This is a genomic window from Eikenella sp. NML03-A-027 (genome assembly GCF_001648395.1).
GTDB classification, from domain to species: domain Bacteria; phylum Pseudomonadota; class Gammaproteobacteria; order Burkholderiales; family Neisseriaceae; genus Eikenella; species Eikenella exigua.
Genome location: NZ_LXSM01000007.1, coordinates 1 through 56637, shown reverse-complemented (window position 1 = coordinate 56637; position 56637 = coordinate 1). Strand labels below are relative to the sequence as shown.

General features: G+C 56.0%; 54 protein-coding genes, 2 tRNA genes and 1 pseudogene (1 of these 57 only partly in view). 39 read left to right on the top strand and 18 right to left on the bottom strand.

Features of this window, described 5'->3' with window-relative positions:
• Positions 1–358, top strand: the 3' end of a protein-coding gene (ubiE, locus tag A7P96_RS03655) for a bifunctional demethylmenaquinone methyltransferase/2-methoxy-6-polyprenyl-1,4-benzoquinol methylase UbiE (RefSeq protein WP_067524828.1). It extends 380 nt beyond the left edge of the window; 358 of the gene's 738 nt are visible here — the last part of the coding sequence; its start codon lies beyond the left edge, outside the window; it ends in the stop codon at positions 356–358.
• A 145-nt stretch (positions 359–503) separates the two neighbouring features.
• On the opposite strand, the gene A7P96_RS03650 is transcribed toward ubiE, so the two are convergent.
• Positions 504–590: transfer RNA gene (locus A7P96_RS03650), tRNA-Leu, on the bottom strand.
• A gap of 89 nt (positions 591–679) precedes the next feature.
• Between A7P96_RS03650 and rnr the strand changes: the two genes are divergently transcribed.
• Positions 680–3058 carry a ribonuclease R gene (gene rnr / locus A7P96_RS03645; protein ID WP_067524826.1) on the top strand — a complete coding sequence of 793 codons (2379 nt, stop codon included), beginning with the start codon at positions 680–682 and terminating at the stop codon, positions 3056–3058.
• A gap of 365 nt (positions 3059–3423) precedes the next feature.
• On the opposite strand, the gene efeB is transcribed toward rnr, so the two are convergent.
• From efeB to A7P96_RS03625, 4 genes are all read right to left on the bottom strand, one after another.
• Complete coding sequence (gene efeB, locus A7P96_RS03640) at positions 3424–4719, bottom strand: iron uptake transporter deferrochelatase/peroxidase subunit (protein ID WP_067524824.1); 1296 nt, start codon at positions 4717–4719, stop codon at positions 3424–3426.
• A 145-nt stretch (positions 4720–4864) separates the two neighbouring features.
• Entirely contained in the window at positions 4865–6049 is a 1185-nt protein-coding gene (gene efeO, locus A7P96_RS03635) for an iron uptake system protein EfeO (RefSeq protein ID WP_067524823.1), read from the bottom strand.
• A gap of 24 nt (positions 6050–6073) precedes the next feature.
• Positions 6074–6928: an iron uptake transporter permease EfeU gene (efeU, locus tag A7P96_RS03630; protein WP_067524821.1), complete on the bottom strand. Its 855-nt coding sequence runs from the start codon at positions 6926–6928 to the stop codon at positions 6074–6076.
• A 181-nt stretch (positions 6929–7109) separates the two neighbouring features.
• Positions 7110–7496: a hypothetical protein gene (locus A7P96_RS03625; RefSeq protein WP_067524920.1), complete on the bottom strand. Its 387-nt coding sequence runs from the start codon at positions 7494–7496 to the stop codon at positions 7110–7112.
• 149 nt (positions 7497–7645) lie between these two features.
• On the opposite strand from A7P96_RS03625, the gene prmB reads away from it, so the two are divergent.
• The gene (gene prmB / locus A7P96_RS03620; protein WP_067524820.1) at positions 7646–8545 is read left to right on the top strand and encodes a 50S ribosomal protein L3 N(5)-glutamine methyltransferase; all 900 of its coding nucleotides are present in this window, start codon (positions 7646–7648) and stop codon (positions 8543–8545) included.
• 206 nt (positions 8546–8751) lie between these two features.
• Here the strand turns inward: prmB and recD are convergent, their stop codons facing one another.
• On the bottom strand, positions 8752–10455 hold the full coding sequence (recD, locus tag A7P96_RS03615) for an exodeoxyribonuclease V subunit alpha (RefSeq protein WP_067524918.1): 1704 nt from the start codon (positions 10453–10455) through the stop codon (positions 8752–8754).
• A 408-nt stretch (positions 10456–10863) separates the two neighbouring features.
• Here recD and A7P96_RS03610 point away from each other — a divergent pair.
• The 12 genes and pseudogenes from A7P96_RS03610 (at position 10864) to A7P96_RS11475 (ending at position 19456) form a co-directional block, all read left to right on the top strand.
• Positions 10864–11787 (top strand): annotated as a pseudogene (locus A7P96_RS03610) (aconitase family protein).
• A 166-nt stretch (positions 11788–11953) separates the two neighbouring features.
• Positions 11954–12361, top strand: coding sequence for a hypothetical protein (locus A7P96_RS03605; protein ID WP_067524816.1), 408 nt, complete (start codon positions 11954–11956; stop codon positions 12359–12361).
• 213 nt (positions 12362–12574) lie between these two features.
• A complete protein-coding gene (locus tag A7P96_RS03600; protein WP_067524813.1) occupies positions 12575–12763 on the top strand; it encodes a hypothetical protein in 189 nt (62 codons plus the stop codon).
• A 172-nt stretch (positions 12764–12935) separates the two neighbouring features.
• Positions 12936–13166: a hypothetical protein gene (locus A7P96_RS03595; protein WP_067524812.1), complete on the top strand. Its 231-nt coding sequence runs from the start codon at positions 12936–12938 to the stop codon at positions 13164–13166.
• Between the two features lie 97 nt (positions 13167–13263).
• Positions 13264–13593: a hypothetical protein gene (locus tag A7P96_RS03590; protein WP_067524806.1), complete on the top strand. Its 330-nt coding sequence runs from the start codon at positions 13264–13266 to the stop codon at positions 13591–13593.
• A 164-nt stretch (positions 13594–13757) separates the two neighbouring features.
• On the top strand, positions 13758–13949 hold the full coding sequence (locus A7P96_RS11150) for a hypothetical protein (RefSeq protein ID WP_231863627.1): 192 nt from the start codon (positions 13758–13760) through the stop codon (positions 13947–13949).
• 162 nt (positions 13950–14111) lie between these two features.
• Positions 14112–14705: a DUF2625 family protein gene (locus A7P96_RS03580; RefSeq protein ID WP_255361160.1), complete on the top strand. Its 594-nt coding sequence runs from the start codon at positions 14112–14114 to the stop codon at positions 14703–14705.
• On the top strand, positions 14641–14790 hold the full coding sequence (locus A7P96_RS11350; protein ID WP_255361159.1) for a DUF2625 family protein: 150 nt from the start codon (positions 14641–14643) through the stop codon (positions 14788–14790). The genes A7P96_RS03580 and A7P96_RS11350 overlap by 65 nt, the downstream gene beginning before the upstream one ends.
• A 188-nt stretch (positions 14791–14978) precedes the next feature.
• Positions 14979–15314, top strand: coding sequence for a zinc ribbon domain-containing protein YjdM (locus A7P96_RS03575; RefSeq protein WP_067524917.1), 336 nt, complete (start codon positions 14979–14981; stop codon positions 15312–15314).
• 261 nt (positions 15315–15575) lie between these two features.
• Positions 15576–16679, top strand: coding sequence for a chorismate synthase (gene aroC, locus A7P96_RS03570; protein WP_067524805.1), 1104 nt, complete (start codon positions 15576–15578; stop codon positions 16677–16679).
• 56 nt (positions 16680–16735) lie between these two features.
• Complete coding sequence (mutL, locus tag A7P96_RS03565; RefSeq protein WP_067524804.1) at positions 16736–18640, top strand: DNA mismatch repair endonuclease MutL; 1905 nt, start codon at positions 16736–16738, stop codon at positions 18638–18640.
• Between the two features lie 582 nt (positions 18641–19222).
• On the top strand, positions 19223–19456 hold the full coding sequence (locus tag A7P96_RS11475; protein ID WP_082887898.1) for an IS630 transposase-related protein: 234 nt from the start codon (positions 19223–19225) through the stop codon (positions 19454–19456).
• 678 nt (positions 19457–20134) lie between these two features.
• Here A7P96_RS11475 and A7P96_RS03560 read toward each other — a convergent pair.
• The 3 genes from A7P96_RS03560 to sucC all read right to left on the bottom strand — a co-directional run bounded on the left by A7P96_RS03560 (position 20135) and on the right by sucC (position 23862).
• Complete coding sequence (locus A7P96_RS03560; protein WP_067524803.1) at positions 20135–21463, bottom strand: L-cystine transporter; 1329 nt, start codon at positions 21461–21463, stop codon at positions 20135–20137.
• A 337-nt stretch (positions 21464–21800) separates the two neighbouring features.
• Positions 21801–22691, bottom strand: a complete 891-nt coding sequence (gene sucD / locus A7P96_RS03555; RefSeq protein WP_064104584.1) for a succinate--CoA ligase subunit alpha — start codon at positions 22689–22691, stop codon at positions 21801–21803.
• Positions 22692–22701: 10 nt separating this feature from the next.
• On the bottom strand, positions 22702–23862 hold the full coding sequence (gene sucC / locus A7P96_RS03550; protein WP_067524801.1) for an ADP-forming succinate--CoA ligase subunit beta: 1161 nt from the start codon (positions 23860–23862) through the stop codon (positions 22702–22704).
• Between the two features lie 365 nt (positions 23863–24227).
• Between sucC and A7P96_RS03545 the strand changes: the two genes are divergently transcribed.
• From A7P96_RS03545 to A7P96_RS03525, 5 genes are all read left to right on the top strand, one after another.
• Complete coding sequence (locus tag A7P96_RS03545) at positions 24228–24953, top strand: SPOR domain-containing protein (protein WP_067524800.1); 726 nt, start codon at positions 24228–24230, stop codon at positions 24951–24953.
• A 38-nt stretch (positions 24954–24991) separates the two neighbouring features.
• Complete coding sequence (locus A7P96_RS03540) at positions 24992–25660, top strand: thiol:disulfide interchange protein DsbA/DsbL (protein WP_067524799.1); 669 nt, start codon at positions 24992–24994, stop codon at positions 25658–25660.
• 85 nt (positions 25661–25745) lie between these two features.
• Positions 25746–26567, top strand: coding sequence for an undecaprenyl-diphosphate phosphatase (locus tag A7P96_RS03535; RefSeq protein ID WP_067524797.1), 822 nt, complete (start codon positions 25746–25748; stop codon positions 26565–26567).
• A gap of 173 nt (positions 26568–26740) precedes the next feature.
• Positions 26741–27571: an alpha/beta hydrolase gene (locus A7P96_RS03530; protein ID WP_067524795.1), complete on the top strand. Its 831-nt coding sequence runs from the start codon at positions 26741–26743 to the stop codon at positions 27569–27571.
• A 499-nt stretch (positions 27572–28070) separates the two neighbouring features.
• The gene (locus A7P96_RS03525) at positions 28071–29267 is read left to right on the top strand and encodes an amino acid aminotransferase (protein WP_067524793.1); all 1197 of its coding nucleotides are present in this window, start codon (positions 28071–28073) and stop codon (positions 29265–29267) included.
• Between the two features lie 244 nt (positions 29268–29511).
• Here the strand turns inward: A7P96_RS03525 and A7P96_RS10660 are convergent, their stop codons facing one another.
• The gene (locus A7P96_RS10660; RefSeq protein WP_156496258.1) at positions 29512–29775 is read right to left on the bottom strand and encodes a hypothetical protein; all 264 of its coding nucleotides are present in this window, start codon (positions 29773–29775) and stop codon (positions 29512–29514) included.
• Positions 29776–29986: 211 nt separating this feature from the next.
• Between A7P96_RS10660 and A7P96_RS03520 the strand changes: the two genes are divergently transcribed.
• The 6 genes from A7P96_RS03520 (at position 29987) to dapC (ending at position 34206) form a co-directional block, all read left to right on the top strand.
• Positions 29987–30364 (top strand): DUF488 domain-containing protein, encoded by a 378-nt coding sequence (locus A7P96_RS03520; protein ID WP_067524791.1) that lies wholly within the window; start codon positions 29987–29989, stop codon positions 30362–30364.
• 216 nt (positions 30365–30580) lie between these two features.
• A complete protein-coding gene (rfbC, locus tag A7P96_RS03515; protein WP_067524790.1) occupies positions 30581–31123 on the top strand; it encodes a dTDP-4-dehydrorhamnose 3,5-epimerase in 543 nt (180 codons plus the stop codon).
• A gap of 15 nt (positions 31124–31138) precedes the next feature.
• A complete protein-coding gene (gene gmhB, locus A7P96_RS03510; RefSeq protein ID WP_067524789.1) occupies positions 31139–31693 on the top strand; it encodes a D-glycero-beta-D-manno-heptose 1,7-bisphosphate 7-phosphatase in 555 nt (184 codons plus the stop codon).
• Complete coding sequence (locus tag A7P96_RS03505) at positions 31693–32460, top strand: 1-acyl-sn-glycerol-3-phosphate acyltransferase (protein WP_067524787.1); 768 nt, start codon at positions 31693–31695, stop codon at positions 32458–32460. The genes gmhB and A7P96_RS03505 overlap by 1 nt, the downstream gene beginning before the upstream one ends.
• Positions 32457–32651 carry a hypothetical protein gene (locus A7P96_RS03500; protein ID WP_067524783.1) on the top strand — a complete coding sequence of 65 codons (195 nt, stop codon included), beginning with the start codon at positions 32457–32459 and terminating at the stop codon, positions 32649–32651. The genes A7P96_RS03505 and A7P96_RS03500 overlap by 4 nt, the downstream gene beginning before the upstream one ends.
• 343 nt (positions 32652–32994) lie before the next feature.
• Positions 32995–34206, top strand: coding sequence for a succinyldiaminopimelate transaminase (dapC, locus tag A7P96_RS03495; protein WP_067524781.1), 1212 nt, complete (start codon positions 32995–32997; stop codon positions 34204–34206).
• A 453-nt stretch (positions 34207–34659) separates the two neighbouring features.
• On the opposite strand, the gene A7P96_RS03490 is transcribed toward dapC, so the two are convergent.
• Positions 34660–34917, bottom strand: a complete 258-nt coding sequence (locus A7P96_RS03490) for a hypothetical protein (RefSeq protein ID WP_067524780.1) — start codon at positions 34915–34917, stop codon at positions 34660–34662.
• 650 nt (positions 34918–35567) lie between these two features.
• Between A7P96_RS03490 and tsaD the strand changes: the two genes are divergently transcribed.
• The 3 genes from tsaD (at position 35568) to A7P96_RS03475 (ending at position 38312) form a co-directional block, all read left to right on the top strand.
• The gene (gene tsaD, locus A7P96_RS03485) at positions 35568–36614 is read left to right on the top strand and encodes a tRNA (adenosine(37)-N6)-threonylcarbamoyltransferase complex transferase subunit TsaD (RefSeq protein ID WP_067524779.1); all 1047 of its coding nucleotides are present in this window, start codon (positions 35568–35570) and stop codon (positions 36612–36614) included.
• A 127-nt stretch (positions 36615–36741) separates the two neighbouring features.
• On the top strand, positions 36742–37521 hold the full coding sequence (gene rsmA / locus A7P96_RS03480; protein ID WP_067524777.1) for a 16S rRNA (adenine(1518)-N(6)/adenine(1519)-N(6))-dimethyltransferase RsmA: 780 nt from the start codon (positions 36742–36744) through the stop codon (positions 37519–37521).
• A 62-nt stretch (positions 37522–37583) separates the two neighbouring features.
• Positions 37584–38312 carry an amino acid ABC transporter ATP-binding protein gene (locus A7P96_RS03475; protein WP_003822169.1) on the top strand — a complete coding sequence of 243 codons (729 nt, stop codon included), beginning with the start codon at positions 37584–37586 and terminating at the stop codon, positions 38310–38312.
• Positions 38313–38388: 76 nt separating this feature from the next.
• Here A7P96_RS03475 and A7P96_RS03470 read toward each other — a convergent pair whose 3' ends face one another.
• From A7P96_RS03470 to A7P96_RS03460, 3 genes are all read right to left on the bottom strand, one after another.
• Positions 38389–38808 carry a hypothetical protein gene (locus A7P96_RS03470; RefSeq protein ID WP_067524773.1) on the bottom strand — a complete coding sequence of 140 codons (420 nt, stop codon included), beginning with the start codon at positions 38806–38808 and terminating at the stop codon, positions 38389–38391.
• Positions 38809–39032: 224 nt separating this feature from the next.
• Positions 39033–39308 carry a hypothetical protein gene (locus A7P96_RS03465; protein WP_064090268.1) on the bottom strand — a complete coding sequence of 92 codons (276 nt, stop codon included), beginning with the start codon at positions 39306–39308 and terminating at the stop codon, positions 39033–39035.
• 197 nt (positions 39309–39505) lie between these two features.
• Positions 39506–40891, bottom strand: coding sequence for an FAD-binding oxidoreductase (locus A7P96_RS03460; RefSeq protein WP_067524771.1), 1386 nt, complete (start codon positions 40889–40891; stop codon positions 39506–39508).
• Positions 40892–41100: 209 nt separating this feature from the next.
• On the opposite strand from A7P96_RS03460, the gene A7P96_RS03455 reads away from it, so the two are divergent.
• From A7P96_RS03455 to A7P96_RS03435, 5 genes are all read left to right on the top strand, one after another.
• Positions 41101–41487, top strand: a complete 387-nt coding sequence (locus tag A7P96_RS03455; protein WP_067442580.1) for a VOC family protein — start codon at positions 41101–41103, stop codon at positions 41485–41487.
• 15 nt (positions 41488–41502) lie between these two features.
• Positions 41503–42861: a bifunctional 3,4-dihydroxy-2-butanone-4-phosphate synthase/GTP cyclohydrolase II gene (ribBA, locus tag A7P96_RS03450; protein ID WP_067524769.1), complete on the top strand. Its 1359-nt coding sequence runs from the start codon at positions 41503–41505 to the stop codon at positions 42859–42861.
• Positions 42862–43034: 173 nt separating this feature from the next.
• Positions 43035–43802, top strand: coding sequence for a class I SAM-dependent methyltransferase (locus A7P96_RS03445; RefSeq protein ID WP_067524768.1), 768 nt, complete (start codon positions 43035–43037; stop codon positions 43800–43802).
• A 438-nt stretch (positions 43803–44240) separates the two neighbouring features.
• Positions 44241–46523 (top strand): NADP-dependent malic enzyme, encoded by a 2283-nt coding sequence (locus A7P96_RS03440; RefSeq protein WP_067524766.1) that lies wholly within the window; start codon positions 44241–44243, stop codon positions 46521–46523.
• A gap of 138 nt (positions 46524–46661) precedes the next feature.
• Positions 46662–47321 (top strand): protein-L-isoaspartate O-methyltransferase, encoded by a 660-nt coding sequence (locus A7P96_RS03435; protein ID WP_067524764.1) that lies wholly within the window; start codon positions 46662–46664, stop codon positions 47319–47321.
• A gap of 147 nt (positions 47322–47468) precedes the next feature.
• On the opposite strand, the gene A7P96_RS03430 is transcribed toward A7P96_RS03435, so the two are convergent.
• The 4 genes from A7P96_RS03430 to prmA form a co-directional block, all read right to left on the bottom strand.
• Positions 47469–47545: transfer RNA gene (locus A7P96_RS03430), tRNA-Arg, on the bottom strand.
• 202 nt (positions 47546–47747) lie between these two features.
• Positions 47748–48041 (bottom strand): hypothetical protein, encoded by a 294-nt coding sequence (locus tag A7P96_RS10655; protein WP_156496257.1) that lies wholly within the window; start codon positions 48039–48041, stop codon positions 47748–47750.
• 517 nt (positions 48042–48558) lie between these two features.
• Positions 48559–49374 carry a hypothetical protein gene (locus A7P96_RS03420; RefSeq protein WP_067524760.1) on the bottom strand — a complete coding sequence of 272 codons (816 nt, stop codon included), beginning with the start codon at positions 49372–49374 and terminating at the stop codon, positions 48559–48561.
• A gap of 250 nt (positions 49375–49624) precedes the next feature.
• Positions 49625–50518: a 50S ribosomal protein L11 methyltransferase gene (prmA, locus tag A7P96_RS03415; RefSeq protein ID WP_067524758.1), complete on the bottom strand. Its 894-nt coding sequence runs from the start codon at positions 50516–50518 to the stop codon at positions 49625–49627.
• 200 nt (positions 50519–50718) lie between these two features.
• Between prmA and hscB the strand changes: the two genes are divergently transcribed.
• The 5 genes from hscB to A7P96_RS03390 all read left to right on the top strand — a co-directional run bounded on the left by hscB (position 50719) and on the right by A7P96_RS03390 (position 56357).
• Positions 50719–51219, top strand: a complete 501-nt coding sequence (gene hscB / locus A7P96_RS03410; RefSeq protein ID WP_067524757.1) for a Fe-S protein assembly co-chaperone HscB — start codon at positions 50719–50721, stop codon at positions 51217–51219.
• Positions 51220–51318: 99 nt separating this feature from the next.
• Positions 51319–52017, top strand: a complete 699-nt coding sequence (locus tag A7P96_RS03405; protein ID WP_067524755.1) for a phosphoglycolate phosphatase — start codon at positions 51319–51321, stop codon at positions 52015–52017.
• Entirely contained in the window at positions 52004–52465 is a 462-nt protein-coding gene (gene recX, locus A7P96_RS03400; RefSeq protein ID WP_067524754.1) for a recombination regulator RecX, read from the top strand. The genes A7P96_RS03405 and recX overlap by 14 nt, the downstream gene beginning before the upstream one ends.
• Before the next feature lie 460 nt (positions 52466–52925).
• Positions 52926–55778 carry an aminomethyl-transferring glycine dehydrogenase gene (gcvP, locus tag A7P96_RS03395; RefSeq protein ID WP_067524753.1) on the top strand — a complete coding sequence of 951 codons (2853 nt, stop codon included), beginning with the start codon at positions 52926–52928 and terminating at the stop codon, positions 55776–55778.
• Between the two features lie 291 nt (positions 55779–56069).
• A complete protein-coding gene (locus tag A7P96_RS03390; RefSeq protein WP_067524752.1) occupies positions 56070–56357 on the top strand; it encodes a putative quinol monooxygenase in 288 nt (95 codons plus the stop codon).
• Positions 56358–56637 lie beyond the last annotated feature (280 nt).

The following is a 56637-nucleotide window of genomic DNA, read 5'->3' as shown; positions in this document are numbered from 1 at the left end:
CTATTTCAACCTCGTTTCCGTATCCTTCGGCCTGCGCAACATGACGCACAAAGACGCCGCCCTCAAAGAAATGCACCGCGTGCTCAAACCCGGCAGTACACTGCTCGTGCTGGAATTTTCCAAAGTGGCCAAGATGCTCGCTCCGGCCTACAGCCTCTACTCCTTCAAGCTCTTGCCGCTCATAGGCAAACTCATCGCCAAAGATGCCGACAGCTATCAATACCTGGCCGAATCCATCCGCATGCATCCCGACCAGGAAACCCTCAAACAAATGATGCTCGACGCCGGCTTCGACAGCGTGGACTACCACAATATGAGCGCCGGTATCGTGGCTCTGCATAAGGGTGTGAAATTCTGATTGCCGCTCGCAGGTTGCAAAATAAAAGGCTACCTGAAAACGAAAAATATTTCAGGTAGCCTCTGAATACAAAGTTCACTCAACAAACAATAAAAATCCCGCATGGCTCATTCATACCATGCAGGACCAACTATTCGTTATTCTTTGGTGCCCAGAAGAAGACTCGAACTTCCACACCCGTGAGGATACCAGCACCTGAAGCTGGCGCGTCTACCAATTCCGCCACCTGGGCTCTTTAATCGAACTTTGCGGTAAAGTGCATTGCTCTTTATGCAAGAAGAGCGCATTATAGCGCCAATTTCCCACTTGTCAACATAATATATGAAGAAGAAAACCTCGCTCCGCCTGCAAGACCCTTATCTGCAACGGGAGACACAACGCTACGAACACCCTCTACCCAGCCGTGAATGGATTACTGAAATGCTGGAAGATAGGGGCGTGCCGCTGAAAACCGAATCTTTGGCTATCCTGCTCGACATTGCCGAACACGAAATGCCCTTTTTCGAACGCCGCCTGACTGCGATGGCGCGCGACGGGCAAATCCTCATCAACCGGCGTAGCATGGTGTGTGCCGCCGAAAAACTCGCGCTGGTGAAATGCCGGGTTGAAGCGCATAAAGACGGCTTCGGCTTTGCCGTGCCGCTCACGCCCGATGGCCAAGGCGACTTTGTGCTGCCCGCCCGCCAGATGCGCGGCCTGATGCACGGCGACACGGTAACCGTGCGCCCAGCCGGCACCGACCGGCGCGGCCGGCGCGAAGGTCAGGTGCTCGATGTGATTGAACGCGCGCAGAAAACCGTAGTTGGCCAGCTCATGATAGAGCGCGGCATCGCCATGCTCTCGCCCGAAGACAGCCGCCTGCCCGACAGCATCCTGCTCGAACCCGATTCGGTGGGAAAAGCTAAGCCCGGCCAAGTGGTGGTGGCTCAAATCGATGTCTACCCCGACGCGCACCGCCCCGCCGTGGCCAGCGTGGTGGAAGTTTTGGGCAACTATGCTGACAGCGGCATGGAAATCGAAATTGCCGTGCGCCAGCACCACCTGCCCCACCAATTCTCCACCGCCTGCGAAAAAGCCGCCGCGAAAATCCCTTCCGCCGTGCGCAAAACCGACCTGAAAGGCCGTGAAGACCTGCGCGACCTACCACTGGTAACGATAGACGGCGAAAGCTCGCGCGATTTCGACGATGCCGTATATGCCGAAAAACAAGGCCGCAATTTCCGCCTGGTGGTGGCCATTGCCGACGTGAGCCACTATGTAAAGCCCAAAGACGCAATTGATGCCGACGCGCTGGATCGCGCCACCAGCGTGTATTTCCCGCGCCGCGTGATTCCCATGCTGCCCGAAAGCCTCTCCAACGGCATCTGTTCGCTCAATCCCGATGTGGATCGGTTGTGCATGGTGTGCGACATGGTGTTCACCTACGCCGGCAATCTTAAATCCTACCGCTTCTACCCCGCCGTAATGCGCTCCCATGCCCGCCTCACCTACACCCAAGTGTGGGACTGGATTCAAAACGGCAGCGACAACCCACTCAAACCGCACATCGATACCCTCTACAAGCTCTATCAAATCCTGCTCAAAAAACGCCACCAGCGCGGTGCAATGGAGTTTGAAACCACCGAAACCGAGATGATTTTCGACAAACAGGGCAAAATCAAACGCATCGTGCCCGTGGTGCGCAACGAAGCACATCGACTGATTGAAGAATGTATGCTCGCCGCCAACGTGTGCGCTGCCGAATTTCTGCTGAAACACCAGCATCCCGCCCTATTCCGCAACCACGCCGGCCCCACTCCGGAAAAACTCGCCACCCTGCGCGAGCAGCTCGGCCTGCTCGGCCTCAGCCTCGGCGGCGGCGAACAGCCCACCCCGCTGGATTACGCCGCGCTCTTCGCCCAAACCGCCGAGCGCCCCGACCGCGAGCTGATTCAAGTGATGCTCCTGCGCTCCATGCAGCAGGCCGTGTACGAGCCCGACAACAGCGGCCACTTCGGCCTTGCCTACCCCGCCTATACTCACTTCACCTCCCCCATCCGCCGCTACCCCGACCTCCTCGTGCACCGCGCCATCAAAGCCGTGCTTTCAGGTAGCCGCTACAACCCCGCCGAAAACTGGAGCACGCTGGGCATCCACAGCTCCCAATACGAACGTCGTGCCGACGAAGCCAGCCGCGACGTGGAAAACTGGCTCAAAACCTACCACATGCAAGACAAAGTGGGCGAAGTATTCAGCGGCACAGTCAGCGGCATGGCCGGCTTCGGCCTGTTCGTCACCCTCGACGACATCCACATTGAAGGCCTCGTCCACATCAGCGAATTGGGCGAAGACTACTTCAACTACCGCGCCGAAACCATGAGCATCGAAGGCGAACGCAGCGGCCTGCGGTTCAGCATGGGCGACAAAGTCGTGGTTCAGGTAGCCCGTGCCGACTTGGATACCCGCAAAATCGACCTTATGCTCATCAGCGGCGGCAGCCTGCCCGGCAAAGGCAAAAAACCCGCCGCCAAAGGGAAAACCGCCACAGCAAAAGGAAGAGCCCGCCGCCCAGCCTCAGCCGGCAAACCTGCCACCAAAAACAAGGCCAAAGCCCCCGCTGCTCCGGCTAAGAAAGCCCACAGCCGCAAAAACAGCCAGCCAGCTCAGGCCGCCCAGCCCAAAGCCAAACGCAAGCCCCGCACTCGCAAAAAAAGCGGCTGAGCTTTGTAAAGAGGCTACCTGAAAATGTATTTCCACTTTCAGGTAGCCTTTTCGGCCTGATATAGCAAGCCAAATTAACCTTATAATACAAACAGTGAGCCGTAGATAGTACAGAAGTATAGCAAGGAGAACCAACGCTATAGCGAAAGTTAAGTTGGTTTGCTCTAGATGAAACATTACTTCAGCGCAGCTGAGGCTACCTGAAAAATGAAACCCGTCTGCTTGTGCAAACGGGTTTCATTTTTCAGGTAGCCTCAAATATTAGTGGCCATATCAAAGTATGGATGGCTCATCCGCTTTCTTGTATCGCTGCAAGCCAGGCTCAAGCCAACATCGTTTTGCGGACAAGCTATCCATACCTTCAATCACACCAGCACATTGGCCAGCAAGCTCTGCCCGAGGTAGCTGCCCTGCTCCGCGCCGGGCAGGGTAAAGAAGTAGCCGCCGCCAAAGGGGCTGATGTATTCCTCCAAAGGCTCGAAGTCGAGCAGTTTCTGCACAAAGATGAAGCCATCATCGAGGTTGGCCTGGTAGCAGATGAAGATGAGGCCGACATCGAGCTGACCGGATTTGGCTAGGCCGCGCGAATAGTCGAAGGGGCGGCGGTAGAGCAGATGGCGTTTCATGAATTCGGGATCGCGGGTATTGGCAAGCCGCATATGGCTGTCGGTGGGGAGGGTTTTGCCTTCGGGGTCGGAGGCATAGTTGGGAATATCGCTTTCGTTTTTCATACCCAGCGGGGCGCCGCTGTATTTTTCGCGGCCGAAAATGGTTTGCTGCTCTTGCAACGGGGTTCTATCCCAAAATTCTACGAAATGGCGGATGAGGCGCACGGCTTGGTAGCTGCCGTTTTTGGCCCAAGCCGGCTCGTCGTGGCTGTTTTCGGCCACGCCGCTCCACAATACGGCATCGGCGGTTTCTGGCTTGGACACATCGGGATTGCCGGAGCCGTCGCGGAAACCTAACAGGTTGCGAGCAGCCAGCGCGCCTGGCTCAGCTTTGGGCAGGAAGCCGTCGATGCTCCAGCGGATAACGGCAAATTGGGCAGTGTTTTTGATGAGGTCGCGCAAGGCATTTTGGCAGGTTTCGGGGCTGAAGGCGCAGATTTGGATGCTGATGTCGCCGTCGCACCATTCGCGCTGCAGTTTGTCGTTGGGGAAATCTTTCATTTCCTGCAGGTGTTTTGGCTTGTGCGGGGCAAGGCCGAAACGTTCGTCAAACAGGCTGTTGCCCACGCTGAGCGTGATGGTGAGGCCGTCGGGTTTGATAACTTTGCCGAGAATACCGCTGCCTTGCGGGGGAAGTTTGGGATCGCCATCTTGCAATTCGCCGCCTTTAGTGAGGAAATCGGCGCGGGCGGTAATGGCGCGGAAGAGGTGTTCGAGCTCTTTGGGGGTTTTGGCCAGTACGTCGAAGGCGGCCATGATGGCGAATTGTTGGTGGGGCGTGGTGATGCCGGCTTGGTGTGTGCCGTAGAAGGGGAAGCTTTGGTCGGAATGGTGCTCGGCGCTACCACCACTGTTTTGCGCCGCGCCGCCTTCGGTACTTTGACCATTGCTATTCAGGCCGCAAGCGGCTAGCCCGGCGGCAGCGGCGCCAACGGCGAATCCTTTGAAGAGATTGCGTTTGGACGGGGATTGGGGGTGTTCGTTGTGGCTCATGTTTTTCTCCTACCGGGATTGGGAATGGGTTGCTTGGCGGTATGTGCTGTTTCCAGGAGTGATTAAATTTTCAGGTAGCCTCTATGCTGAATACAGGCCTACCTGAAATCTTTCATCCAACTAAATCAAACACGATGGCCCGCATTTAGTTCAAACCGAGAATACCGCGCAATTTGGCCAAATCTTCGGCCAAGGCGTTAATCGGTGCCTGCAGGTTTTTACGGTCGGTTTCGCCGAGTTTGTCGTAGGGCTGGAAGCCTTTTTCGGTGCGGTATTTGGCGAGGATGTCGGTTACCTGTTTGAAGTTGGCATCGGTTTTATCCAACAGGGCTTGGTCTTTCTCGGCAATCATCGGGCGGAACAGCTCGATGATTTTCTGTGCGCCCTCTATGTTGGCTTGGAAATCGCTCAGGTCGGTGCGGCTGTAGCGGTCTTCCTCACCGCTGATTTTGCTGTTGGCCACTTCTTCAATCAACACGGCGGCACCGCCCACCACTTTGCTCGGCGGGAAGGTGAGGATGTCGATTTCCTGTTTCAGTTTCTGCACGTCGGTCAGGAGTTTGTCGGCCACGGGCTCCATGCCTTTGGTGGTGTTCAGCGTCCACAGGGCGTGTTCGATGCGGTGGAAGCCGCCGAAGCCCGGGTCTTGTTCTTTGTCTTTGAAGTCGTCGGCGCGTGCGTCGATGGCGGGGTCGAGCTCGTTAAACAATTCGGCAATCGGCTCGATGCGCTCGTAGTGGGTGCGTACGTCGGCAAACATGGCTTTGGCATCTTCGGTGCGGCCGGCTTTCACGGCTTCTACGAAAGCAGTGGTTTTGGTAACCAACTGGGCGGCTTCGTTTTGCACGTAAACTTTATAGTCGGCCAAAGGCTGAGCGAGTTTTTCCATGTTGGCTTCACCGGCCGCCTCTTTGAAGCCGCTATCGGTTACCACCAGCTTGCCGCGCGGGTTGTTCAAAAGGCCACAGGTCATTTCGTATTCGCCTGGCAGCAGGGTAACGGTCATTTTGTCGCTCAGGCTGGGTGCGATGTTTTCGCGCTCATCCACCACCATCACGCCCTTGAGAATTTCCCACTCCAGCTTGCGGGCGCTGTTGTTTTTGATGTTGAACACCACCTGGCCGCTTGGCACGGTGAGCTCCATCGGGTCGCAGGCGTGGTCGTTTACCGCAATGTTGAAGCTGCCGTCGGCATTGGCAGTGGCGGCTGCGCCGGAAGCAGCAGAGGCGCCGGAAGCGGGCGCAGCAGGCTGTTCGGCGGCGGGCGGCTGACAGGCAGCCAAGCCGATGGCGGCCAACACGGCCAAGGCGGTAAGATTCAGTTGCTTCATAATTTAACCTTTCAAATACAAAAACTAGCTAGTTTGGGAAGATACGGCAGCCGGCTTGCTGCCGCGCAAAAACAAAAACAACACGGGAATCAGATAAGCGAAATAGAGAATAAAATCAGACAGCACCGGATGGTCGGTATAGCCGAAGAAACCACCAAGCAGAACGCCCAGCGGGCTGTCTTCATGCAAAACGTGCGACCAATCCAGCGGAGTGTGCGAAGACCAATCAAACAGATTCACCTGCCACACATTCCACACGCCCGCCTCATGCAGCGCGCGGAACGCGCCAGAAGTAAGGCCGGCGGCCACAAAAATCAGGAAAACGCCCGTCCATCGAAAAAAACGCGCCAGGTTGATGCGCACCCCGCCCTGATAAATCAGCCAACCCACCACGGCCGAAGCGGCCAGCCCCAAGACTGCGCCCAGCGGCATGGCCGCGGTGGGGCTTTGGTTGAACACCGCCAGCAGGAAAAACACGCTCTCCATGCCTTCGCGCGCCACCGCCAAAAAAGCCATACCCACCAGCGCCCAGCCATGCCCGTTGCCGCGGTTGAGCGCATCGCTCACCGACTGCTGCAAATGCTGCTTTATCGACTTGGCCGCCTTCTGCATCCACAGCACCATATAAGTGAGCATTGCCACGGCCACCAAGCCGATCACGCCCACCACAAATTCTTGCTGCTTCTGCGGAATCTCGCCGGTTTTCTTATAAATAAACCAACCGGCAGACAGGCACATCGCTGCTGCCAGCACCACGCCGAGCCACACTTTCGGCATCATATGCCGATAGCCGCCCTGCTTTAAAAAGCCGGCCACAATGCCCACAATCAAAGCTGCCTCGATGCCTTCGCGCAGCATAATCAAAAAAGCAATCAGCATCGCCGGCCGCTCCTTACAAAATTCATATCCGGTTGATTATATCCTTGCAGCAAAGCAAAATGCAAACAATTTCTAATTAGATTAAATGAATATTTAGTTATAAATCATATGATTACCAATGAAAATTCGGCTTCCAAAAATCTATTGGAAACCGAATATAACCAAACTGATAAAAACTGCCCTACCACCAATACGGATAATACGGCCGATACATCATCCACTCCAACTCACGCCGCCGCTCGCGCCGTTCCAACATTTCCAGCTGCTGCCGATACACCAAATTTTCCCAAGCCATCCGATAACAAGCCTGAAAAGACGGCTCCGCAACCCGACGCCGATATTCACGCTGCAACTTGGGCTTCTCGGCATCCTCCACCCCCAAGTAATCCTCCTGCTGCAAAGCCAACAGCTCAGCCGTGCGCCGGTCGCACTGAGCCGCCAGCGCCACCACCGTCTGCCTCATCTCCCGCTCCCTTGCCGCCTCATAGGCCGCACGCTGCTGCGGCGTCATCGCACAACCCGCCAGCAGCAGGCCAGCAACGACTACCTGAAAAAGTTTAGCCAACATTACATCCTCCTTAAACCAATGTTTAAACAATAAATTAATCATACACTATTCCATACCGGCCACAAACCGCCCCGCCAAATTTTCAGGTAGCCTTCCCTGCCAATCCGTTATAATCCCACCCCTCACCATTTCACAAACACTCAAACACCATGTTTGCCCAAGCCCGCCAACACCTACGCACCCCGCGCGACCTCCTGCGCTTTTGCACCAGCCGCTTCAACCAAGCCCACCTCAGCTTCGGCCACGGCAGCGACAACGCCCACGACGAAGCCGCCTACCTCATCCTCCACACCCTGCACCTCCCGCTCGACACCCTCGAGCCATATCTTGATGCCGTCCTCCTGCCCCAAGAAATCGATGCCGTGCTCAACCTAGCCGAACGCCGCGTCAACGAACGCCTCCCCATGGCCTATCTCACCCGCCAAGCCTGGCAGGGCAACTTCGAATTTTATGTGGACGAGCGCGTGCTCATCCCCCGCTCCTTCATCTACGAACAACTCGGCGAGCCCATCGCCCCATGGATAGGCGACAGCAACCATATCCACCGCGTGCTCGACCTCTGCACTGGCAGCGGCTGCCTCGCCATCCAGGCCGCCTGCCACTACCCCGAAGCCCAAGTCGACGCCGCCGACCTCAGCCCCGAAGCCCTCGCAGTAGCCGCCATCAACGTGGCAAACTACGGCCTAGAAGATCGCGTCCGCCTGATTCAAAGCGACCTCTTCGCCAACCTTTCCAGCACTTACGACCTCATTATCTCCAACCCCCCTTATGTAAACGCCGAAAGCGTCGCCGCCCTGCCCGCCGAATACCTGCACGAGCCGGAAATGGCACTCGGCAGCGGCGAAGACGGCCTCGACGCCACCCGCCAAATCCTCCAACACGCCCCCCGCTTCCTCAATCCGCGCGGCGTATTGCTGGTGGAAATCGGCCACAACCGCGAAGCCCTCGAAGCCGCCTTCCCCCAGCTCCCCTTCTTCTGGCCCGAACAAAGCGACGGCGGCAGCAGCGTTTTCCTGCTCACCCGCGAGCAATTATTGGGCGAAGAGTAGGCAAAGCTGCCTGATCCCATCCGTTGCGAAAGGCTACCTGAAAGCTTCAATCCATTTTCAGGTAGCCTTTAATCATGCCCTATCATCCAACTTCTCCGCCACACCCCCGCATATAGCTAAAATACCCCACTTCATACATATAGCTGGCTATAAATATAAGGCTACCTGAAAATTTCAGGTAGCCTTTCCCCTCCCAACACGCATCGTTAAGCTGCCAAACGCAACGCCTCGCCCAAACCGGTGCGGCGGTGGTTTTTGCGTTGCACGGCGGCGGTGAGGGCGCTCATCTGGCCGGCGTAGCCGAAGCGGCGGCGGGCGCGGGTGATGGCGGTGTAAAGCAGGGTGCGGTCGAACAGGGCGGAGTCGGCCTCGTCGCCCAAGAGCCACACTTCCTGGTATTCCGAGCCTTGGCTTTTGTGCACGGTCATGGCGAAGGCGGTATCGTGCGCGGGCAGTCGGCTGAGCGATACGGTGCAGAAGCCGCCGGCATCGGGGAAAAACGCAGTCAGCCCGTCGCCATGCGGCAGCACGATGCCGATGTCGCCGTTAAACACGTTCACGGCATAATCGTTTTCCGCCACCATCAGCACCTGCCCGGCAAACCAGCCCTGCTCCGCCGCCCTACCCTGCGCAGCCAGAAGCTTGCGATATTCGCGGTTGAACTCCGCCGCCTGGCTGCGCCGTGCGGCCAGCACCACCAGCTGCTGCTGGGCGGCGAAGCAGGCCGCCAGGTCGCCACTGCTTACCGCCTGCCAATAGGCTGCGTGCTGTTTGGCAAAATGCCGCGCCAAGGCGGCAGGCGTTTCAGGTAGCCTGAATAAGTCGTCGGTGAAGCGGGCAAACGCAGCTTCGGCGGCGGCAGCCTCTCCGCTCACCACGGCCTGTGCCAATGCGCCCACACCACGCTGCGGATCGAAGCGGTGGCTGTATTCCAGCCGCGCCACGTTGCCGGCCAAGGGCGGCGGGTTATCCCGCACTTCAAACGGTACGCCTTCGGGCAGCCACTCAGCCAACTGGGCAGCTTTTTCAGCAGTGAGCACGGTGGGCTGCGCCAGCACGGGCAGCACAGCGCCAATGCCCACCGGCGGCAGCTGGTTTTCATCACCCAGCAAAATCAGGCGGCTATGCTCGGGAATGGCGCACAATAATTGGTGCAGCAGCGGCAGATCCAGCATGGAAGCCTCATCGGCCACCACAATATCGAAGGGCAACGGCTGTTCGCGATTAAATTTCGAACGGCCGACAACAGGGTTCAGCTTCAGCAAACGGTGGACAGTTTGTCCTTCCAATGCTGTTAAATGCTGCAACACCTGTTCGCTACCCACCTTAAAGCTACTCAACGCGCGGTGCAGCGAACGGGTCATGTGGGCGGCGGCCTTGCCAGTGGGAGCGGTGAGCGCAATGCGCGGCATCTCGGCCGCATCGACACATAGCAGCGCCAACAGCTTGGCCACAGTGGTGGTTTTGCCCGTACCCGGCCCGCCGGTTACCAGCATCAGCGGCTGCAACACCGCCAGCGCGGCAGCCAGCCGCTGCTCGTTATGCCCGGCATCGGGAAACCAATCGCGCAAACGCTGCCGCAGCCCGGCGTTTTCAGGTAGCCTCACCCGATTGTGGGCAATCCGCTGCAATTCGGCGGCCACGCTGCGCTCTAGTGCAAACAGCCTGCCACTAAACATCCGCCGCCCGCGCAACACCAAAGGCGTGAACGTGCCGCCATCGCCCACCACCGGCGCGGCCTGCCGCAACGCATCCGCCTCTTGCGGCGTAAGCGTGATGTAGCAGTGGCCGCCCTCTTGCGCGGCAATCAGTTCGTCCAACAGCGGCAACACTGGCTCGGCGGCCTGCGGTGCCAAACGCTGCAACACTTCGGCAGCAGCTTGGGCGGCGGGGTAACGGTATTCGATCATAGCGGATTCTTTCAGGTAGCCTACAGGTGGCACAGGCGGCAAATAGGTGGTAAAACCAAGCATGAATTATAGGCGTTGAACACATGCGTTCCAACCTTGAAATTGCTTGTATCAGGGTACGGATGTCCCCATGCACCAAAGAACAGATACTACACTTCAGACTACCTGAAAATCATTTTGCCCTGCAGGAATACGGACTGGTACACCCACGCCCCATTAGCTTGCTATTCTCATTCAAGATAATTTGGCTAAAGACACGTTTCAGGTAACCTCCCATCCACTTATCAGACAAAATGTACACAAAATTAAAACTGTCGCATTCTTAAGGTAATCTTTATCTTTAATTTTCTTGCAATTCTTAGACATTCTGTGCATTATCATCTTAAAATCACACCAAGGAATTGACCAATTAACGCACAACCCCTCTACGACAAACTTTGGAACAGCCATATTGTCCACAAATCGGAAGCCTGTACCGTCCTCCTCTTGTCGACAGCCACCTCGTTCACGAAGCAACCAGCCCGCAGGCTTTTAAAGGCCTGAAAATAGCCGGACGCAAGCTGTGGCGCATCGACAGTGTGGTCTCCACCGCCAACCACAACACGCCCACCGACTATTGGGACGAAGGCATTAAAGACCCAATTCCCAAACTGCAAGTGAACACTTTGGACAAAAACATCAAAGAAGGCTTGGTGGCCGTGGGCCAAACCACAATCGATTATTTGCAAGGCCGAAAATTCTCCCCCAAAGGCGCGGATTAGGACAAAGCTGTTGCCTACTGGCGCAAGCCGCAGGTAGCGTGGGGGGGGGCACATCGCCCGAAATGACACTGGGCGTGGATGGCAAAGTGCCGAATCCTGCCAACAAAGCCGACGCGGTGAAACGCGCAGGCATGGAGCACGCCTTAGAATACATGGGCTTGACCGCCGGCACGCCACTGAACGAAATCCCCGTGGATGTGGTGTTTATCGGCTCGTGCACCAACAGCCGCACCGAAGATTTGCGCGAAGCCGCCACCGTGGCCAAAGGCCGCAAAAAGGCAGATAACGTGAACCGCGTACTGGTCATGCCCGGCTACGGCTTGGTGAAAGAGCAGGCCGAAGTCGAAGGCTTGGACAAAATCCTCCCCGACACGGGCTTCGAATGGCGCGAACCAGGCTGCTCGATGTGCCTTGTCATGAATGCTGACCGCCTGGCACCGCAAGAACGCTGCACCCCCCCACCTCCAACCGCAATTTTGAAGGACGGCAGGGCAACAGCGGCAGAACGCACCTTGTCAGCCCAGCAATGGCGGCGGCCGGGCATTTTGTGGATGTACGCCAACTGGCTTGATGATTTTAAACTCCTAATTGAAACTGCATTTTCAGGTAGCCTCCGGCCTCGTTAAAAAGCTACCTGAAAACGATGTCTTGGCAGAGCCAAGGCTGAGTTTCTGCAAAGCTAAAACGAAGTTAAAATATCCCGCTCCCAGCCACACCAAATAATTGATTGGAAACCCATGAAACCTCTCTTCAAAACCACTCTCCTCCTTGCCACCCTTTGCCCTACCCTAGCCACCGCCGAGCCTATCGCCTCGCCCACACCAGAGCAGTGCCGCACCGTGCTGAGCGAATTTGCCATGTTTGAAGCCTTCATCGCCGCCTGCCCGCGCATTGCCCGCGCCGAAATCGACACGCGCACTCGCCTAAACAACGTTTACGAAGGCTTTGCCCGCTACGGCGAATGCGGCAAACAGATTGAAAGCGAACCCATCGCCTCCATGCTGAGTGAACATCCAGCCATCCGCCTGCTCGGCCAAGACGGAAAACGCCGTCCCAGCAGAGCCGAAACAGACGCCTTCTGCCGCCGCCACCGTTCCGATCTCACCCGCATCGTGCTCAAATACAACCCCGGCCACAACCGTTAAGTCGGCTCCAGATCTACAAAGACTACCTGAAAACGCCATCTTTGCGGAACCAAAGCCGGGCCTGCAAAACTAAAAAGCCGGTTTTAACGAAGCATAAAGTAAAATCCTATAAATTCCGGCTAAATCAGCCGTCATACCCGCCATTTTAGCCGATAATGAAACTGTACAAACCAATCGTGCATCTTTCAATTCTTCACATAAGGAGCTGAAAACATGAAACACTTTCTCATAGTCGCCATCACCGCTATCGGCCTTTCCGCCTGTTCCAGCACTTGGCACGGCATAAAAGAAGACACCGCCAATAACATCGACCACACTCGCGAAGCCGTGCGCAAAGGCAGTAACGCTGTTGGCCGCGGCATTTCCCACGTGGGTGAGAAAATCGAAAACGCTACCGAATAAGCCCGCCACCCGGCAGATCCAAGCGCCTGCCGGCATTTAGAAATAAACAATACAAACAGAAGACTAAATTCTCAGATACCCTCCAAACAAACCACTGAAAATACCGCCATGAAAGCCTTCACCCAGCTCACCGGCCTCGTTGTCCCGCTCGACCGCAATAATGTGGACGCCGATGCCATCATCCCCAAACAATTCTCAAATCCATCAAACACAGCAGCTTCAGCTAAACTGTTTTGATGAATGGCATTATTTAAACTATGGCAAGCTCAGCATAAACAACAACCGCAAACACTACCTGCTCAACAGCCTCGACGAAATCAAGCTCACCCTGCAACACGCCGACCAAATCCGCACCTTTGAAGCACAGCGCCACCAAAGCCAACCCTGGCTGATTAACGGCTAAACCAAAGGCTACCTGAAACGAGCCATGCGAGCTTCTACGAACCTAAAACCTTTTTTCAAGTAGCCCTCCATCCTTCCCAACCTAAATAGAGAACGTTATGAAACCAACACTCCTTCTCACCACCCTGTTGCCCCTCCTTATCCTAAGCGCCCAAGCCGAGCCCATCAGCAACAAAGACCAAGCCGTAGCCCGCGTGTCTGCCTCCGTTGCCCGCCACCGGCTAACCAGCCTGAAACCGGAATGTCTGCTGTTCATCACCACTGAATCCGCCAACAGCTACACCGTAGACGTGCACGAAAAACACGATGCCAGCTGCGGCGGAGACCCACACTCCGCCCCACGCCTGTTCGGCTATGAAGTAGACAAAGCCAGCGGCCGTATGCAAATTGACGACCCCGTGAGCGGCGAAACCCGCCCAATCGACTAAACCTTTGCAGGCTACCTGAAATCCGCTTTCCTTTTTCAGGTAGCCTTTATCCATGCACCCGTGGCACCAAGCTCTTATCCCCCGATTCCCCCGCGCCCAGCTGCTCGGCCAACACTGCGAATGCGCCGCTCCGCGCGGCAGCGGCTGGGGCAGGCCGCATACCAGTGAACTACGTCTTCGCTCACAGCCCCTATCTGTTCTACGCCTATTACATCCTCATCAAGGACGAAATGCAGCGGCACGGTTACCGCACCGGCCTGGCGCGGTACAGCAAGAATTATCGCGGCAACACCCGCCCGTCATATTCCAACTTAGCCGAAAACCGTGGGCAGCCCGATTCACCCCGAGCACGATGATGATTACCTTGCCAAATGCGTGGAGAACTTGTGCGGCAAGGGTATAGTCATCCAAACAGCTGCTTAACGCTTAATCCACCCATTTTTAGCTTCGCAAAAACTCTGCTCTTGCTCATTTTAGCTTCGCAGAAACTCGCTTCGCTCATTTTCAGGTAGCCTCACATGAAAACATTAGCCGACCTCATCAATACCGCCGATCCCGCCTGGCCGCTGATTCAAGAGTGGCTTGACGAAGCCGCCAATCCGGTGGAAATCCTGCCGCACGACCCGGCCGCCGCAGAAGCCGAACTCGTGAAAACCCAAGTAACCACCCGTTCCGTGATGGGCGCGGTGGTATATGAAACCGGCGGCATCCTCATCAACCACGGCTGGCTGCGCATCCTAGGCTCGGGCAGCCCCTGCCTGCCGCGCGGCCTCGGCAGTTGGAATCTTGGCCGCACCCAAGCCGAACTCGCCGCACCCGCGCCCTATTATCTGATTGCAGACGATACCGCCGGCGGCTACTTCGCCCTCAATGGCGGTGGATTGGACGGCACGCCCGGCAATGTGTTCTACCTCCCGCCCGACACCCTCGAATGGGAAGACTGCGAACTGGGCTACACCGACTTCCTCAACTGGGCATTTAGCGGCGATTTTGGCCCTGTTCTACGAAAACGTGCGCTGAGCAGGCTGGCAGGAAGAAGTCACCGCATTGGGCGGCGACAGCGTTTACCACTTCTTCCCGCCGCTGTGGACGGAAGAAGGTGCAGATATTGAACAAACCAGCCGCCGCGTTATCCCCATTGCCGAACACTACGCCGCCACGCTGGAAAACCAACGGCAGCTTACCAAGCATAGCTAAAGCACTTATTTCTCCAGTACCACGTTGGCTCACCTTGCCATACATGTATACTGTCTTCGGTTCACCGCTTTGTATGAAAAAATAATTGCTTTATCCATATAATCCACACCTTCTACAAAACTGTCTGGAAACAGTTTCAGGCTTTCAGGTAGCCTCACAACTATTTCAAACCACAAGGAAAACGAATGATTCCCCTCCCTATCTGCCCGCAATGCCAATCCGAATACACCTATGAAGACGGCGCCAACCTCGTTTGTCCGGAATGCGCCCACGAATGGTCGGCCCAAGCCGATGTTGCCGAGGCAGACGACTCCCTCAGCGCAGTTGATGCCCACGGCACACCGCTGGCCAACGGCGACAGCGTAGTACTGCTCAAAGACCTGAAAGTGAAAGGCAGCTCGCTGGTACTCAAACAAGGTACCAAAGTGAAAAACATCCGCCTGCAGGAAGGCGACCACGCCATCGCCTGCAAAGTGAACGGCACCGCGCTCAACCTCAAAGCCGAATTTGTGAGAAAGGCTTAGGGTCTATTGGCAGCTACTGGTTTCCGCGCCTTTTTGCCCAAAAAACGACATCTTCTGCGTTGGAAATCCTCGCAAGGTGTCCAACCTTGCTGCGGTTTCCGCCTGGAATCTGCCGTTTTTTGGGCAAAAAGGCGCGGAAACCAGTAGCTGTCAACAGACCCTAGGCTGCCGAATAGCCAAAGGCTACCTGAAAAATTATTTTCAGGTAGCCTTTGTGCTAAACTCTCCCGCATCTTTCCAATCTTCTGATCTCCACCATACATGCCCGGCAACTCCTTCGGACAACTCTTCCGCATTACTACCTTTGGCGAAAGCCACGGCGCAGGCATCGGCTGCATCATCGACGGCTGCCCGCCCGGCCTGCCGCTTACCGAAGCCGACATCCAGCCCGACCTCGACCGCCGCCGCCCCGGTACTAGCCGCCATGTTACCCAGCGGCGCGAAGCCGACCAAGTGGAAATCCTCTCTGGCGTGTTTGAAGGGCGCACCACCGGCACACCCATTGCCCTCTTCATCCGCAACACCGACCAACGCAGCCGCGATTACGGCAACATCGCCCAACAATTCCGCCCCGGCCATGCCGATTACACCTATTGGCACAAATACGGCATCCGCGACTATCGCGGCGGCGGCAGGAGTTCTGCCCGCGAAACCGCCGCCCGCGTGGCTGCCGGTGCTATAGCCAAAAAATGGCTGCGCAAGCAGTTCGGTACCGAAATCGTCTGCTGGGTAAGCCAGGTGGGCGAACTCGAAATCGCATTTGAAGGCGAAGAATCTATCGGTCAAAACCCCTTCTTTGCCGCCAACCAAAGCCAAATCGCCGACTTGGAAAACTACATGGACTCCGTGCGCAAATCGCTCGATTCCGTGGGCGCGAAGCTGCACATCGAAGCGCGACACGTCCCCGTCGGCCTCGGCGAACCCGTGTTTGACCGGCTGGACGCCGACATCGCCCACGCCCTGATGGGCATCAACGCCGTAAAAGCCGTATCCATCGGCGACGGCTTCGACGTGGTGCGCCAACGCGGCAGCCAACACGGCGACGAGCTCACGCCGCAAGGCTTTGCCAGCAACCATGCCGGCGGCATCCTCGGCGGCATTTCCACCGGCCAAACCATCCGCGCCGACTTCGCCGTGAAGCCCACCAGCTCCATCGCCACGCCGCGCCACAGCATCGACATCCACGGCCAACCCGTAATGCTCGAAACCCATGGCCGCCACGACCCCTGCGTCGGCCTGCGCGCCGCGCCCATTGCCGAAGCCATGCTCGCCCTCGTGCTCGCCGACCACGCCCTGCGCCACCGCGCGCAAAACGCCGACGTGCGCGTGATCACACCCGATATCGCCAAACTGCAAAACGGTTGAAGGCTACCTGAAAAATAAACCCAGCCTTTTCAGGTAGCCCAACCTCGAGATCCATCATGCCCCGTATCCATGCCCTGCCAGACCACCTCGTAAACCAAATCGCCGCCGGCGAAGTGGTGGAACGCCCCGCCGCCGCGCTCAAAGAAATCATCGAAAACAGCATTGACGCCGGCGCCACCCGTATCCAAGTCGAGCTTGCCGGCGGCGGCATCCGCCTTATCCGCGTGGCCGACAACGGCAGCGGCATCCATGCCGACGACCTCCCGCTCGCCCTCTCCCGCCACGCCACCAGCAAAATCGCCTCGCTGCAAGATTTGGAACACGTGCGCAGTATGGGTTTTCGCGGCGAAGGGCTGGCCAGCATCGCCTCCGTGTCACGCCTCACCCTCACCAGCCGCCAGGAAGGCAGCCCCGCCGCCCGCCAAGTGCTCGCCCGCGACGGGCAAATCGAGCCCGCCGCCGCCGCCGCCCATCCCGTTGGCACCAGCGTGGAAGTGGCCGACCTCTTCTTCAACACCCCCGCCCGGCGCAAATTCCTCAAATCCGAAAACACCGAATACGCCCACTGCGCCACCGTGTTCGACCGCCTCGTCCTAGCCAACCCGCAAATAGCCTTCGAGCTTGTCCACAACGGCAAAACCACCGCCAAATACCCCGCCCAAAGCCAAAACGAGCGCATCGCCGCCGTGCTGGGCTCGGATTTTCAGGTAGCCTCTCTGCCCATCGACAGCGGCAACGGCATCCGTTTGCACGGCCTCATCACTAAACCCACCTTCGCCCAAGGCCGCAGCAGCCAGCAATACTGCTTTGTAAACAACCGTTTCGTGCGAGACAAAGTGATGTTGCACGCTGTCAAACAGGCCTACCGCGACGTGCTGCACCAGCAAATCACCCCCGCCTTCGTGCTGTTTCTCGAACTGCCACCCGAAATGGTGGACGTAAACGTGCACCCCACCAAAAACGAAATCCGCTTCCGTGACAGCCAGGCCGTACACCAGCTCGTGTTCCACACCCTGAATAAAGCCCTCGCCGACACCCGCGCCGACCAAACTGACAGCGTGAGCAACGCTGGCAGCCTGCTGCAACAAATCCACAGCCAAAGGCTACCTGAAAACGAGCATAGCGAGTTTCTACCAAGCAACCCACCAAACCCATTTTCAGGTAGCCCAAGCTCCTGCACCCCCGTTGCTTATAGCCCCGCCCGCGCTCCGCAGCAGCAACGTCTCACCCTGCAAGAAAGCCGCGCCGCCTGGCAAACCTATGCCGAACTATACAAACACAGCGGCAGCGAAGACCCCGAGCTCGCCGCCCTCGAACAAAGCCGCTTCACCCCAAGTTCAGAAGCCACCCGGCTACCTGAAACCAATACCGAAGAACACCCGCTCGGCTTCGCCATCGCCCAGCTGCTCGGCATTTACATCCTCGCCCAAGCCGAAAACAGCCTGCTCTTAATCGATATGCACGCCGCCGCCGAGCGCGTGAACTACGAAAAAATGAAAGCCCAGCGCCAAAACCACGGCAGCCTGCGCAGCCAGCAGCTGCTCATCCCCGTGAGCTTCGAAGCTAGCCACGAAGAAATAGCCGCTCTGGCCGAACATGCCGACTTGCTGCGCCAATACGGCCTAGACTGCTCCACCGTGGGTAGCCACACCATCGCTGTACGCGCCGTGCCGCAAATGCTGAGCAAAGCCGATATTCCAGAGCTTGCCCGCAGCATGCTGCAAGAAGCCGCCCACACCGGCAGCATCCGCACTGTGGAAGAGCGCGAAAACCGCATCCTCAGCACCATGGCCTGCCACGGCTCCGTGCGCGCCGGCCGCCGCCTCACCCTGCCCGAAATGAACGCCCTACTGCGCGATATAGAAAACACCCCCCGCAGCAACCAATGCAACCACGGCCGCCCCACCTGGGTAAAACTCACTCTCGCCGACCTCGACGCCCTGTTTCTGCGTGGCCAGTAGGCAGGCAATACAGCCATTCTGGCAAGTGGTTTACCCAAAAAATTATGGCCGGCAATTTCAGATAGCCTTATCTGTAGGGAATTACTGCGTTATTTACACTTTTTTCGTTACTGGCAACTTTTATTTCTGTTGAAATGGTTTTGAAGAATCTATCTATACATTATCAAAACCAGAGAGAATTTCTCGAATCCATCAATATTTCTTTCTTAATAATCTCATCTCGAACAACCGCTAAGTTTGCTCTTCAAGCAGAAGCCGAAAGTGTAAACGACACTGTTGGTTTCTACACCCCAGGTAGCCTATAACCACCTACAAACTCCAAAACAGAACATTTACTAAAAATGCGTAGGAGTGCGCTACCTCTACTGGCGCAGCCACAAATTTCGAACCTTCCAAAAAACCACGTGAAGTGAGAGAAGTCCGTGCAAAAAACCTGTAACCGCAGCCACCTTTCCTTTATACCCTTTAGCGAGCAAAAAAAATGAAGTTCTCCCAAGAAACCAAGTTTTTACAAACTAAATATAGTGAATCAAGTTAAAATCTGGACATACATTACCCAACCTCAGTCCATGATACACTCAATTGAAATCAGATAAAAAGCATTGGCATACTGGGGCAATACAAAGACATCAGCCAAGTATCCAAGCTTACGGCGTATTCCATTCAGCATTATTCAGTTGGTGCAAACGCCAACTGGAAACAGAAAAGTTGAGTATTACCCCGAACCCCAGACTCGAATGTGAAATCAATCGCGAAGAACTTAAAGAATATATCGAACAAAATCCAGATATCTACCTATCTGAAATAACAAAATAATTCGATTGCAGTACCAAGTCTGTTCACTATACTTTGAAATCTTCCAACATCACGCACAAACAAAGACAAGCTCCCACAAAGAACGAGACTATCTAAAGGCGCAAAATACCTCGACGAACCGGTAGCATTACTGAACTGCAAACCCATATACATTAATAAAACGGGTATCGACTACCTTTGGTAGAAGCTTGTAAAGAGCAGCTTGCCAGATAGGGCTCTCAGCGGTAAAAAATACAGGCGAGTTTCAATTGTTGCCAGACCCCTCAGCAAAAGTCTTATTTTATATATAGTTTATGGAGATACAATGGTTGGTACATTAGTTTGATAAGTAGTTTGAAGAATGTCTGCTCCCCTCTCAGATAGTCAAATCGGTATTGATAATAGATAATGCCCGTTTCTACCATTATGACGGTTTTACGGAAAACATTTTGAAAAAGAGGAATGTTGTCTTGCCTTTGACTCCTTATATTCTCCCGAACTGAATCCTATTAAGAAAACCTGGAGATGTTTAAAAAATATTTACACAAAATTATTTCCTGATTTTGATTATTTTTATGGTGCTTTGGCATCCTATTTCTAACTTGATCTGCTATAATTTTACCCACTACAAGCGCCCAACGCCGCAAATAATAAAAACCACACCTAATTCTGATGTGGTTTTTATTTATTAGCTGTGACCTATTCTTTCAGCTTTAGCCATCTATTACTCAACGTACCAGCTACCATTGAGCCATTTACGTTAAGTGCAGTACGACCCATATCGATGAGTGGTTCAATGGAAATCAACAATCCAACCAACTCCAGCGGTAGATTGAGAGTGGAAAGTACTACGATAGCGGCAAAGGTTGCCCCACCACCCACACCTGCGATACCGAACGAGGACATTGTCACCACGAATACTAAAGTAGCAATATAACTAACATTGAAGGGATCTACTCCCACAGTGGGGGCAATCATTACTGCCAACATGGCCGGATAAATGCCTGCACAGCCGTTTTGACCGATGGTAGCGCCGAAAGTGGCTGAGAAATTGGCTATGGCGGAGTTATTGCCCAGCTTGTCAGTTTGCGTTTCGATGTTCAATGGAATAGAGGCTGCACTAGAACGTGAGGTAAAAGCAAAAACTAAAGTTGACATAACTTTCTTAAAGTACCCTACCGGATTGATACCTGAGAAAGCCAATAAAGTACTATGCACAATAAACATCAGAAGCATTGCTAAATAAGATGCCACTATAAAACTACCCAAATTCAAAATATCTGTCCATTTTGAAGTGGCGGCTACCTTAATCATCAGCGCAAACACACCGTAGGGTGTTAAGCGGATAACAAAATGCACCAAACGGCTCACCAATTTATTCAAAGTGTCTACCCCCTGCGCGATACGCTCACCCAACTCCTGATCTTCTTTACGCAGACTCAGTGTCGCCACCCCCAAAAATGCCGAGAAGATCACCGTGCTGATGATGGAAGTCGGATTCGCACCGGTGAGTTCAGCAAACGGATTTTTCGGAATAAATGACAGCAGCATAGCCGGCACAGTCAAGTTACTCACTTGATCCACACGTCCTATTACATTAGCCTGCGCTGCTACTTCGCGCTCGCCAGCAATCAAGCCTTCCGCTGTTAGGCCGAACACCTGTACCATCATGATACCGATAAAGGCAGCGATCGCCGTGGTAACCAGCAACACTGAAAGCACACTGAAGCTGATCTTACCTAAAGAACTGGCCTGATTCAGCCGCGTAATCGCTGACAAAATTGACACAAAAACCAAAGGCATCACAATCATTTGCAGCAACCGCACGTAACCGCCACCCACCAGATTAATCCAATCTAGTGCTGACGTAATCAAATCCGGGGTAGCCACTGATTGCAGCAGTGCGCCCAATCCCAAACCGAGCAGTAAGCCGATAAACACTGTCTGCCCCAATTTTCCTGTTTTCTTATACAAATAACCCAAAAAAACCAAGATCAATACAAACACTGCTAAGATAACGAACAACATTTCCCACTCCTTCAAATGAAACGTAATTACGAGTCCCAACTGGTAGAAATTATAAAGTATTATTAAAACTTTTAACCAAAATAAAATTTATAAACTATAAAGCATTATCAATAGTATAGACTGATTCATACAGCCCATATTGTTTTACAACAATAGGAAAAACTGAAAATCATTTAAACCAGAATGAAAGTTGCTTCTAGTAAGATAAAAGTAAACAATACAATAATTCTCTACATCCGTAACTATACCTATCGGCAAATAAAAAGGCTACCTAAAAAACAGCCTTTTATTTTAAGCTGAAACTTTTCAGGTAGCCTCTTAACGCTACTAAACCGGTTTATGCCAAGCCTTTGGCTTTCAGCACTTCCAGCATGGTGCTGCCCAATTCGGCCGGGCTGCGGGTGTAGGCCACGCCGGCTTTTTCGAAGGCGCGGAATTTCTCTTCCGCCGTGCCTTTGCCGCCGGAAATGATGGCACCGGCATGGCCCATGCGTTTGCCTTTGGGCGCGGTGACGCCGGCAATGTAGCCCACCACCGGTTTGGACACGTTCGACTGAATGAACTCGGCCGCTTCTTCTTCGGCCGTGCCGCCGATTTCGCCAATCAGGATGATAGCTTCGGTTTGCGGGTCGGCTTCAAACAGTTTCAGCGCGTCGATTTGGTTCATGCCCGGAATCGGGTCGCCGCCGATGCCGATGCAGGTGGATTGGCCGAGGCCGAGCTTGGTGGTTTGCGCCACAGCTTCATAAGTGAGCGTGCCGGAGCGGGAGATGATGCCGATTTTGCCGGGCCGGTGGATGTGGCCGGGCATGATGCCGATTTTGCATTCGCCGGGGGTAATCACGCCGGGGCAGTTCGGGCCCACCAGGCGGGTGCCGTTGCCGTTGGTTTCGAGATAACGTTTGGCTTTGAGCATGTCCAGCGTGGGCACGCCTTCGGTAATCACCACCACCAGTTTCACGCCGGAATCCACGGCTTCTACGATGGAATCGAGCACGAAGGGCGCGGGCACATAAATCACGGAGGCATCGGCGCCGGTTTCGCGCACGGCTTCGTTCATGGTGTTGAACACGGGTAGGCCCAGATGGGTTTGGCCGCCTTTACCGGGGGTAACACCGCCCACCACTTTGGTGCCGTAGGCAATCGCTTGTTCGGAGTGGAAAGTACCGTTCTTACCGGTAAAACCCTGTACCAATACTTTGGTGTCTTTATTAATCAATACGCTCATTCTGTTCTCCTTAGGCGTTTACGGCGGCAACAATTTTCTCGGCGGCGTCGTTCAGGCCGTCGGCGGAAGTGAGTTTCAGGCCGGATTCGTTCAGAATCTTCGCGCCCAATTCAGCGTTGTTGCCTTCGAGGCGCACCACCACGGGCACGGTTACGTTCACTTCTTTCACAGCGGCCACAATGGCTTCGGCAATCATATCGCAGCGCACGATACCGCCGAAAATGTTGATCAGCACGCCTTTCACGGATTTGTCTTCCAAAATCAGCTTGAAGGCTTCCACCACGCGTTCTTTGGTGGCGCCGCCGCCCACGTCGAGGAAGTTGGCCGGCTGGCCGCCTTTGAGCTTGATGATGTCCATGGTGGCCATCGCCAAGCCGGCACCGTTCACCATACAGCCGATATTGCCTTCCAGCGCCACATAGTTCAGATCAAATTCGGAGGCTTTCAGCTCGCGCTCGTTTTCTTGCGATTTGTCGCGCAGCTCAGCGATTTTCGGCAGGCGGTACAAAGCATTGCCGTCGATGCCAACTTTGCCGTCCACGCAGGCCAGGCTGCCGTCTTCACGCACGGCCAAGGGGTTGATTTCAAACAGGGCGAAATCATTTTCGATGAAGGCTTGGTAGGCGCCGGTCATCAGCTTCACAAACTGGCCGACTTGTTTGTCTTTCAAGCCCAGCTTGAAGGCCACTTCGCGGGCCTGGCAGGGCTGCAGGCCCACCAGCGGATCCACCACGGTTTTGAAGATTTTTTCCGGGGTTTCTTCGGCCACTTTTTCAATTTCCACACCGCCTTCAGTGGAAGCCATAAACACCACGCGGCGGGCGGCACGATCCACCACCGCGCCCAAATAGAGCTCGGTTTGCACCGGATACATATCTTCACACACCAACACGCTGTTTACCGGCTGGCCGTTGGCATCGGTTTGATAAGTAATCAAATTGGTGCCGATTAAGCTTTCGGCCACCTGTTTGGCCTCATCGCGGCTTTTCACCACTTTCACGCCGCCTGCCTTGCCGCGTCCGCCGGCGTGCACTTGGGCTTTAATCACAGCGCCGCCCAATTTGTCGTAGGCGGCGGCAGCTTCTTCGCCGTTGGCGGCCAAAATCCCGCCCTGAACCGGCAAACCATAGCCCGCAAGCAGCTCTTTTGCTTGATATTCATGTAGATTCATCAAAGTTCCCTCAGTTAGGTTAAACACAGTTTGCCACCGAGAAAGCAGCAAGGCTCGAATTCAAGACCAGCTTTGATAATGCAGGGCGCAGTATAGACGAAACCCGCAGGCAACATCAGCGCAATTTGGTTAGAACAAGTAAATGGGAGATGCATAAACGGCAGTATGGCTACGGCTATGGCCTAGCTACTGTGGGCGTGGAACGCAAAGATACTGCATAGACGAAGCAGTTTTTCAGGTAGCCTTTCCCTGTGCCCCCAGGCTATCTGAAACCGCCCGTCTACCTGAAAGAACATGTAAAAAGCTTCCGCCGCAGCAAACGGTTTTGATAAAATGCGGCACCTTTTTAGCAATCCATTTTCCCAATGCAAACCAAACCCCATGGTAAAGGCCTTTCCGGCTTTATATTCGGCCTACTGCTTGCCACCCTCATCATTTGCGTGGTTTTATATTTCCTCAACAACACGCCCTCCGGCATCAAACAGCCTGAAGCGCCGAAAACCGAAATCCAACCCGAAATCCTCACTCCGCGCCAAGAACACCAGCCAGAACATCGCCCGAGCGACACCACCGCCGGCTCCGACAGCGGCCACTATACCCTGCCTCCTGGCGACATCACCGACAAACCACCCGTGGCTGCCTCCGTGCCGCAGCAGGCCAGCACCCCTGCACAACGCCCGGAAGACAAGCCCGCACAGGAAGACAAAACCGTGCAAACCAAACCACGCGATCCACAGCGCAAGCCTGAGCCAGAAGCCAAACCCACTCCTGAACAGATTTTGGAAAGTGGCAATGTGGAGCGTGCCCGCGAGCAAGCCCGCCGCCAACATCGTGAAGCCGAAGCGCACAACAGCGGCAACGGCCACTACATCGTACAGATGGGTTCCTACAACAACCCGCAAGCTGCCGATACCCAGCGTGCCAAACTCGCCATGCTCGGCGTAAACGCCCGCGTAGCCAGCAGCAAACGCAGCGACGGCCAAACCGTTTACCGTATCCAAAGTGGCCGCCTCAGCCGTGCCGAAGCCCAAGCCCTCAGCGACAAACTGCGCGGCAACGGCATCGACACCCTCACCCGCCAAGCCGACTGATCAGCACTTCATCAACCCCACATTAACGAAGGATTAAAATGAAACTGAAAGCCCTACTTCTCTCTGCACTCGCCATATTTACCGTTACCGCCGCCCAAGCCAAAGCCGTGGAAGGCACCGACTACATCGTACGCAGCAATGTGATCAAACCCGTGCAGTCCGACAAAATCGAAGTAACCGAATTCTTCGGCTATTTCTGCATCCACTGCCAACACCTTGAGCCGACTATCGAACAGCAAAGCAAACGCTTCGCCTCCGACACTGTATTGCGCCAAGAGCACGTGGTGTGGCAGCCTGCCCACCAAACCCTCGCCCGCCTGGCCGCCGCCGTGAAATCCACCGGCCTATCCCGCCAGGCCAACCAGGCCATTTTCAAAGCACTGATGGACGGCACCGTAACCGACGAAACCGGCCTGAAAGCCTGGATTCAGCAGCAGCCATACGGCAGCCGCCTGCTCGCCGCCTATAACAGCACGCAGGCCGCCGCCGCCGCCCAAACCATGCAGCAAAACACCATCACCTACAACATCACCAAAACCCCGGTTATCGTAGTGGGCGGAAAATACGAGCTGACCAACTCCCAAAACATGGCTGTGTTGCAAGAGCTGATTGAAAAAGTACGTGCCGAACGCAACATGCCTGCCCCCGCCCCGCACACCTTGGTACACAGCCGCGGTGCAGCCATCGCCGGCCAGGCCAACCGCTAATGCGGCACAAAGATTTTCAGGTAGCCCGTACTCCAATACAGGCTACCTGAAAAGCATTCATCCCATGTTCTTAAGAGTTTAACCAATGAGCCTGCTCCTCGCCTTCAAAGCCCTCATTCTCGGCATCATCGAAGGCCTCACCGAATTTCTGCCCATTTCCAGCACCGGCCACCTGATTGTAGCCGGCAGCCTCATCGGCTTCGATGCCGAAAGCCACGCCGTATTCCACATCGCCATCCAGCTCGGCGCCATCCTTGCTGTGGTGTATGAGTACAGTACCCGCTTCACCCATGTGCTCACCCATATCGGCAAAGACCGGCTTGCCAACCGCTTCGTACTCAACCTGGCCATCGCCTTCATCCCTGCCGCTGCCATCGGCCTACTGCTCAACGACTTCATCGAAAAAGTGCTGTTCAACCCCGTGAGCGTAGCTGCGGCGCTGGTGGTGGGCGGCTTTTTGATTTTGTGGATTGAAAAACGGCAAAGCCGCGTACCGCCGAAAGTACGCAGCGTGGACGATATGCGCCCGCGCGATGCGCTGGCCGTGGGCCTATTTCAAATTTTAGCCCTGATTCCCGGCACTTCCCGCTCCGGCAGCACCATCATGGGCGGCATGGTATGGGGGCTCGACCGTAAAACTGCCACCGAATTTTCCTTCTTCCTCGCCGTGCCGATTATGGTGGCCGCCTCCGGTTACAGCATTTTAAAAAACCTCAGCGCCTTTTCCTCGCAGGAGCTCGGCCTCATCGCCCTCGGCTTTGCTGCTGCCTTCGCCTCCGGCCTCATCGCCGTAAAAGCCCTGCTATGCTTTGTTTCCAGCAAAAACTTCGTGCCCTTTGCCTACTACCGCATCATCTTCGGCGGTATCATCCTGCTCACCTGGTTGTGCGGCTGGGTGAATTGGTAGAATATCTAATCAGGCAAGGCTAGCTGAAACAGGCAAATTTATCTTTATCAGGTAGCCTCAACCCAGAAACAATAAAGGCTACCTGAAACAAGCAATGCGGGTTTCAGCAAAGCAAAAACGGCAACGCTATTTTTCAGGTAGCCTCCGCACCAAGGCTGCCGCCCACACTAACCATGAAACACAAATCCATTCTCTTCGGCCTGGCCTCCCTCCTCGCCATCCTGTTTGGCCTGTCCTCCTGCGCCAAGCAAGCCTTTTACTATCCCGACCATACCGACTACGGCTCGCCCGCCCAATCCGGCCTGCCCTACGAAAACGTCTCCTTCCAAAGCGCCGACGGCACACGCCTGCACGGCTGGTTTGTGCCCGCACGCGGCGTGGCCGATGCCAAGCAAGCCCGTGCCACCATCATCCACTTCCACGGCAACGCGCAAAACCTCACTGCCCACTGGCAGGCCGTGAAATGGCTGCCCGAACACGGTTACAACGTTTTCCTGTTCGACTATCGCGGCTACGGCCAATCTGAAGGCGAGCCCAGCCCCGAAGGCCTGTTTGCCGACAGCAACGCCGCACTGGATTATGTGCGCAGCCGCCCCGATGTAAACCCCGAGCGCCTGCTCGTGTTCGGCCAGAGCCTGGGCGGTACCAAAGCCATTGCCGTGGTGGGCGCAGGCAACAAAGCCGGTGTGCGTGCCGTGGCCATCGAATCTACCTTCTCTTCTTATTCCAGCATCGCCAACGACAAACTCCCCGGCGCCGGCATCCTGGTGGGCAACCGCTACAGTGCCCGCCGCTTCGTGGCGCAAATCAGCCCCATCCCCCTGCTGCTGATACACGGCACCGCCGACCAAGTCATCCCAGCCAAACACTCGCAAATCCTATTCGAGCTCGCCCAAGAACCCAAACAGCTGATCCTCATCCCCAACGGCACCCACCTCGGCCTCTTCGGCATGGGCGGCTACGAAACGCAGCTGCTGGATTTCTTCAATCGGCACAGCGAATAAAGATTACCTAAAATCCCGTAATTTAATTAATCAAACATCCTTTCTTTGCATTGAGTTACAACCAATCTATATGTAGGCTCGGTGAAACCACTCACAGAATATTTGTTATCAACAGTTGCGGCTGTGCTCTCTGCTGGCGCAGCCGAATGAAACACAGTTTTTTGGGAAACAAGGGCTTGCATGCCCGAAGCAGCGCAGCCGCAAGTTGCGAGCTCGCCCGAAAACCGTGTGCAGTGAGGGAAGTTTGGCGAAGCCAAACCTGCGCCCGCAGTCGCCTTTCTTTGCTCCCTTTCTTTGGCGAAGTAAAGAAAGGAAGTGCCCTGCGCTGGCATGAGGCACAAGGGTGAACAGGATGCAGATGGAGAAGGCTACCTGAAAACATCTATTTCCCACTCTTCCCCACTTTTCAGGTAGCCCTTGCTGCCGAAATCAGCGTAAAATTGCCCCGGCATTACCCTTTCCATTTAATTGTTCCACCCGATAAAAAAGGAAGACACCCATGTTTCGGCACGTTGAGTTCTACCCCGGCGATCCCATCCTTGGCCTGATGGAAAAATACAACCAAGACCCGCGCAGCGAAAAGGTAAATCTCAGCGTGGGCGTTTATTACGACGGCAAAGGCCGCCTGCCCGTGCTCGAGTGCGTGAAAACCGTTGAACGCGCCCTCGCCGAGAGCCCACGCCCGCGCGGCTACCTGCCCATGGAAGGCCTGGCCGCCTACCGCAGCGCCTGCCAAACCCTGCTGTTCGGCGCAGACAGCCCCGCCGTGCAAGAAGGCCGCATCGCCACCATCCAATCGCTCGGCGGCTCCGGCGCGCTGCGCGTGGGTGCCGATTTTATCCACGCCTGGTTTCCGCAGGCCAAGTGCTACGTGAGCAACCCCACCTGGGGCAACCACATCGGCATTTTTGAAGGTGCCGGCTTCGAGGTGGGCAAATACCCTTACTACGACCCCGCCACCATCGGCGTGAAATTCGAAGAAATGAAAGCCTTCTTCCGCACGCTCAAGCAACACGACGTGGTGCTGCTGCACCCCTGCTGCCACAACCCCACCGGCGTGGATTTAAGCCGCAGCCAATGGGACGAAATCCTGCAAATCGTGAAAGAAGTCGGCCTCATCCCTTTTATGGACATTGCCTACCAAGGCTTCGCCGAAGACCTGGAAAGCGACGTTTACGCCATCCGCCGCGCCGCCGAACTCGGCCTGCCCACCTTCGTGAGCAACTCTTTCTCCAAAAACCTCTCGCTCTACGGCGAACGCGTGGGCGGCCTCTCCGTGGTGTGCCCCAGCGCCGAAGAAGCCAAGCTCGTGCTCGGCCAGCTTAAATTCACCGTGCGCCGCATCTATTCCAGCCCCCCTTCCCACGGCGGCTTCGTGGTGGTGGACGGCGTGATGAACAACGAAACCCTGTTCAAGCAATGGGAAGGCGAAGTGTATGAAATGCGTGACCGCATCCGCGCCATGCGCCAAAAGCTGCAGGAAGTGCTCAGCGCCAAAGTGCCCAGCCGCGATTTCAGCTATTTCACCAAACAACGCGGCATGTTCAGCTTCACCGGCCTTTCGCCCGAACAGGTAGAACGCCTGCAAGAAGAGTTTGCCGTTTATATGGTGGGCAACGGCCGCATGTGCGTGGCCGGCCTGAACGAGAAGAATATCGACTACGTGGCCAACGCCTTTGCCGAAGTGTTGAAATAAACGCAAACAGGCTTGAATAAGAAGGCTACCTGAAAACGGTGCACACCAAGTTTCAGGTAGCCTTTTTCCCAACTGCCCAGTCTAACAGAGTGCGTAGATTGGGTTAGCCGCAAGCGTAACCCAACAAATAAAGTGTGGAATGTTGGGTTTCCCAAACCAACCTACGCGCTCTACACTTCAATGCAGTTCAACCATCACACAAACTCAAAGCGCACATTCTCATACAGCGCGAAATGCTGCGGATTCAGCCCCGCCATCGCCACCACACTTCCACCCCTTGCTGCAATCTACCCCAATCTTCCACCCACACTGCGACCAGCTGCACGCGCCAACCCTGCCGCACCAGCCGCCGGACCACTTCCTGCAAATGCAGGGTTTCCCGCATGGGCGAACGTTCCAACATCTCCAGCGATGTAATTTCCGGCTCGCGAAAACCGTATTCGGCAAACGCACCGTCGCCATAACCCGTTGGCCGGCTGGAAGCAGATGCCGCTGCCGTTTTGGGCAAACAAATCGTCCGGGCAATCCGTGCTGAGTAATACGGTAAAGCACATGGCAACCTTTCTGATGAAAAATGGGCGTATGATAGCCGAAATTGTAAACACCAACTGCTTTCAGGTAGCCTCAAGCTGCCCAAAGGCTACCTGAAAAAGAAACTTCAACGAAGTTAAAAATATCGCAACGCTTTTCAAACAACAATCCGCCCCGAAAGCCCTGCCATGCCCGCCATCCGCCGCATCTACGGCTACACGCCCTCTGCTGCCCCCGCCATTTTCTGCGACCGCCTCTACCCACGCGGCATCCGCAAAGAAACCTTCGCCGCCGTACAGTGGCTCAAAGACATTGCCCCTTCCGCCGAGCTGCGCCACTGGTATCATATCGCGCCGCAAGAGCGTTTCCCCGAATTTGCCGCGCGCTACACCGAAGAGCTGCAAAGCGGCAGCGCCCATGCCGCACTGCTGGCGCTGAAAAAGCAGCTGGCCGCCGCGCCGGATACCGTGTTGCTCACCGCCGTGCGCTGCCCGCAGCAGAGCCATCTTTCGGTGTTGGCCGAAGTATTGGGCTGGGAAAAGGTGGATTGGGGCGATGGCGCTTGAGGCGTTTGAACGGTTTTATAGCTATCTGTACTGTCTGCGGCTCGCCGCCTTGTCCTGATTTTTGTTAATTCACTATAACTGCGTTGAGGCTGCGCTTTAGCTGGGCAGAAACTCGCTTCGCTCGTGTTAACTGCGTTGAAGCTCGCGCTTTCAGGTAGCCTCAAACACCGCATTCTCGGTAAAATAGAGCTTTCAGCCCATTCAACCACGCATAGCATGAATATTTTCGACACCGCCCTGCCCGATGTGAAAATCATCGAGCCCGAAGCCCACGGCGACGAGCGCGGCTTCTTTATGGAAACCTTCCGCGACAACTGGTTTCGCGAGCACATCGGCCACCACACTTTCGTGCAGGAAAACCACTCCCGATCCGAGCATGGCGTGCTGCGCGGCCTGCACTATCAAACCGTTTGCCCGCAAGGCAAGCTGGTGCGCGTGGTGGCGGGCAGCGTGTTCGACGTGGCCGTGGATTTGCGCCGCTCCTCGCCCACTTTCGGCCATTGGGTGGGCGCAGTGCTTTCTGCCGAAAACCTCTACCAAATGTGGATTCCGCCCGGCTTCGCCCACGGCTTCTACACCACCGACAGCCACGCCGACATCGTGTATAAATGCACCAATTACTACCAGCCCGACCACGAACACACCCTGTTCTGGCACGACCCCGCCGTGGGCATCGACTGGCCGCTGGCCGCCCCGCCGCTACTTTCCGGCAAAGATGCCGCCGGCAGCCTGCTGGCACAGGCCGTATTGTTCGATTAAAGGCTACCTGAAACCATGAAACTCATCATCCTCGACCGCGACGGCGTGCTCAATCAAGACCGCGACGACTTCGTCAAATCCGAAGACGAATGGATTCCCCTGCCCGGCAGCATGGATGCCGTGGCGCTGTTCAAGCAGGCCGACTACACCGTCGTGATCGCCACCAACCAATCCGGCATCGGCCGCCGCTATTTCTCCATGCAAGACCTCAACGAAATGCACGAAAAAATGCACCGCCTGGCCAATGAAGCCGGCGGCAGCATCGACGGCATCTGGTTTTGCCCGCACACCGATGCCGACCACTGCTCCTGCCGCAAGCCCAAGCCCGGCATGGTGGAAGACATCCTCAACCGCTTCAACACCGACGCGCGCGGCGTGTATCTCGTGGGCGACAGCCTGCGCGATTTGCAAGCCATCGATGCCGTGGGCGGCCTGCCCGTGCTCGTGCTCACCGGCAAAGGCAAGAAAACCCTCGCCGCCGGCGGGCTACCTGAAAACACCCAAGTGTTTGACGATCTGCTTGCCTTCGCCCACCACCTCATCCAAACCGGCGACGAACAGGAGGCCTAATGTTCTCACTCTGGATACGCAACCTCACCTACTGGCTGCTGATGGCCATCATCACGCCGCCCCTGTTCCTCTTGATGCTGCTCACCGCCCCCATCCCCGGCGCCCTCCACGCCCTCGCCACCCGCTGGGCACTGATGCTGATGTGGCTTTTGGAAAACATCGTCGGCCTCAAATACCGCGTGGAAGGTGCAGAAAACATCCCTGCAGGCCCCGCCATTATCTGCTGCAAACACCAATCCGGCTGGGAAACGCTGGCCACGCAGAAAATCTTCCCGCCCCAGGTATTCGTAGCCAAGCGCGAGCTGTTCCGTATCCCCTTCTTCGGCTGGGGGCTCAAGCTCGCCGGCACCATCGGCATCGACCGGCGCAACCCCGGCAAAGCCTCCGCCCAAATCATCGAGCAAGGCAGCAAACGCAAAGCGCAAGGCTATTGGATTACCATTTTCCCCGAAGGCACGCGCATGCCGCCCGGCAGCAAAGGCCGCTATAAAAGCGGTGCCGCCCGTACTGCCCAGCTGCTGGAAATGGACATCGTGCCCGTTGCCCTCAACAGCGGCGAATTTTGGCCGAAAAACTCTTTCCTCAAACATCCCGGTGAAATCAGCGTCATCATCTGCCCGCCGATTAAACACGATTCCGGCAGCATCGCCGAGCTCACCGCCGCCATCGAAGAAACCATCGAAAGCCAAATGCCCCGCATCACCGGCCGCGGCCCCTGCTACGGCGGCGCCAAACTGAGCAGCAAACAGCAAGGCAGTGCAGTATGAAGCCGAAGATGGATGGCGATACCATCGGGGCCATCGTCTTCGCCCTGGCCTCCCTTCTCTTCGTGTGGCGTTATCTTGCCGCCGATTTGCGGCATAGCGAAATCCGCCCCATTTGGCGGCAGATCCTGATCAGTAGCGGCATTGCCGTCATCATTGCCAGTCTGCTGTATTATTTGGGCATCTTCGGCTAAAACCGCCATTGGATAAGTTTTCAGGTAGCCTTGAAGGCTACCTGAAAATATTTCTGTGTACTCTGTGGCAAGCTGCACCTTGCGCTCACCAGCAGCAAAAGGCCATAACAAGCCGAATTGACTTTCAATACAAGGGAGAGCCGCAGACAGTACAGAAATCCGGCAAGGCGAACCAACGCGGTAGCGAAAGTTAAGTTGGTTTGTTATACCTGAAACCCGCCTGCTACGTTGTTTAACTGCACTTTAGCTTCGTAGAAACTCGCTTCATTCGCTTTCAGGTAGCCTATCCCATGCCTGCCGATTACAATAGCCTTTTCCCCTGACAACAAAACACCAGCCCGCCATGAACCCACACCTATCACAACTCCAGCCCTACCCCTTCGCCCGCCTGCGCGAAGCGATGCAAGGCGTGCACCCGCCCGAGGGCGTTGCGCCCGTGCCGCTGCAAATCGGCGAACCCAAACACCCCGCCCCCGCCGTGATTACAGATGCGCTCACCGCCGCCCTGCCGCACCTCGATACCTATCCGCAAACCGCAGGCCTGCCCGAACTGCGTCAGGCCTGCGCCGGCTTCCTGCAACGCCGCTACGGCCTCGCGCTCGATCCAGACAGCGAAATCCTGCCCGTGCTGGGCAGCCGCGAAGCCCTGTTTTCCTTCGTACAGGCGGCACTGGGTGGCAACGAGCAGGAAAAGCCCGTGGTGGTGTGCCCCAATCCGTTTTATCAGATTTACGAAGGCGCCGCGCTCCTGGCCGGGGCGGAAACCGCATTTGCCAACTGCCGCGCCCCGCACTTCAAGCCAGACTGGGGCAGCATTCCCGCAGCCGTGTGGCAGCGCGTGAAACTGGTGTTTGTTTGCTCGCCGCACAATCCCTGCGGCAGCGTGATGCAAAAAGCCGACTGGGCAGAACTCTTTGGATTGCAAAGCCGTTATGGCTTCATCATCGCCGCCGACGAATGCTATTCCGAAATTTATTTCGAAGGCGAGCCACCCATCGGCTGCCTGCAGGCCGCTGCCGAATTGGGGCGCGATTTCAGCAAACTGGTGATGTTCACCAGCCTCTCCAAACGCTCCAACGTGCCCGGCCTACGCTCCGGTTTCGTGGCCGGCGATGCCGCACTGCTCAAAGATTTCCTGCTCTACCGCACCTACCACGGCAGCGCCATGGGCATTCCCGTGCAGATGGCCAGCATCGCCGCTTGGAACGATGAAACGCATGTGCTGGAAAACCGACGCCTGTATCAGGAAAAATTCGCCCGTGTGCTGCCGATTCTGGCACAAGGTTTTGAGGTAACGCGGCCGGACGCCTCGTTCTATATTTGGCTGCAAGCGCCCGACAGCGACGATTTGGCCTTCGCCCGCATCCTGTGGCGAGAAGCTGCCATCCAAGTGTTGCCCGGCCGTTTTCTGGCGCGCAACACCGCGCAAGGCAACCCCGGCGCCGGCTATGTTCGTATTGCCCTAGTCGCCCCCGTGGCCGACTGCGTGGCCGCGGCGGAGAAGATTGTGGAAATCCGACAGTGTTGTTATCCACAGCATAAAGAGGCTACCTGAAAACCGTCCCTGCCATTAGCAACAAACTTTATCAACATAAATATAAAATGTAGACAAATAAGGATGCGGCTCGCTACGCTTGCCTTACCCTGCCGCGTCATCCATTCTTTGAGTTTTATAAAAAATCGCCCTTGGCCATCTCTATGACACAAGGGAATCTTTGCTTACATCAACATAGGCTAACCGTCAAGAACTCACCTAATATACTGTTCAGATTAGGTTTTACTGATTACCCCGCTGCTGTGGAATAATATAGAGGCTACCTGAAATTTTAGCTTCACAAAAACCAGCGTTGCTCGTTCTCAGGTAGCCTTATCAATTAATAGTGGGATTCCTGAAACCTATTTGGGAAAACAAACCAAAGCCCAGCAGCCTCAAGAATCCCACCATAATAAAATAAAGCCCAGCAAATAAATGCAAAGCTTTATTTTATTTTTGTATCAAACTACCAAATTATTTGGCAGCACTGGTAGCTGCTTCAGAAGCCATCATAGCGGTTTCAGAAGCCATCATAGCAGCTTCAGAAGCCATTGCAGGTTCAGAAGCCATCATAGCAGTTTCAGAAGCCATTGCGGTTTCAGAAGCCATCATAGCAGCTTCAGAAGCCATTGCAGGTTCAGAAGCAGCAGAAGCAGCAGGAGCCGGGGCTTCACCACCACAAGCAGCTAGGAACAAAGACATCAGGGCAGCGGCCAATAAAGATTTTTTCATGTTGAATTACCTCTAACAAAGTTCAAGTTATAACTTAAAAATTCCCTATCTGCAGACCTCTAGCCGTCTCACAGATAAATTCCAATCAAGAATTACCGCGTATTATCCGCTGTTTGATGCCAGCTGGCAATTAAACTGCCTACTCTATTTGCCGCACGCAAGCATCTGCTGCCAAAATTCTTCTCGTCCAACGCGCCGCACAAGCTGTATACTAATTAACGTATGCTATTCTGATAATAAGAATGCTCTAATCTTAACTAAGTAAAAATAATATATTTTTCATGCCAATACTAGTCAAAGCAACCCTCTAATATCTTTATTGCCATACCCATACCCCTGTCTGCAAACCATACCCAATTAACCAAAATTAACTTGTGCAAAAAAACAACAAGGTCTATCCCTGCCTACATTAGCTACCATTTTTCCACATCATTTCATCAGAAGTGTATGTCAATCTGCCAATTCACATAAAATCCATTATCTGCCTGAGCGTATACCGCCATAGCAAACCGATTTAGCTTTGGATATCAGGCAACAAGTTGCAGACAGAGACAGTACAAACAGTATGGTAAAGCGAAATAACACTGTAGCAAAAGCCAAGTTGATTTGCTATAAAATACAGCCTTTGATTTTTCAGGTAGCCTTTCATCATGCTTGTTCTCGGCATCGAATCCTCCTGTGACGAAACCGGCGTGGCGCTCTACAGCACCGAACACGGCCTCATCGGCAACCAGCTGCACACCCAAATGACCATGCATGCCGAATACGGCGGCGTGGTGCCCGAGCTGGCCAGCCGCGACCACATCCGCCGTCTCGTGCCGCTCACCCAAGCCTGCCTGCACGAAGCCGGCAAAAACTACGCCGACATCGATGCCGTCGCCCATACCCAAGGCCCCGGCCTTGGCAGCGCACTTCTGGCCGGCTGCGCCTATGCCAACGCGCTCGCCTTTTCGTTGGGCAAACCCGTGATCCCCGTACACCACCTCGAAGGCCACCTGCTCTCCCCGCTGTTAGCCGAAGAGAAGCCCGACTTTCCCTTCGTTGCCCTGCTCGTATCCGGCGGCCACACCCAATTCATGGCAGTGCGCGGCATCGGGAACTACGAACTGCTCGGCGAAAGCGTGGACGACGCCGCCGGCGAAGCCTTCGATAAAACCGCCAAACTGCTCGGCCTGCCCTACCCCGGCGGCGCAAAACTTTCCAAATTGGCCAAGCTCGGCCGTCCCGATGCTTTCACCTTTCCCCGCCCCATGCTGCATTCGCGCGATTTGCAGATGAGCTTCTCCGGCCTCAAAACCGCCGTGCTCACTGCTGTGCAAAATGTGCGCGCCGAACATGGCGGCAGCCTGCCGGACGCCATCCGCAACGATATCTGCCGCGCCTTTCAAGACGCCGTGGTGGATGTGCTGCTGGCCAAGTCCCGCCAAGCCCTGCTGCACACCGGCTACCGCACCCTTGTGGTGGCCGGCGGTGTGGGCGCCAACTGGAAACTGCGTGCCGAACTCGCCGCACTGCAAGTACGCCCCAACCCCAAAGCCAAGCCCGAAACCGTGCGTACCTATTTCCCGCCGCTGCCACTGTGCACCGACAACGGCGCCATGATCGCCTTCGTCGGCGCCATGCACCTGCAACAAGCGCAGCCCGCCGCTGGCTTCAATGTGCGACCACGCTGGCCGCTGGCGGAAATCGTGCGATAAAACACTGCATACCTATTTTCAGGTAGCCTTCATTTCTAGCGACAGCACACCGGCAAGCCACCCAAGCACACCGCCGAATCTGATACAATCCGCACTTTTCCCGCCAACCGCCGCCCGGCTCACCGTTATGACCCAACACACCGCCCGCAAACGCTTCGGGCAGAACTTTCTGCAAGATTCCCGCATCATTGCCGACATTGTCCAGGCCGTGCGGCCGCAGCCCGCCGATACCGTAGTGGAAATCGGCCCCGGCCTCGGTGCGATTACCGAGCCCCTGGCCGCCAAGCTCGATTGCCTGCATGTGTGCGAAATCGACCGCGACATCATAGGCTACCTGAAAACCCGGCCCTATGCCGGTAAACTCGTTATCCACGAAGGCGATGTATTGCAATTCGATTTCTCCAGTGTGCCCGGGCGCAAAAAAATCGTCGGCAACCTGCCCTACAACATCTCCACCCCGCTGCTGTTCCACCTCAGCCGCTATGCCGACGAAGTGGAAGACATGCACTTCATGCTGCAAAAAGAAGTGGTGGAACGCATGGTGGCCGAGCCCGGCAGCAACGATTTCGGCCGCTTGAGCGTGATGCTGCAATACTTCTTTGAAATGGAAAAACTGCTCGACGTGCCGCCCGAAGCCTTTTCCCCCACGCCCAAAGTCGATTCCGCCGTGGTGCGGCTGATTCCGGCCAAACACCGCATCGGGCAGGCGCAGGATTTCGAGCAATTCGCCGCCCTGGTGAAACAAGCCTTCCACCAGCGCCGCAAAACCATCCGCAACAACCTCAAAGGCCTAGCCGACGACGATGATTTGCAGGCCGCCGACATCAGCCCGCAAGAGCGCGCTGAGCATATCGCATCCGAAAAATATGTAGCCTTGGCCAACCTGTTAGCCCAAAAGGCCAGCTGAAACACAATCCCGCCCCGCGCCGATTGTTTCAACCGACAACCCAGCCGTTCCGGAAATAGAAAATGATCAAATTCAAAAACGTAAACAAATGGTTTAAAGAACTGCACGTTCTGAGCGACATCAACCTCGAAGTGAAAAAAGGTGAAGTGGTGGTGGTGTGTGGCCCCTCCGGCAGCGGCAAATCCACCCTCATCCGCACCGTAAACCAGCTCGAGCAAATCCAAAGTGGTGAAATCTGGGTGGACGGCGTAGACGTGGCCAGCCCTGCCACTGACCTGAACAAAATCCGTGCCGAAGTGGGCTTCGTGTTCCAGCATTTCAACCTTTATCCGCATTTGAGCGTGCTGGAAAACATCGTGCTCTCGCCGATAAAAGTGAAAAAGCAAAGCCGCGCCCAAGCTGAAGAAAAAGCACTACAACTCTTAGAGCGCGTGGGCCTGGCGCACAAAAAAGACGCCATGCCCGGCGAGCTTTCCGGCGGCCAGCAGCAGCGCGTGGCCATCGCCCGCGGCCTGGCCATGGAGCCGCAAGTGATGTTGTTTGACGAGCCCACCTCCGCGCTCGATCCGGAAATGGTGGGCGAAGTGCTCAAAGTAATGAAAGACTTGGCCGAAAGCGGCATGACCATGATGTGCGTAACCCACGAAATGGGCTTTGCCCGCGAAGTAGCCGACCGGATTATCTTTGTGGATCAGGGCAAAATCGTGGAAGTGGACACGCCGGAAGTATTCTTCACCAACCCGAGCAGCGAGCGGGCGAAGCAGTTTTTGAAACAGGTGATGAAGGCTTGATTGCCTAATTTGAAAAGTGGAAAAGGCTACCTGAAAACCGCTGGGCGGATTTTCAGGTAGCCTTTATCGCGTTGGGCTACACGCTGAAATATTGGAATACAAAGGCCGGCTCTTGGCCGTTTAAATAATATTCGCCCACAATATAACCGATGTGTTGCGCTTCCCCCTCTTCATACAGCTTGGCTTCCACGCCCACGGATTCTTCTTCGCTTTCCGGCTCCGCTTCCTCACCCTCTTCTTCCTCTTCATCATCGCTCAAATCGCCGAAGATGCTCAGGCCGGTGCTGCCACATTCAAACTTATCCATCTCCTCCATGGGAAAGAGATATAGCTTGGTTTTGTCTTCAATGAAATCCAGCATCTCGTCAATTTCTTCCAGAACCTCGCCGTGAATATCGAATTGCTCGGCCAAGGTTTGGGTGTCTTGCCGCTTGTAGGCATCTAAAAATGCTGCAATGGCTTGGTAAATTTCAGTTTTCAGTTTTAACGGGTACATAGCTGCTACTCCACCGATGGAAGATGGATGCCGCTGCGGACCGGAGACTACCTAAAATTCCCGGCTTGGTGGGAACTTCGCGGCACTGCGTTTTAGCTTCGCAGAAACTCACTTCGCTCGTTTTAGCTTCGCAGAAACTCACTTCGCTCGTTTTGGCGAAACTCGCGTAGCTCGCTTTCAGGTAGCCTTTTCCGCATTCGAACGGCAATGGGAAACGTATCGCTTCAAGCCCACGGCTCTTGGTTGACCTGTTTTTCGTAATCTGCCGGTTCTTCGGCTTCGGGCACGGCGGCGAAGCCTTCGGCGGTTTGGCGGTATACGGCGGCGCGGTAGGGGAAGCGCTCGATGATGGCGGCAATCGCGGCATCGAGCTCGGCTTTGGTTTCCCAAACTTGGCCGCAGTCGTCGCACATAAACAGCGAGCCGTCTTCGGGGTCGAGCTGGGTTACCCAGCCGGTGCAATGCGGCAGCGGGCAGCGGATTTTGAAGGCTTGGTTCATGATTGGGTTTCCTTGTGTTGTTATAGTGAATTAACAAAAACCAGTACAGCGTTGTCTCGCCTTGCCGTTCTATCTGTACTGTCTGCGGCTCGTCGCCTTGTCCTGATTTTTGTTAATTCACTATAGTTAGCGGTTTTCAGGTAGCCCTTTGGGGCGGCTACCGGATTGTTTGTAAACGATATGGCTTGCGGCAGTTTTCAGGTAGCCTCCGGCGGGAACAGTTTGCCGGGGTTGAACAGATTATGCGGGTCGAGCTGTTTCTTAATGGCACGCATCAGCTCGATTTCCACGGGGCTGCGCACGCTGGGCAGCCAGTGGTTTTTCACTTGGCCGATGCCGTGTTCGGCGGCAATCGTGCCCTGGCAGGCAAGAGTGTGTTGATAGACGATGCGGTTAATGCCGTCTTCGTATTCGTAGGCCTGGTTGCTGCGGATGTGCGGCAGGAAGGTGTTGAAATGCAAGCTGCCGTCGCCGAGGTGGCCGAATACGATGATTTCGATGCCCTCATAGGCCTGCTTGAGCGCGGCGGAGGCGTTGGCCACCAGTTCGGCTACGCGCTCGATGGGCACGGCGATATCGTGTTTGATGCTGGCACCGAGCGCTTTTTGCGCGGCGGAGATGTCTTCGCGCAGCCGCCACAGTTCGGCGCGTTCGCCCTCCGACTGCGCCAGCACGGCATTTTCCCAACCATGCTCAAACAAGAATCCGGCCAAATCGTCGGCCAATTCGGGGCGTGGCAGGCTGTCGTTCAATTCGAGCAAAATATGCCACTCGGCATCAATCGGCGGGCTGAGACGGCTATAGTCGGCGGAGAGGGCAAGCGCGGGGCGGCTCACCAGCTCGAAGCTGCACAGCCGCTCGGCGAAACGGCCTTGGATGTGGGTGAGCAAGCGCACGGCTTCTTCAATACTGTCTAAGCCAACCCAGGCGGTGGCGGTGGTTTGCGGCGGGGAGAAGAGCTTGAGCGTGGCGGCGGTGATGATGCCGAGCGTGCCTTCGCTGCCGATAAAGAGCTGGCGGATGTCGTAGCCGGTGGTGTTTTTGTGCAGCGGGGCGAGGTGGGAGAGCAGGCTGCCGGCTGGCAATACCACTTCCAGCCCGAGCACCAAATCGCGCGTGGTGCCGTAGCGCACCACGTTCAGCCCGCCGGCGTTGCAGGCGATGTTGCCGCCGATTTGGCAGGAGCCTTCGCTGGCGAGGCTGAGCGGAAACAGCCGCCCGGCTTGGGCAGCAGCTTCTTGCACGTTTTGCAGAATCGCGCCAGATTCCACGGTGATGGCGTTGTCGGCCAGGCTGAGGCTGCGGATGCGGTTGAGCCGCGAGAGGTTGAGCAAAATGCCGCCGTTTGGCACAGCTGCGCCGCAGAGGCCGGTGTTGCCGCCCTGCGGGGTAATCGGCACACGGTGTTCGGCACACCAGCGCACCAGCTTCTGCACGTTTTCCACGCTGTCGGGCATCACGGCGGCTGCCGCCTGGCCAATATAGCGGCCGCGCCGGTCGGCGAGCAGCGGGGCGGGGTCGGCAATGATTTCGCGTTCGCTGAGCAGGGCGCACAGGGCTTGCGGAATATGGGCGGGGTTCATTTGAGGCTACCTGAAAGATTGGGATGAGCAGTATTGTAGCGGCAAGACAGGGGTTTCAGGTAGCCTTTGGTCGCCTGCAGGTTACCTGAAAACCGAATATCGAATATTGCTTAAAAGTAATTTTTCATCGCCACCAATCTAACTTTACTTTTCCAACCAAGCGCCGTATAGTCGCCCAAGTTTACCACCCACACCACCAGGAATCTCTAATGAACAACACCCCGCAAAATCCCGTAAGCTGGTTTGCCCTCAATGTGCAAGACTTAGCACGTGCCGCCCGCTTCTACGAAACCGTGTTCGGCCTGCCCCTGCAAGAAGTACCCGGCAAAGACCCGCAACACAAAATGTATCTGTTCGCCCCCGCTTGGGAGCAATACGGCATCGGCGGCATGCTCTGGCACGACCCCGCTGCACAACCTGCCGGCCACGGCGGCATCACCGTGTTTTTCAACTGCGCCGACTGCACCGAAACCGCCCGTGCCGCCGAAGCGGCCGGTGGCAAAATACTCACCGCCAAATTCCCCATTTCCAACGGCTTTGCCGCCTTTATCGAAGACAGCGAAGGCAACCGCATCGGCCTGCATTCGCCCGCTTAAAATTTCAGGTAGCCCATGCCCAGCCCCATTAATATTGCCGAACTGCGCCGCCGCAACCTACGCGAATGGATCAACCGCCTGCACCAAGGCCGGCAGATTGATTTCGTATCCGCCACCGGCATCAACCAAGGTGAACTCTCCGCCCTGTTGAAAAACAAGCCCTTCGGCGAGCGCAAAGCCCGCAAAATCGAACACAGCGCCGGCATGCCCGCGCTGTGGCTCGATACCGACCACAACCAGCCCGCATCTGCCCCACAACCCACCCACAGGAATACCCATCCCATGTCCGCCCCCATTTCCACTATCCCCGAAATTCTGGCCGACCTCAAAGCCGGCAAAATGGTCATCATCACCGATGCCGAAGACCGCGAAAACGAAGGCGACCTGCTCATGGCCGCCCAATTCGTTACCCCCGAAGCCATCAACTTCATGATCAAACACGCCCGCGGCCTCGTGTGCCTGCCCATGGCCGAAGAGCTGGTAGACAAACTCAAACTCCCCCTCATGACCCAACACAACGGCGCGCAATACGGCACCAACTTCACCGTATCCATCGAAGCCGCCCACGGCATTTCCACCGGCATTTCCGCCGCCGACCGCGCGCTGACCATCCAAACCGCCGTTTCCCCTGCTGCCCGGCCAGAAGACATCGTCCAGCCCGGCCACATCTTCCCCCTGCGCGCCCAAAAAGGCGGCGTGCTCGTGCGCGCCGGCCACACCGAAGCCGGTGTCGATTTAGCCCAAATGTGCGGCCTCATCCCCGCCGCCGTTATCTGCGAAATCATCAACGACAACGGCACCATGGCGCACATGCCCGAGCTCACCGAATTCGCCCAGCAGCATGGCCTTAAGATCAGCACCATCACCGATCTCATCGAATACCGCAGTCGCACCGAAACCCTGCTCGAAGAAATGGGCAGTAGCCCCGTCCACACCCCCTGGGGCAATTTCCGCCAGCACGTTTATGTAGACAAACTCTCCGGCGAAACCCACCTCGCCTTGGTAAAAGGCAGCCCGCAGCCCGACACCGAAACCCTCGTGCGCGTACACGAACCCTTCAGCGCCATGGATTTCCTGCAAACCAACCCTCGCCACTCCTGGCCGCTGCCGCAAGCCCTTGAACGCATCCAAGCCGTCGAACACGGCGTCGCCATCCTGTTGCACCGCACCGAAGACGGCGCCGCCCTGCTCAACCGCACCCTGCCCAAAGGCAAAAACCAAACCCGCCAGTGGGACAGCAAAACCTACGGCATCGGCGCGCAAATCCTCGCCAACCTCCACGTGAAAAAAATGCGCGTGCTCGGCCAGCCCTCTTCCCTCACTGGCCTCACCGGCTTCGGGCTGGAAGTGACAGGGTTTGAGAGCTTAGAGTAGAATAATAAAGCAATTGACACAGGTAAAGGCTACCTGAAATTTTCAGGTAGAAAATCTACCACTGGGATGCCGCAGCACAGGAACACCGGTAGACAAACGTAGCAGGTAGGGCGGGCAACCAGTTGTCTATGCAAAACTATATCCTTATAACACACTACTTCTAACACACTATAATGGCCCAATTCAACGATCCCGCCGCTTACGAACGCTACATGGGCGGCTGGAGCCGCGCGGCAGGTGAACAATTTTTAGACTGGCTGGGACAACCGCACAGCCTGCGCTGGCTGGATAACGGCTGCGGCAGCGGCATATTCAGCGAACTGTTGTGGCAACAGGCACAACCGGCAAGACTGGACGGCATTGACATCTCGCCGGAACTGCTTGCCCACGCGCGACAGCGTCTGCCGCAGACAATCACCCTGCACCACGGCGATGCCAACGCCCTGCCCTTTGCCGCTGGCAGTTTCGATGCTGCCGCAATGGCGCTGGTTATCGTCTTTCTTGCTGATGCGCTGCAAGCCGTGCGTGAAATGCAGCGCGTGGTGCGCAGTGGCGGGATGATTGCCACCTACATTTGGGATTTGCCGCATGGCTTTCCCTACGCCGACGCTTTTGCCGCCCTGCTCGACTGCGGTGTGCAGCCCGACCGAGCCGCCTCCGATGAAACAACCGCACTCGCGCAATTGCAGGCCTTGTGGGAGCAGGCCGGCCTGCAAGAAGTGGAAACCTGCGCTTTCACCGTCGCCCAACGCTATCCCGATTTCGCCGCCTACTGGCAGGCACTGGCCGATAGTGCCAGCATCGGTGCCCGCTTTGCCGCCTTACCGGCAGACATGCAGGCGGCAGTACGCGCGGCATTACAAGAACGCCTGCCTGCCGAACCTGACGGCAGCATCCGCGTTACCGCCCGCGCCCACGCGGTGAAAGGAATCTGCGCCTGAGCTCCGGCGCGACAAACGCGGCATCATCAGCCAGCATTCCCCGCCGTAAGCAAAAAACTTCCGGCGAATACTTGACAAACCGCATTTTATAGTTGAAAAGAAGCGTAGCAAGGCGCGCCGCCGCAGACAGTACAGGTAGTACGGCAGGTTCCCATAAAAACCGCATGGTGATTTTTATGGGGTCCGGTCAGGCAGCACAACACCGTTACGGTTTTTCAGCAATTCGACTATATGTACAAGCGGGACAAACACCGGACCAGCGTCCAGGAGTTCCAAACTCCTCCACCCGCTTGCGGGAGGTGGGGGCTCACAAACACTCCAAATCTAAATTAGCTCAAAAAAGGTTACCTGAAAGCATGGGCCTCATTGGAATTCACGCTTTCAGGCAGCCTCAAGGCCGCTCCCCATCCACTCCCTCAAAAAAAGGATCTATATTCCATGGACGATATGCTGAAACAAGCCGCCCTCGATTTTCACCAATATCCGCAGCCCGGCAAAATTCAGGTAGCCCCCACTAAAGCACTGGCCACCCAGCACGACCTGTCGTTAGCCTATTCCCCCGGCGTGGCTGCCCCCTGTCTGGAAATCCAAGCCAACCCGCAGGATTCCTACAAATACACCGCGCGCGGCAACCTGGTGGCCGTGGTTTCCAACGGCACCGCCGTGCTTGGTTTGGGCAATATCGGCGCCGAGGCCAGCAAACCGGTGATGGAAGGCAAAGGCGTATTGTTTAAAAAATTCGCCGGCATCGACGTATTTGATATCGAAATCAATGAAACCGATCCCGAAAAACTGGTGGACATCATCGCCTCGCTCGAGCCCACTTTCGGCGGCATCAACCTGGAAGACATCAAAGCGCCCGAATGCTTCTACATTGAGAAAAAACTGCGCGAACGCTGCAAAATCCCGGTATTCCACGACGACCAACACGGCACAGCCATCATCACTGCCGCCACCGTCCTTAACGGCCTGCGCTTGGTGGGCAAAGACATCGGCCAAGTGCGCTTAGTGTGCTCCGGTGCCGGTGCCGCCGCCATCGCCTGTCTCGACTTGCTCGTGGCTTTGGGCATGAAACGCGAAAACATTACCGTGTGCGACTCCAAAGGCGTGATCTACCAAACCCGCGAAGACCGCGAACGCATGGACGCAAGCAAAGTGCGCTACGCCATTGCAGACCAAGGCTGGCACAAACTGGGCGACGCCGTACCCGGCGCCGACATCTTCCTCGGCCTCTCCGGCCCCAACGTGTTGAGCATCGATATGCTCAAACAAATGACTGCCTCACCCATCGTGCTGGCCATGGCCAACCCGCAGCCCGAAATCTGGCCGCCGGAAGCCAAAGCAGCCCGCCCCGATGTGATTATCGGCACCGGCCGTTCCGACTTCCCCAACCAGGTAAACAACGTTCTCTGCTTCCCCTTCATCTTCCGCGGCGCGCTCGATGTGGGCGCCACCACCATCAACGAAGAAATGAAGCTGGCCGCCGTGCGCGCCATTGCCGATTTGGCCATGGCCGAGCAAAACGACAAAGTCGCTACCGCCTACACCGGCGCCGAGCTGAAATTCGGCCCAGAATACCTGATTCCCAAACCCTTCGATCCGCGCCTGATCGCCCGCGTGGCACCCGCCGTGGCCAAAGCCGCCATGGATTCCGGAGTGGCCACCCGCCCGATTGCCGATTTTGCCGCTTACGAAGAAAAACTGAACGAGTTTGTTTATAAATCCGGCCTGTTTATGAAACCCATCTTCGCCCAAGCGCGCCAATCGCTCAAACGCGTGGTGTTGGCCGAAGGCGAAGACGAGCGCGTGCTGCACGCCACCCAACAGATTGTGTCTACCAAACTGGCCGCGCCGATTCTCATCGGCCGGCCGGCAGTAATCGAAGCCCGTATCCAAAAAATGGGCCTTACCATCCGCGCCGGCAGCGATTTCGAAATCGTCAACAACGAAAACGACCCCCGCTTCCGCGAATACTGGCAAGCCTACTACAACCTACAAAAACGTAACGGCATCAGCCCCGATTTGGCGCAACGCCACGTTATCGCCAACCCCACCCTCATCGGTGCGCTCATGCTGCACTTAGGCCATGCCGATGCCATGGTGTGCGGTACGGTCGGCCACTTCCGCTATCACTTGGATGTCGTTTCCAACGTTGTCGGCTACAACAACCCCGACCACACTGCCTGCGCCATGAACGCGCTGATTTTCGGCGGCCACAACTTGTTCATCGCCGACACCTATGTAAACGCCAATCCGACTGCCGAGCAAATTGCCCAAAGCACGCTGATGTGCGCCGAAGAAATCCAACGCTTCGGCATCACGCCCAAGGTCGCGCTGCTGTCGCACTCCAACTTCGGCTCCGTGCCCTCCGAAAGTGCCGAAAAAATGCGCCATGCGCTTGAGCTCATCCGTCAAGCCGCCCCGCAGTTGGAAATCGACGGCGAAATGCAGGGCGATGCCGCCTTGGTGGAAAGCCTGCGCCAGCAAAGCATGCCCGACTCCACCCTGAAAGGCGCTGCCAACCTCCTGGTGATGCCCAATGTGGAAGCCGCCAACATCAGCTGCAACCTGCTGCGCGTCGCCAGCCCCGACGGCGTAACCGTGGGTCCGATTCTGCTGGGCATGAAAAAACCTGTGCACATCATCAACCAGCTCGCCTCCGTGCGCCGCTTGGTAAACATGGTGGCACTGGCCGCTGTGGATGCACAGCGCCAAGGCTAAACCAGCTGCAACAGTAAAAATCAAGGCTACCTGAAATTTCAGGTAGCCTTTTCTGCCGCCACACTTTTGCCGCCCACAAACACCGAATTAGCTTATAATCCAGTCTTCAAACACATACCCACCGCTGCGAGCAAAATAATGAACTACTTTGAACAAGCCCGATTCAACATGGTCGAACAGCAAATCCGCCCCTGGAGCGTATTGGATTTCGACGTTCTCGACGCCTTGGCCGAAGTGCCGCGCGAACAATTCGTTGCCCCCGAACAGCAAGCCTACGCCTATGCCGATCTTTCCCTGCCCCTGCCCAACGGCAGCGCCATGCTCGAGCCCAAAGTGGTTGCCCGCCTGATTCAAGGCCTGAAGCTCACCAAAAAAGACACCGTACTCGAAATCGGCACCGGCTCCGGCTACGCTACCGCCGTGCTGGCTAAACTCGCCGGCCGCGTCATCACCATCGACACCGATGAAACCCAGCAGCAACAAGCCAAAGCCGTGCTCGACCGCCTTGGCCTCACCAATATCGACTACCGCATCGGCGACGGTCTGGTAAACCCGCCCATCGCCACCGTAAGCGCCATCTACGTGGGCGGCTCCTGCCCCGTAATGCCCGAAACCCTGCGCAGCAAACTGCCCGCCGGCGGCCGCATGACCGTAATCGTCGGCCAAGAGCCCGTAATGCGCGCCCTGCTCGTGCAATGCAACGGCGAAGACAGCTACGAACAAAGCGTGATGTTTGATACCGTGGCTCCCGCCCTCAGCGGCCCTGCCATAAAAAAAGCCTCATCGTTCCGCTTCTAAAAATTTTCAGGTAGCCTCACTGGAAAGGCTACCTGAAATTTATAGCTGCCCGTTGGCATAAAAATAAGGCGAATCAACGCTGTATCATGCCATCTTAAAATGACCAAGCAACAAAAAAGCAGCCAACCGGCTGCCTTCCCAAATAACTGGCGCACCCAACAGGGATCGAACCTGTGACCTTCAGCTTCGGAAACTGACACTCTATCCAACTGAGCTATGGGTGCGAGAAGCGTGTAAGATTAACCCAAAACCGGCGCAAAGGCAAAAAATTCTGTCTCCTTCCGGCGGCAAAGCAGCACAGAATAGAATTTTACGATTGGAAGCTATAAGCGAATTCAGTGTAATTTCGCACAATCTTACAAACCGAAACCAAATCTGTATCAGCCGGTTTGAACGTGAATCCAAAAGAAGCGTTCAATAATCTGATTATGTGAAGGTTTCACACCAATAAACAAGCATGCTGCCGCATGCGCCCATAACGACCACAAACCATAAAGCCCGCGCCATAAACACCACTGCCACACTGCCAACAATATCATAAGGTTCAGCCGCCATCACCTTTATCGGCGCAGCCTGTTCATTTCGCTGATTAAACTCGCCACCGGCTACTACAGCAACGTTTTCGATATGCAGCCCGATGCCGTGGAAACCCGTATCCAACCCATCGGCCGCCTCACCATGGGCGATGGCATATCCGTAGGCGAATGCAAAGGCAAACAAGTGTTAGACAAAGTCTGCATCAATGCCACGGTGCCGATGAAAAAGTTGCCTTCTCCCCTAAAATCACCTCCAATAACGACTAGGCAACCCGTCTCAAACAAGATTGCCCCCTGGTGTAACACGCTCTGCAAGGCTTCAAAACCATGCCCGCACGCGACAGCAATGCCAACCATAAGTGACGCCGACATAGAAGCCACCGTGGTATATATGGCCAGCCAATCCGGCCACAAGCTGTAGGCTGCTCCTCCCTTAGTAAAGACCATCTGAAAGATTATTTTAAGATATCTTTTATGCTGGGTCATGACCCATCCTACTCACCAATCTACCCTACTATGAAAGAGAAAGAACGGATTGTAGGCTACCTGAAACGTCACAGGCTGCATGCTGTGAGCAACTCGTTGCCCATGCGGAAGCCATACCAACTGAGAACACCAATAGGGCTGGGCTGAAATAAAGACTACCTGAAAACCAGCTTTGCAGGTTTTCAGGTAGCCTCTTCACATCCTACACTACCAGTTTAGTGCTTCATAATCAGCAAATAGTAGAACAGCTGCATAATCAATACAGTGAGCGCGGCCAGCGAAGCCAGCGTCCAGTTAAATTCGCTGTGTACGGCGGCGGCAGATGCAGGAACATTCGGAGGGCCGGAAGGTGTAGAGAGCAGGTTATCGGCGGGTTGGTCGATAACAGCGGGCAGCTTGACTGCAGCAGGCAGCTGGATGCCGCCGGGGTCACGGCCGGATACTAAGTTGAACACCAAGCTTTCGGCCTGGATGTGGATATTTTGGGTTTGCCCATGGCCGGCAGCGGCAGATTGCGCGCTTTTGAGCAGGGTGTCGATGCTGGGCAGCACGGCGGGCGGCGGCGGGGTGGCAGCGGAGCGTTGCAGCAGGGCTTCGATGGCATCGGCGCTGTGGGTATTGTGTTCGGCTTCGGCCAGCTTGAATGGCATGGCTTGGCCGGTGTCGTTATCCAAGGCCATACGCTGGCGGCGCAGGCAGCTGTCGATTTCGTCCAGCTCGGCGGCCAGCGGTTTTTTCTGAGTGTGCAGGGATTCGTCGGCGTCTTGCCCGGTCTGCTGTGCAGCCAAGGCAGCAGATTGTTGTTTGAGGCGGGCAAGTTTCTCGCGCAGGGGCATTTTGGCGTGAATCACGTCTTCCTGCAGAATCTCGGCTTTGGCAGCGGGCGCACTCTGGGCTTTTGGCTTGCGCGTTACCGTGAAGGCGTGCCGGCACTGGCTGCACTGCACCCGCCCGTTGGCTGCCTGCAAACCGGCTACGGCATAATGATTCTCCGCTTGGCAGCGGGGGCAACTGAGTTTGACGGTTTTCATGTGTCGGCAATCCAAATACTGATGTTTCGGCCGCTATTTTAAGAAAATTAATGCGCTTTTACCATTTTCAGGTAGCCTTTTAGCGGCTAACTGTCGGTTTTTTGTATATTTTGCAGAGGATTTATGCTGGCGGTTCACTCTCGCCAAACCATTTGCCATGAATTTAGCCGTTCCAAAAAAGAAGGATACACGGCCTTGGCTTGCCTGGTTTCACTCCCATTCGAAACGGCTCTATTGCACTGCCGGCGAGTTATCTGGCTTTGCGCACGCCCACTAAACGCACCCAGCCGCCTTCGGCAACCGGCAGTTGCATATCGAACCATTCGCTATAGATGCCGTTTAGCTCTTCCGCCTGCTCTTCCAAAATGCCGGAAAGCACAATCCGCCCGCCCGCCTTGGTGCGTGAGGCCAGCATGCCGCCCAACAGGCGCAGCGGATTAGCCAGAATATTGGCCACCACCACATCGTATTCCGCTTCCGGTAAGTCGTCGGGCAGGAAAAAACGGGCGGCGGCTTCGTTTTGCTCGGCATTGCTGCGGCTGGCAACAATAGCCTGCTCATCGATATCCACGCCGTCGGCGGCGGCAGCGCCAAGTTTGAGCGCGGCAATGGCCAAAATGCCGGAGCCGCAGCCGTAGTCGAGCACGCGGTCGGCAGCTTGGATATTTTCATCGAGCCACTGCAGACACAACCGGGTGGTGGGATGGCTCCCTGTGCCGAAAGCCAAGCCGGGGTCGAGCCGCAGGTTGACGGCCGATTGGTCGGCAATATCGTGCCAGGTGGGCACAATCCACAGCCGCCCGGAAATGCGGATGGGGTCGAACTGCGATTGCGTGAGGCGTACCCAATCCTGCTCCGGTAGCTGCTCGATGCGGTAGGGCGGCACTTCCAACCGGCACTCCTTGGCCGCTGCCGACACGGCGGCAGCTACGTTGCATTGGTCGTCAAACAGGGCGATCACCAAGCTGCGCTGCCAAATTTGGCCGTTTTCTTCGCCCGGCTCGCCGAAAATAGCCTGTTCTTCGTCCGTGCCGGCGTAGGCATCTTCAATCGCGGCCGACAATGCGCCAACGGCCATTAAAGCATCGGAAAACTGCTCGGCACGGTCGGCACCAATTGGAATACTGGCTTGTTGGTAGGGCATAATCGCATTTCTTTCAAACGGTAAGGGCGCGTATTGTATAGCAAGCCGCCGCCCTTCCGCCAGCCGCGGCGCTTGCAGGCTACCTGAAAGCAGATGCGGCAAGCTGCGCCCAAACCGCCCGCTGCCGTTTTCAGGTAGCCTCATCTTAGCGTTTGCCTATACAATTCCATCTTTAGAAAAGGCTACCTGAAAGCACGCACATGCCCCGCGAATTCCAACTTTTCAACTTGCCCGCGCAATTCGACCTCGACCCCGCCGCGCTGGAGCAAACCTACCGCCAACTGGCCGCCCGCTTCCATCCCGACAAAACCGCCACCGCTTCCGCCTTCGAGCAGAAGCAGGCCGTGATGATGGCCGCCGCCGTAAACGAAGCCTACCGCCGCCTCAGCCGGCCGCTGGAGCGAGCCGTTTTGCTGCTGCAGGCACAAGGTATTCAGGCCGATTCCGAAGAGCGCACCGCCTTCGATCCCGAGTTTCTGATGCAGCAAATGGAATGGCGCGAAGAGCTGGCCGCTGCCCGTGCTGCAAACTCCCCCGAACGGCTTGCCGCACTGGATAGCCAAGTGGCTGCCGAAGAGGCTCGGCTGCTGGCCAAACTCAGCACCGCCTTTCGGCAGGAAGACTACACCCAAGCCGCCGAACTCGTGCCGCAAGGCCGTTTCCTCGATAAAATCCGACAGGAAATCCACGCTGCGTTGTAAGCCTGAAAAAGCTACCTGAAACTTTCAGGTAGCCTTCTTGATTATCTGCCTCATGCTAAAATCCGCTATCATTTTTTATCAAACCTCCGAGGCTACTCCATGAACACCCGCCCCGAAATCCACGCCGCCGCCTTTGATTTGGACGGCACCTTAGTCGACTCCCTTGCCGATCTCGCCGCTGCCGCCAACGAAGCCCGCCGCAGCGAAAACCTACCCCTGCTCGACGAAAAACTGATGATGTCCTATGTGGGCGATGGCGTAGGCAAACTCGTGCACCGCGCCCTCACTGCCGACCCGGACGGCCAAGCCCCCGATGAGGTGTGGCAGCGTGCTTTCGCCGTGTTCGCCCATCATTATTCCGAACACCTCGACCGCCACACCTACATCTACCCCGAAGTGCAAACCGGCCTCCAGCTCCTGAAAACCCTCGGCATCCCGCTGGCCGTGATCACCAACAAACGCGAAGCCTGGGCCGCCGAACTGCTGCGCCGCCTAGGCCTGGCCGACCTGTTCAGCCTTGTGGTGGGCGGCGACACCCTGCCGCAACGCAAACCGGATGCCGCGCCTCTGCTGCACGCCGCCGAAGTATTGGGCGTGAAGCCGGAAAACATGGCGATGGTGGGCGATTCGCGCAACGACATCCTGGCCGCCAAAGCCGCCGGCTGTTTTGCCATTGGCGTGCGCTACGGCTACGCCGATATGGACAAACTAGCCGAAAATCTCGCCACCCGGCCGGATTGGATCGTGAGCACCCTGCCCGAAATTTACGACCGCCTGCGCCCCGATGACCGCCGTTAAATCCCTGCGCAGTCGCGCCTTAGATTTATTGTCGCGTCGGGAAATGTCGCAGGCCGAACTGCGGCGCAAACTCGCGCCCTACGCCGAAGACCCCGCCGAAATCGACGCTTTGCTGCAAGAGTTTGCCGACCGCAACTGGCAATCCGACCGGCGCTACGCCGAAAGCTACGTATACAGCAAAAGCAGCCGCTACGGCCGACTACGCCTCGCCCAAGGCCTGCAACAGCAAAAGCTGGACAACGAACTCATCAAAGCCGCCCTGCCCAGCCGCGATAGCGAACGTGCCACCGCCAGCGCCGTGCTGCGTAAAAAGTTCAAACAGCCCCCCGCCGACTTCGCCGCACAGCAACGCGCCGCCCGCTTCCTCGCCTACCGCGGCTTCGACCACGACACCATCCGCCACGCGCTGGATAAAGCCTGGCAGGACGAAGAAGAGTGGGATGAATAAACAGAAAGGCTACCTGAAAGCACCCTTGCGGCATTTTCAGGTAGCCTTTTGCAATACAGAACCCTACTGAAAAGGCTACCTGAAAGATGCAGATCTGGCTACCTGCTGTTTATGCACAAACCAGCCAATATTTTCAGGTAGCCCCAGCACCCCTCCCACGGCGGCGTCCCCTTAGTCTGCTGTGCCATAGTCCACGCAAACAGGCAGGAATGCCTGCTGACTGAACATCCAAACCCGCCCTTCCGGCTACAAGGCATACGTCTCTTCCAACGCTGTCCCTTAGAAATCGTTGCCATCTAAATTATCTATCCGCCTCCCCACGCTGAGGCTACCTGAAAACCATCTGCAGAAAATGACAGAATATTTGCCGCATCCGCCGCAAGCACCCTGATTTAGGCTACAATATAACTATCTGTTCCAATCCCCCTTACCACCGAGCAAGCAGAAAGGATGCAGGATCATGAAGTTTAACGAACTCTTCCACCACAACGATTTTATTGGCCGCCATCTCAGCCTATCTGACCGCGCCGCCCTTTTGGCCGCACTGGACGAAAAAGATATAGGCAGTTTTGTGGAGCACACCGTGCCGCAAAGCGTGCGTATGCCCGGTTCGCTGCAGCTGCCCAAAGCATTAAGCGAATCCGATGCCTTGGCCAAGCTCAAGGGCATCGCCGCCAAAAACCGTATCAATAAAAGCTATATCGGCCTAGGCTACTACCCCACCCGCCTGCCGAACGTGATTCTGCGCAATGTGCTGGAAAATCCGGGTTGGTACACCGCCTACACGCCCTATCAGGCCGAAGTGTCGCAAGGCCGTTTGGAAGCGTTGTTGAACTTCCAACAGGTGTGTATCGACTTCACCGGCTTCGAGCTGGCCGGCGCCTCCCTGCTCGACGAAGCCACCGCCGCTGCCGAAGCCATGACCATGGCGCGCCGCGTGGGCAAATCTAAATCCAACCAATTCTTTGTGGACGAGCGCGTTTACCCGCAAACGCTGGACGTGATCAAAACCCGAGCCAAATATTTCGATTTTGAGCTGGTGGTGGGCAATTTCGACACCGCCCGCAACGGCGAATACTTCGGCGCGCTATTCCAATATGTGGGCAAAGACGGCGACGTGGCTGACTTGGGTGATGTGATTGCCGCTGTGAAAGCCAAAGGCGCATTGGTGGCCGTGGCTGCCGACATCATGAGCCTGGTGCTGCTGAAAGCACCCGCCGAGTTGGGCGCCGATATTGCCTTGGGCAGCACCCAGCGCTTCGGCATCCCGATGGGCTTCGGCGGCCCGCACGCTGCTTATTTCGCATTTAAAGATAAAGACAAACGCTCCGCTCCCGGCCGCATCATCGGCGTATCGGTGGATGCCTCCGGCAAGCAGGCGCTGCGCATGGCGCTGCAAACCCGCGAGCAGCATATCCGCCGCGAAAAAGCCAACTCCAATATTTGTACTTCGCAAGTGCTGCTGGCCAACTTGGCCGGTATGTACGCGGTGTATCACGGCCCCGAAGGCGTAAACCGTATCGCCCGCCGTATCCACGCGCTGGCTGTTGCTTTTGCTGATGTAGTACAGGCTGCCGGTGGCAAAGTGGTGCATTCGGTATTCTTCGATACTGTGGCCGTGGATTTCGGCAGCAAGGTGCAAGCCGACGGCGTGTACCAAAAAGCACTGGATGCTGGCTTCAACCTGCTGCGCATTGGCGAGAACGTACTGGCTGCCGCCTTCAGCGAAACCTCCAGCTCCGAAGAGTTTGCCCAACTGGTTGAATTGTTCACCGGCAAGGCGGCGGCTCTGCCCGAGAACGCGCCCGCCAGCAGGCTACCTGAAAACCTGCAACGTAAAGGCGCGATCTTGCAACACCCTGTGTTCAACAGCTACCACACCGAACACGAAATGCTGCGCTACCTGAAAAAACTGGAAGAGCGCGACTTGGCCATGAACCGCAGCATGATTTCGCTCGGTTCCTGCACCATGAAGCTGAATGCCACCGCCGAGATGATTCCGATCACCTGGCCGGAATTCACCAATGTGCACCCGTTTGCCCCGCGCGAACAAGTGCAAGGCTGCCTGGAAATGACCCACGGCCTGCAAGAGCAGCTCAAGGCCGTTACCGGCTTCGACGCCATCTGTATCCAGCCCAACTCCGGCGCACAAGGCGAATACACTGGCATGGTTACCATCCGCCGCTACCACGAAGCGCAAGGCCACCCCGAACGCAACGTGTGTCTGATTCCGCGCTCTGCCCACGGCACCAACCCCGCCACCGCCCACATGGCCGGTATGCAGATTGTGATCGTGGATACCGATGAGCACGGCAACGTGGATATTGCCGATCTGAAAGCCAAGGCCGAACAACATAAAGATACGCTGGGCGCTTTGATGATTACCTACCCGTCCACCCACGGCGTGTATGAAGAAGGCATCCGTGACATCTGCTGCATCATCCACGAAAACGGCGGCCAGGTGTATATGGACGGCGCCAATATGAACGCCCAAGTCGGCATCATGCAGCCGGCCGAAGTGGGCGCCGACGTGTTGCACATGAATCTGCACAAAACCTTCTGCATCCCGCACGGTGGCGGCGGCCCCGGCATGGGTCCCATCGGCTTGAAAGCCCACCTTGCTCCGTTTGCGCCAAGCCATGTTGTGGCACCGGTAGAAGGCGCCACCGTGGGCATGGGTGCCGTATCTGCCGCACCCTACGGCTCCGCCAGCATCTTGCCGATTACTTGGATGTATATCAGCATGATGGGGGCAGACGGTTTGCGCCAGGCCACCGAAACCGCCCTGCTCAACGCCAACTATGTTGCTAAGCAGCTCTCCGCCGATTATCCGGTGCTCTACACCGGCAAAAACGGCCGCGTGGCGCACGAATGCATCATCGACCTGCGCCCGCTCAAGGCAGAAAGCGGCATCACCGAAGTGGACATCGCCAAACGCCTGATGGACTACGGCTTCCATGCCCCGACCATGTCCTTCCCCGTGGCCGGTACGCTGATGATCGAGCCCACCGAAAGCGAAAGCAAGGCCGAGCTCGACCGCTTCATTGCCGCGATGAAACAGATTAAGCAGGAAGCGCTGAAAGTACAGCGCGGCGAATGGCCGAAAGACGACAACCCGCTGGTCAACGCACCGCATACCGCCGCCGATGTAACCGGCGAGTGGGAACGTGCCTACAGCCGAGAAGAAGCCGTCTATCCCCTGCCCTATGTGCGCGAGAACAAATTCTGGCCTAGCGTAAACCGTATCGACGATGTATACGGCGACCGCCACTTGGTCTGCTCTTGCCCCAGTATCGAGCACTATGAAGGCTAAACATAGGCATTAACCCTGTCATAAAAGAAAGGCTACCTGAAATCAAATTTTCAGGTAGCCTTTATTGTCCTTATACAAAGCGAAATAAAACCAAAGAAACTAGCCATGACTATGCCCATTTTACGTACAAAGTAGCAAAGCAGTAAGCAATATGGGAGCACAGCAAGCTGAATGCATGAGGTATGAATAAATCGGTGCTTTAACTAGAAAATCTGTTACACTGCTTTCAGGTAGCCTAAATCAAATGTTACCAATCATCTATCCAAACAACACCAAGGAGTCATTGTCATTATGATTACTGTAGTTGCCCAATTCGAAGTCAAACCCGCCCAACTGGATAAATTCCTGCAACGCTGCGACGAATTGATTGCCGAAACCCGCAAGGAAAACGGCTGCCTGTCTTACCACCTATACCAAAATACCCAACAACCCAACCAAGTCAGCTTCATCGAGCTATGGCAAAACCAGGCTGTATTGGATACCCACTCCGCTTCTGCACACTTTACCCATATTGTGCCAACCTTGGTAGAAGCCTGCGAAAAAGCCCCGGTTATCCAACTCTATACACAGATTAAATAATTTTCCTGCCAAAGCAAGAGAGGCTGTCTGAAACATTCAGCTAGCCTCTCTCCTTTCCTCGTTCCATTCCTCACCCATTTCTTCGTCTCCTCTTCTCTCTCGTTTCTTTATCCCCACTTCCTTTTCCAACTCACACTGTACCGCTATCCCGGATTTCCATTCCTTTCATCATACTCCCACAAAGCACGACACCCGCCATCAGGCAGGTGTCGTAAATAGGTGTTTGGCAGTGTCCTACTTTCGCACGGGTAATCCGTACTATCATCGGCGCTGGTTCGTT

What these genes read in the sequence shown, in the direction of transcription:
- rnr (WP_067524826.1), top strand. Translation starts at nt 680, where the DNA reads ATGAAGAAGAAAACCTCGCTCCGCCTGCAAGACCCTTATCTGCAACGG.
- efeB (WP_067524824.1), bottom strand. Translation starts at nt 4,719, where the DNA reads ATGAGCCACAACGAACACCCCCAATCCCCGTCCAAACGCAATCTCTTC.
- efeO (WP_067524823.1), bottom strand. Translation starts at nt 6,049, where the DNA reads ATGAAGCAACTGAATCTTACCGCCTTGGCCGTGTTGGCCGCCATCGGC.
- efeU (WP_067524821.1), bottom strand. Translation starts at nt 6,928, where the DNA reads ATGCTGATTGCTTTTTTGATTATGCTGCGCGAAGGCATCGAGGCAGCT.
- A7P96_RS03625 (WP_067524920.1), bottom strand. Translation starts at nt 7,496, where the DNA reads ATGTTGGCTAAACTTTTTCAGGTAGTCGTTGCTGGCCTGCTGCTGGCG.
- prmB (WP_067524820.1), top strand. Translation starts at nt 7,646, where the DNA reads ATGTTTGCCCAAGCCCGCCAACACCTACGCACCCCGCGCGACCTCCTG.
- recD (WP_067524918.1), bottom strand. Translation starts at nt 10,455, where the DNA reads ATGATCGAATACCGTTACCCCGCCGCCCAAGCTGCTGCCGAAGTGTTG.
- A7P96_RS03605 (WP_067524816.1), top strand. Translation starts at nt 11,954, where the DNA reads ATGAAACCTCTCTTCAAAACCACTCTCCTCCTTGCCACCCTTTGCCCT.
- A7P96_RS03600 (WP_067524813.1), top strand. Translation starts at nt 12,575, where the DNA reads ATGAAACACTTTCTCATAGTCGCCATCACCGCTATCGGCCTTTCCGCC.
- A7P96_RS03595 (WP_067524812.1), top strand. Translation starts at nt 12,936, where the DNA reads ATGCCATCATCCCCAAACAATTCTCAAATCCATCAAACACAGCAGCTT.
- A7P96_RS03590 (WP_067524806.1), top strand. Translation starts at nt 13,264, where the DNA reads ATGAAACCAACACTCCTTCTCACCACCCTGTTGCCCCTCCTTATCCTA.
- A7P96_RS03580 (WP_255361160.1), top strand. Translation starts at nt 14,112, where the DNA reads ATGAAAACATTAGCCGACCTCATCAATACCGCCGATCCCGCCTGGCCG.
- aroC (WP_067524805.1), top strand. Translation starts at nt 15,576, where the DNA reads ATGCCCGGCAACTCCTTCGGACAACTCTTCCGCATTACTACCTTTGGC.
- mutL (WP_067524804.1), top strand. Translation starts at nt 16,736, where the DNA reads ATGCCCCGTATCCATGCCCTGCCAGACCACCTCGTAAACCAAATCGCC.
- A7P96_RS03560 (WP_067524803.1), bottom strand. Translation starts at nt 21,463, where the DNA reads ATGTTGTTCGTTATCTTAGCAGTGTTTGTATTGATCTTGGTTTTTTTG.
- sucD (WP_064104584.1), bottom strand. Translation starts at nt 22,691, where the DNA reads ATGAGCGTATTGATTAATAAAGACACCAAAGTATTGGTACAGGGTTTT.
- sucC (WP_067524801.1), bottom strand. Translation starts at nt 23,862, where the DNA reads ATGAATCTACATGAATATCAAGCAAAAGAGCTGCTTGCGGGCTATGGT.
- A7P96_RS03545 (WP_067524800.1), top strand. Translation starts at nt 24,228, where the DNA reads ATGCAAACCAAACCCCATGGTAAAGGCCTTTCCGGCTTTATATTCGGC.
- A7P96_RS03540 (WP_067524799.1), top strand. Translation starts at nt 24,992, where the DNA reads ATGAAACTGAAAGCCCTACTTCTCTCTGCACTCGCCATATTTACCGTT.
- A7P96_RS03535 (WP_067524797.1), top strand. Translation starts at nt 25,746, where the DNA reads ATGAGCCTGCTCCTCGCCTTCAAAGCCCTCATTCTCGGCATCATCGAA.
- A7P96_RS03530 (WP_067524795.1), top strand. Translation starts at nt 26,741, where the DNA reads ATGAAACACAAATCCATTCTCTTCGGCCTGGCCTCCCTCCTCGCCATC.
- A7P96_RS03525 (WP_067524793.1), top strand. Translation starts at nt 28,071, where the DNA reads ATGTTTCGGCACGTTGAGTTCTACCCCGGCGATCCCATCCTTGGCCTG.
- A7P96_RS03520 (WP_067524791.1), top strand. Translation starts at nt 29,987, where the DNA reads ATGCCCGCCATCCGCCGCATCTACGGCTACACGCCCTCTGCTGCCCCC.
- rfbC (WP_067524790.1), top strand. Translation starts at nt 30,581, where the DNA reads ATGAATATTTTCGACACCGCCCTGCCCGATGTGAAAATCATCGAGCCC.
- gmhB (WP_067524789.1), top strand. Translation starts at nt 31,139, where the DNA reads ATGAAACTCATCATCCTCGACCGCGACGGCGTGCTCAATCAAGACCGC.
- A7P96_RS03505 (WP_067524787.1), top strand. Translation starts at nt 31,693, where the DNA reads ATGTTCTCACTCTGGATACGCAACCTCACCTACTGGCTGCTGATGGCC.
- A7P96_RS03500 (WP_067524783.1), top strand. Translation starts at nt 32,457, where the DNA reads ATGAAGCCGAAGATGGATGGCGATACCATCGGGGCCATCGTCTTCGCC.
- dapC (WP_067524781.1), top strand. Translation starts at nt 32,995, where the DNA reads ATGAACCCACACCTATCACAACTCCAGCCCTACCCCTTCGCCCGCCTG.
- A7P96_RS03490 (WP_067524780.1), bottom strand. Translation starts at nt 34,917, where the DNA reads ATGAAAAAATCTTTATTGGCCGCTGCCCTGATGTCTTTGTTCCTAGCT.
- tsaD (WP_067524779.1), top strand. Translation starts at nt 35,568, where the DNA reads ATGCTTGTTCTCGGCATCGAATCCTCCTGTGACGAAACCGGCGTGGCG.
- rsmA (WP_067524777.1), top strand. Translation starts at nt 36,742, where the DNA reads ATGACCCAACACACCGCCCGCAAACGCTTCGGGCAGAACTTTCTGCAA.
- A7P96_RS03475 (WP_003822169.1), top strand. Translation starts at nt 37,584, where the DNA reads ATGATCAAATTCAAAAACGTAAACAAATGGTTTAAAGAACTGCACGTT.
- A7P96_RS03470 (WP_067524773.1), bottom strand. Translation starts at nt 38,808, where the DNA reads ATGTACCCGTTAAAACTGAAAACTGAAATTTACCAAGCCATTGCAGCA.
- A7P96_RS03465 (WP_064090268.1), bottom strand. Translation starts at nt 39,308, where the DNA reads ATGAACCAAGCCTTCAAAATCCGCTGCCCGCTGCCGCATTGCACCGGC.
- A7P96_RS03460 (WP_067524771.1), bottom strand. Translation starts at nt 40,891, where the DNA reads ATGAACCCCGCCCATATTCCGCAAGCCCTGTGCGCCCTGCTCAGCGAA.
- A7P96_RS03455 (WP_067442580.1), top strand. Translation starts at nt 41,101, where the DNA reads ATGAACAACACCCCGCAAAATCCCGTAAGCTGGTTTGCCCTCAATGTG.
- ribBA (WP_067524769.1), top strand. Translation starts at nt 41,503, where the DNA reads ATGCCCAGCCCCATTAATATTGCCGAACTGCGCCGCCGCAACCTACGC.
- A7P96_RS03445 (WP_067524768.1), top strand. Translation starts at nt 43,035, where the DNA reads ATGGCCCAATTCAACGATCCCGCCGCTTACGAACGCTACATGGGCGGC.
- A7P96_RS03440 (WP_067524766.1), top strand. Translation starts at nt 44,241, where the DNA reads ATGGACGATATGCTGAAACAAGCCGCCCTCGATTTTCACCAATATCCG.
- A7P96_RS03435 (WP_067524764.1), top strand. Translation starts at nt 46,662, where the DNA reads ATGAACTACTTTGAACAAGCCCGATTCAACATGGTCGAACAGCAAATC.
- A7P96_RS03420 (WP_067524760.1), bottom strand. Translation starts at nt 49,374, where the DNA reads ATGAAAACCGTCAAACTCAGTTGCCCCCGCTGCCAAGCGGAGAATCAT.
- prmA (WP_067524758.1), bottom strand. Translation starts at nt 50,518, where the DNA reads ATGCCCTACCAACAAGCCAGTATTCCAATTGGTGCCGACCGTGCCGAG.
- hscB (WP_067524757.1), top strand. Translation starts at nt 50,719, where the DNA reads ATGCCCCGCGAATTCCAACTTTTCAACTTGCCCGCGCAATTCGACCTC.
- A7P96_RS03405 (WP_067524755.1), top strand. Translation starts at nt 51,319, where the DNA reads ATGAACACCCGCCCCGAAATCCACGCCGCCGCCTTTGATTTGGACGGC.
- recX (WP_067524754.1), top strand. Translation starts at nt 52,004, where the DNA reads ATGACCGCCGTTAAATCCCTGCGCAGTCGCGCCTTAGATTTATTGTCG.
- gcvP (WP_067524753.1), top strand. Translation starts at nt 52,926, where the DNA reads ATGAAGTTTAACGAACTCTTCCACCACAACGATTTTATTGGCCGCCAT.
- A7P96_RS03390 (WP_067524752.1), top strand. Translation starts at nt 56,070, where the DNA reads ATGATTACTGTAGTTGCCCAATTCGAAGTCAAACCCGCCCAACTGGAT.